Origin of the sequence: Caldicoprobacter guelmensis, assembly GCF_016908415.1 — a bacterium.
Taxonomy (GTDB): Bacteria; Bacillota; Clostridia; order Caldicoprobacterales; family Caldicoprobacteraceae; genus Caldicoprobacter; species Caldicoprobacter guelmensis.
This window is the reverse complement of sequence record NZ_JAFBDW010000001.1, coordinates 403,701-461,371: the sequence shown is the minus strand read 5'-3', so window position 1 is coordinate 461,371 and position 57,671 is coordinate 403,701. Positions and strand designations below refer to the sequence as shown.

Genomic DNA, 57,671 nt, shown 5'->3' with positions numbered 1-57,671 from the left:
TACAGTTGAATACCCTACCCAACAATACGCTCAGTATGGTGCGCCAGAGAAAAATATACAATTGCCCGGTGAAGGACAAAATGAAACAACCGGTGTACAACCCCAAGGGCCTGTGGACAAAAAAACAGCAATAATTATAAGTGCTGTAGGTGATATCATGATGCACATGCCTCAGATAAATGCTGCCAAAAACCCGGAAGGCGGTTATGACTTTAAGGAGGTATTTCAGGAGATAAAGCCATATATAGAAAAAGCCGATATTGCCATAGCAAACCTGGAAACAACCATAGGCACGCCAGAAAGGGGGTACAGCGGTTATCCTCGTTTTAGTGCACCTCCCGAGCTATTGGAGGTTTTGCGCTTTGCAGGGTTTGATGTGCTGACCACAGCGAACAATCATTGTCTGGATTGGCTGGAATTTGGAGTCGAGAACACTTTGAATAAAATGGATGAATACGGGATAATGCATGCTGGAACTGCACGTGCCCTTGAAGAAAGCGAAAGGTTGCTGATTATAGAAAAAAATGATATAAAAGTAGGTATATTAGCATATACATACGGTACCAATGGTATGGAAGCGCTGGTACCCCAGGAAAAGTTGACATATATGGTGAATTACTTCAACGATTTTGACAAGGTGCGACAGGATATAAAACGCATAAAAACAGCAGGAGCCGAGGTAGTTATCGTATACATGCACTGGGGAAACGAATATGAGAGAATGCCCAGTGAAGAGCAAAAGGACCTTGCACATCAGTTAGCAGAAGCTGGAGCAGATATCATCTTTGGAAGCCATCCACATGTTATCCAGCCAGTGGAGATAAAGAATATTCTTATGGAAGACGGAATGCCTAAAAAAGTATTTGTCGCATATTCTTTGGGTAATTTTATATCCAATCAGAGGAAACGTTATACTGACAGCGGTGTTATAATGAATGTTGAGATTGTAAAAGATTATGATAAAAATACTGTTTCAATAGTCAACATCAGGTATGTACCTACTTGGGTATATAAATACTATCAAGACGGTAAAACCCAGTACAGGATTCTTCCTATGGAGAAATATATAAATGGAGCTGGAGAGCTACAAGGGATAGATGAACAGCGTATACAGGCTGTGTGGCATGAGACCACCTGTTTGCTGGGTGAGATAGAGATTGAAATAGAATAATTAATAACATCTCCCCCTTGATTAATCAAGGGGGAGATTGTCTTAAGATACTTATTTATATTACAAAAAATGAAAAACTCGTTGCGTATGTTTGAGGACTATCCTTATAATGATGACATGCGCCGGTAACAATATGGTCCTTCCGATAACCCTGGGTGGTAAGAGTGCAAAATACGCTTTGTCAAACATCCAGCTCAACCACAGCGTATTTAGCAGAACAGTAATTATAGTTGTGACTGTAACTATTACCGTTATGGAGGGCCAATTCCAATTATTGCGATAGTACCGGGCCATCAAGTTGGGGATTAACCCTGTCAAAGCAGCTGTTAAGGTAAACCCCGGAAAGTAGGGGCCACCTACGGGATTGATGGCATATCCTATAATGTCAGACAAGGCACCGCAGGCTACTCCGTACACAGGTCCCAGCAAAATACCGCTTAACATTATGGGGACCTCGCCAAAGCTGAGGCGCAATGCGAAAACGCCCAAAATGTTGATGTTAGCAGCAAAAAAGCGAGTGAGTATGATGCTTATAGCGGTAAGTAGACCGGTGTATGCCATCTTTCTTATGCGGCTTTCCATAAAAAAAGCACCTCCTTTCTCTTTAGATGGCAGAGAATGCCACCTTAAAGAGAACGAAATGCCTTCTCTCATACAAGGTAGCAGCGGATGCGGTACTGCATCGCAGGCCGTTTAAGCCTTTCGTCCAGGGGCAACATCCCATCCCCTGGCACTTAACGCACAGCACCTACTCTGCCCATCCTTTTGTTTTTTAATTATTTTCGCTACATTATATCAAAAAATAATGTGGGAGACAATATGCTCTTGTTAATTCCACTATAGTGAATTGAAAATTTAACTTCCACTCCCATGGTTATGAAATGTAGAACTTAATCTTGCAAATCAACATGTGGATTTTATTCCACGCAAGGCTTTGAGTTCATGAAGAGGTGTGCTAAAATGATAAATAAAGCAGGGATGCTATCAAAAATTTTATAATACTTTGGGAGGAATTCAGTTTGAGTCATTTCTTTGCCTATCTATCCAGAATGAAATTTATACAACGCTGGGGCCTTATGAGAAACACCTGCCAGGAAAACATTCAGGAACACAGCCTGCAGGTGGCCATGATTGCCCACGGATTGGCGGTTATAAAGAACAAGTTCTTCGGTGGCAAGGTCAACCCGGAGAGAGTGGCGACTTTGGCGGTATTCCATGAGGCTTCTGAGGTCATAACTGGCGATTTGGCTACTCCCATCAAATACTTTAATCCCGAGATAAGCAAGGCCTATAAGGAAATTGAAAGGGTTGCTGCTAAAAAGCTGCTGGATATGTTGCCAGAAGAGCTAAGGGATGAGTACAGCAGTTTATTTTTTATTGAGGAGGCGGATGCCGAGCACTGGAGAATAGTTAAGGCGGCCGATAAGATATGTGCATATCTAAAATGCATTGAGGAGATAAAAGCAGGGAATCAGGAGTTTTCAAAGGCCATGAAGGCTATAAAGGCTCAGATAGACCAAATGGATTACCCGGAGGTCAAGTATTTCATGGAGCAATTCGCGCCTAGCTTTTCATTGACGCTGGATGAGTTAAACTAGAAAAGGTGTGGCCGTAAGGACCATAGTTTTGGCTGCGACTGTGGTATACGAGCTTGTTGGGGCGGTGATCGCCAAGACAGCGCTGCAAAAGGGCAGGCGAAATAAAACCCGATATCTTTTTATGGAAGAAGGCTTTTGATTTTATGTAATATCGGATGTAATATTGGCCACGTGTTGTGTTTATATTTAACATTATTTTTGATAAAAAATTAAAATTTTTTGAAAGGATTTTTAGTATAGATGGCGAATTTATATAATAGTAATGTAATTCTTTTTAAAATATTATATTTACAAGCTTTACAATAGTTTGTTAGGTTGTGTTATTTTTATGTTATTTTTGTTGTTTTATCTGAGATAAGCAAGAAAATTTTATCTTCTATACTATAAGTTGGAGATGAGTTGCGTGCAAAGGTAAATTACATGACTTAAAACATCTGCTCGGCTTAAATTACCTGGTGACTCTGCTGTTGAGCAAATAGGCCAAACTTCTCACAAGGTCACCACTTTTATGGATGTTTGATAGTTTGTCTGGTATAGTTATCAACGTATTAAGGATAAAAGGAGGAGTGCTGCCATGAAAACCTTAAATTTACTAGCATTTGACTTTGGGGCCAGCAGCGGAAGGGCCATTTTAGGGCGATTTGATGGTAAAAAGCTATCAATAGAAGAGATACACCGGTTTTCAAACGACCCTGTAAAGGTTGGGGGACATACATACTGGGACGTATTAAGGCTTTTCTGGGAAATGCGGCAAGGATTATTGAAATTTGCTCACAACGTTAACGGCACGCTATCCTCGTTAGGTATTGACACCTGGGGAGTGGACTTTGGCCTTTTGGACTCATCGGGAGAACTGCTGGGAAATCCGTACCATTATCGTGATAGCCAGACCGAAGGGATGATGGAAAAGGCCTTTGCAATTGTGCCCAAAGAAAAAATTTATGAATATACCGGCATAGCCTTCCAAAAGTTTAACACCATTTACCAGTTGCTTGCCCTCAAGGAGAGAAACTCTCCTATTTTGGAGAAAGCTGATACTTTGTTGTTTATGCCGGACCTGTTGGCTTATTTTCTGACAGGCGAAAAGTCCACTGAGTATACCGAAGCGTCCACCAGCCAGCTTCTTGAGGCGCGCAGCAAAACCTGGTGTACCGACCTTATAAAGGTGTTAGGCTTGCCAGATAACATATTCACTTCCATACAACAGCCCGGAACCATAAGGGGGAATATCGCCTCGCGTATTGCAGAAGAGCTAAATATAGGTAGGGTGCCGGTGGTGGCAGTGGCAACTCATGATACAGGTTCGGCCGTGGTGGCTGTGCCAGCTGTGGAGGACGACTATGTGTATTTGAGCAGCGGCACATGGTCATTGATGGGCGTAGAGGTCAGAGAGCCCATTATAAATGAGCAGGCGTTGCAGTGGAATTACACCAATGAAGGAGGTGCCGAAAACAGCTACAGGTTTTTAAAGAATATCATGGGACTCTGGCTTATTCAGGAGTGCAAGCGGGTATGGGACCGTCAGGGAGAGGTTTACAGCTTTGCACAGCTTGAGGAGATGGCAAGGAACAGTGAGCCATTTAAGGCGTTTATTGATCCGGATCATGACGATTTCTATGCGCCCAGCGATATGCCGCAGACCATTCAAAACTTCTGTGCCAGGACCGGGCAAGCGGTACCCCAGACCAAGGGCGAAATCCTGCGCTGCGTCTATGAAAGCCTTGCCATGAAATACCGATGGACCATTGAGAGGCTGGAAAAGATTTTGAACAGGCCGTTGAAGGTTCTTCACATAGTAGGCGGGGGCACGAAGGATAAGCTGCTCAACCAGTTCACCGCTAATGCCATAAATAGGCTGGTGATATGCGGGCCTACAGAGGCAACCGCTATAGGCAATTTGATGATGCAGGCTAAAGCCCTGGGTGAAGTGGCCAACCTGCGTGAAATTAGGCAGATTATTAGGAATTCTTTTCCAACGGTGGATTACATGCCCCAAGATGTAGAGGCATGGGATGAGGCTTATGAGAGGTTCTTGAAAGTGGTGTGATGTAGAGAGCACCACAGCTTACGTATGTGGTTACCGTATCGGATGTTGTAATTGTTGTACTTTATTATAAATTGTCGAAGAGAAAGTTACTGGCCCTATAAAATAGCAAAATCTCACTGTTGCTGGAGGTGGATGTATGAATACAGATCAAAAAGCTGGAGCAAAGGTGTGGTACATACCGGATTGCTATTATCCTTCTATAAGCAGTCCGGGGCATTATGTGAGCCACGAAGCGGTATGCGTTCTCAATCCAGGGAAAGAAGATGCGCATATGACTCTAACGCTGTATTTTGAAGATCGGGAGCCCATGCGCGGTTTTCATGCTGTGTGCAAAGCCGAGCGTACTAACCATATACGTCTGGATAAGATAAAGGACGTAAATGGCAATGGGGTGCCCCAGGGCGTGCCCTATGCCATAATGGTAGAGAGTGACCAGCCGATAATAGTTCAATATTCCAGGCTGGACACCACACAGGCTGAGATGGCCTTGATGACAACCATGGCTTATCCAGTTAAGTGATTAATTTTATCTCTCTATTTTATTGTTTAGGAGATAATGCTTTTACCGTATACTTGGATCAAGATAGCACAGTTTTAAAACGGTCAGCTATAGCCAAATTTGTATTTTATTTGAATCTACTTTTTTGAAAATGGTAAACGGCTAAAACATTAAATTGTAGGTTGAACAGCAGAAGACGAATATATAGCAGATGCGGAGGCAAATGGAACTTGTAAACAAAGATAAAGTCAGCTGGCAAGTCTGCCATTTGGCAGATTGTCAGCTACAAAAAGTAAAACTATTTCAGGAAAGGAGAATGTGAGTATGACGAGGGATCAAATATATTCTTTGTGGGAGCAGAGGCAGAAAGACAGAGGTATAGATGTAGAGTGGGTAAAGGAGAGGCTCAAAAACTTTAAGGTGGAGACCCCTTCCTGGGGATATGGGGATTCTGGGACGAGGTTTAAGGTTTTTAAACAAAGAGGAGTGCCAAGGAATCTGTTTGAGAAGCTGGAAGATGCCGCTCAGGTGCACAAGGTAACCGGAATGTGTCCCACCGTGGCTATTCATATTCCATGGGATAAAGTGGATGACTTTGAAAAAGTTAAGGAATATGCGGCCAGCCTGGGATTGAAGATAGGAGCGGTCAACCCTAACTTATTTCAAGATGATGATTATAAATTCGGGAGCCTTACGAATACCGACTCTGCCGTAAGGAGAAAAGCTATACACCATATCATGGAATGCATAGAGATTGCACGAAAGGTCGATTCCAGGATAATAAGCCTGTGGCTTGCCGATGGAACCAATTATCCTGGGCAGGGAGACATACGTGCGCGCAAAAACTGGCTTGAAGAAGCGCTCTTTGAGGTAGTCAACGCCATGGACAGCGATATGAGGCTTTTGATTGAATACAAATTCTTTGAGCCGGCCTTTTATCACACCGACATAGCCGATTGGGGAATGGCTTATGCCTTTGCTATGAAGCTGGGCGAAAAGGCTCAAGTGCTGGTAGACCTGGGACATCATCCTCTGGGGACCAACGTGGAACACATTGTGGCCTTCCTGCTGGATGAGGGAAAGATTGGAGGTTTTCATTTTAACAACAAGAAGTACGCCGATGACGATTTGATAGTGGGCTCCATCAATCCCTATGAGCTGTTCCTGATTTTCAACGAGCTGGTGGCCGCCAGCCTTGACCCTAAGACAGCAAAGACGGCAGAAAATATAGCGTATATGATTGACCAAAGCCACAACATAGAGCCCAAGATACCTGCTATGATCCGCTCGGTGTTGAACGTGCAGACGGCATATGCCAAAGCTTTGCTGGTAAATCGCGAAGTATTGAAAGAGGCGCAGATGCACAATGACGTCATGGCGGCAGAGGCTGCAGTGCGCGAGGCCTTTGAATGCGATGTAACGCCTTTGCTTGAAGCGGTGCGTGAAGAGATGGGTCTTGCGCCTGATCCCATGAAGGCATACCTGGAAAGCGGATATGGCGAGAAGATTTTGGAAAGAGGCATAGGCGGACAGGGTTGGGAATAAAGGTTTATGCATAATGTAATGTACGGTACTAAAAGCATACCTACAGAATGGGTAGCGTCACTCAGCGATAAGATAACCACCAATGCTTCATGGGGCGGCATAATCAAGTTGGAAGTACCCCAGAATTTGGATGAGCTCAAAAGGCGTACCTGTAATATGGGTAAAAGGGTGTTAGCCTACAATAATGCCGAGATCGTAATAGATGATGAGGTTACCGATTTGCGAGGTTTGGACGTTTCGGCACTGTATGCGTCGGATGATATAAAGTCCCTGTGGAGTCTGCCACCCACACAGGTGGCTTTCGATATCACCACAATAAAAGCGGCAGTAGACTATATGGACCATCCTGTGATAAGGGCAGGAGAGGTCAAAAGCATAAAGGTTGTATTGGAGAATCCAAGGCCTATGGACTTAACAGTCGACGTGAGCATAAATCTGCCACAAGGGTGGAGATGTGAGCCTGATCTTTTTAAAAACGTAAAGCTACCGGTTAAAGGTAAAACAGAGCTTATCTGTCGTATAACTGTAGACGACATATCCTTTATAAACCAGTCCAACCGAGGTAGCATACACATCGAAATAAAGGGAAGGCCGCAGGGCGAAGATATACCGCTGGTATTGCTGGGCGGTAAGCGTTGGTTGGTATCGCCGCTGGATGTAGACTTCAATCCTTCCAGCGATGATGTTAAAGGTTGGCGAGTAGTTGATTTTATAGATAATGCTTTGCCGGTTGAGCAATATTTTGAGGGGAAGTCATGCAGCATCTACCTCTGTCATTATGTGTACTGCCCAGAAGAGCGAACAGGCCGTGCTGGGGTGTCTTCCAATTGTCCCATGGAGCTGTGGCTTAACGGTAAAAAAGTGTATGAAGCGCTTGAGAAACGCATCCCTAGGCCAAACTATAGCGGTGACGGAGCAAGCTATGCTGATGTGTCGTTAAAAGAAGGATGGAACCAGTTTATTATAAAACTAACCCGTCAGGATAAACCCATAGACGCTCATTTCACATTGGCTACAGGACATCCGTATTATCACGGTATGAGCGATATATTAGAGTGCCGCTTGCCGTGGGAGTAACTATGTTCCAATTAAATTAAATACCTAGGAGGTAAACAAAATGCTTGAAGTAGGTAATTTGAGGTGTGAATATAAGGTCAATCCTATAGGCATTGACGTGAAAAATCCCAGGATAAGCTGGGTCATAAAGTCAGATGGACGAAATATTTTGCAGGCCGCTTACCAGATACATGTCTCTACGGATGAGGAATTTAAGTGCATCGTATGGGATAGCGGAAAGGTTGACTCCGATGAGTCCATCCATGTCGAGTACAAAGGTGAGCCATTGAAATCGCGTACACGGTATTATTATAGGGTGCGGGTATGGGACCAGAGAGGCAGAGCGTCCAATTGGAGTGAAACGGCTTTTTGGGAGATGGGGCTTTTGAATGCCAGCGAATGGATGGCCAACTGGATTACGCCGAATATCGGAGATAATCCATCGAACCTACAAGCCTGTCCCTTGATGAGGAAAGTTTTTGAAGTCGACGGCGAAGTAAAATCAGCCAGAATATATGCTACCAGCCTTGGCCTGTATGAGCTCCATTTAAATGGGAAAAGAGTGGGCGATTTCTATTTTACTCCTGGCTGGACCAGCTATAACAAGCGGCTGCAGTATCAAACATATGATGTAACCGAGATGCTTAAAGAGGGGCAGAATGCCATTGGCGTTATATTGGGTAATGGGTGGTACAAAGGCAACCTTGCCTGGGAAGGCCGGAGAAATATATACGGCGATAGGTTGGCGGCTCTTATACAGATGCATATTATTTACGAAGATGGCAGGGAACAGGTGGTTGTATCGGACAGGAGCTGGAAGGCATCTACAGGTCCCATTATTATGTCCGAAATCTATCACGGGGAAATCTACGATGCTCGATTAGAAAAGCCGGGCTGGGATGAAGCGGATTACAATGATTCTGATTGGTATGACGTGGAGGAATTGGATAAACCGAAGGACATAATAGTTGCTCAGGAAGGACCGCCCGTTCGTATCGTTGAGCAGATTAAGCCGGTGGCCATTTTAACAACTCCTGCCGGTGAGACGGTTTTGGATATGGGACAGAACATGGTGGGCTGGGTGCGTTTTGCGGTAGAAGGGCCGGCTGGGAGCAAGGTGGTGCTGCAGCATGCAGAGGTATTGGATAAAGACGGCAATTTTTATACTGCAAATCTGCGGAAAGCCAAACAAACGGTTGAGTACATTTTAAAGGGCATAGGCAGAGAAGTATTTGAACCACATTTTACATTCCAAGGGTTTAGATACGTAAAGTTGGTGGAATACCCGGGTCAGCCTTCGCTTGATGACTTTGTTGGAATGGTAGTGCATTCTGATATGGAACTGACCGGCAGCTTCGAATGCTCAAATTCTTTGGTTAACAGGCTTCAGCAAAATATTTTGTGGTCGCAAAGAGGTAATTTCGTAGATGTTCCGACTGATTGCCCTCAAAGGGATGAGCGCCTTGGCTGGACAGGAGACGCGCAGGTGTTTATCCGAACCGCCTGCTTTAACATGAACGTTGCCTCGTTCTTCACGAAGTGGCTTAAAGATTTGAAGGCTGACCAGCTGAGCGATGGCGGAGTGCCTTTTGTGATTCCAAATGTTCTGGGCGGCGATCATCATTCGTCGGCTGCATGGGGAGATGCGGCTGTGATATGCCCTTGGACGGTGTATTTGTGCTATGGCGACAAGAGAATCCTTGAAGAGCAGTATGAGAGCATGAAGGCCTGGGTGGAATATATAAGGCGGCAGGGGAATAATGAGTACTTATGGAATACCGGCTTTCATTTTGGCGACTGGCTGGGGTTGGATGCAAAAGAGGGAAGCTATGTAGGAGCTACGGCAACTGATTTTATTGCCACGGCTTTTTATGCGTATTCTACAAGCCTGCTTGTGAAAGCCGCCAAAGTTCTGGGTAAAACCGAGGACGTAGAAGAATATTCAAAGCTGTATGCCAATATAGTGAATGCTTTTAGAAAAGAGTTTGTGACGCCAAAGGGGAGGCTGGCGGTTCCTACACAGACCGCCCATGTGCTGGCACTTATGTTCAACCTTGTAGAGGAAAAGGACCGCAAGCGCACCATCGATACGCTGGTGGACTATATCGAGAAAAATAAATACCATTTGACCACGGGTTTTGTGGGCACGCCCTATCTATGTCATGTGCTGAGCCAGAATGGTTACAGCGATGTGGCTTACAAACTGCTCTTGCAGACCGATTACCCGTCATGGCTGTATCAGGTGACTAAGGGTGCAACCACCATTTGGGAGCACTGGGATGGGATCAAACCGGATGGCTCTTTCTGGAGTCCCGACATGAACTCTTTCAACCACTATGCCTATGGTTCCATCGGCGATTGGCTTTACAGGGTGGTGGCTGGAATTGATACCGATGAAGAAAGGCCCGGATATAAGCATATATACATCAGGCCAACGCTGGGTGAGGGGTTGACCTATGCAAAGGCTGAGCTAAAGTCGATGTACGGAAAGGTCAAATCTGAGTGGAGGATACAGGACGGCTGTATAGAAATATCGGTATGCGTGCCTCACAATACAACTGCTACTGTGGTGTTGCCGTTTGCTACATCTGATGCGGTTTATGAGAGCGGCAAGAGATTGGCGGAGGCAGAAGGAGTATTAAAGCATGAGACAGTCAATGGTGGAGTGAAATTAGAAATAGGGTCTGGAGAGTACGTTTTTACATATGGACTGAAAAAGCCTGAAGCTGTAAATTGCCTAACATAAAATGTGTACGATTATAACCCTTTAAAATCTACAAATATTGCCATGTTTATTTCCTGTTTTGCTGCATATAATAAGACTACAAGGACTTGCCACAGGATATTGCTTTTAAGCATATCCAGGCGCTCATGCCTTAAGTGGCGAGTCCTTTTGAGGGGCCTTTGACTAAAACGTCGAAGGCTCCTCTTGATCTTTCACTTCTGGGTACTTGGGTGAATACAAATTACGCCCTATAACTAGGGTATAACGTGATTATATTTTTTGCACTATATACCAGTACTATCTAAGTTAATTATTGTTTAATGAACCTCTTCCTTGTTAATTATAAAAAAATAAAACGTTTGTTAAAAGAAAGCTTTCCATAAAGTTAAATATCGGTTAATTCCAGGGCCTTTTCAGCATGGTAGGAACTCCTTACTAAGGGTCCGGCGGCTACAAATAGAAACCCCATTTCTAGAGCTATGTGCTTGTATTCTTCAAAAATGTTAGGGTGAATATATTCGACAACAGGATGGTGAAATGGTGAAGGTGCCAGGTACTGGCCGATGGTTAAAAAATCACAACCACAATTTCGCAAATCTTTCATCACAGCCACCACTTCTTCGAATTTTTCGCCCAACCCTACCATAAGGCCGGATTTGGTAAAAATCCCATGATCAATTTTTTTCACATTCTTCAAAAGATTAAGAGAACGGTGATAGGATGCTTGAGGGCGTACGTAAGGATAAAGCCTCGGCACCGTTTCTATATTATGGCTAACAACTTCTGGTCCCGCTTTTACTACTTTTTCTAAAGCTTCTAAATTTCCCTGAAAATCGGGAATTAAGACTTCCACCGTTACTTCCGGACATAATTTTTTGACTTGTTCTACTACTTCTGCGAAATGAGAGGCCCCACCATCAGGCAAATCGTCCCTAGTGACAGAGGTTATTACAGCATGTTTAATCTGTAGTGCGCTAACAGCCTGAGCAATACGCATAGGTTCCTGTGGGTCTACTGGTTGAACATGTCCTTTGCGTACATTGCAAAAGGTGCAATTCCTGGTACATATATTTCCCAGAATCATAAAGGTGGCTGTTCCTTTGCTGAAGCATTCCATGAGGTTGGGGCAATTGGCTTCCTCACATACTGTGTGAAGGGAAAGTGAATTAAGCAGCTTTTTTACCTGGTTGCGCTGATGCCCGCTCTGAACGCGGATTCGCAACCACTCGGGTTTTCTTGAGTGCATATTTTAAGCCTCCTTTAACCAATTGTCCAATTCGTGCTTGTCAACAAATCGGTAGTCAGTTTGGAATATTTCCCCAAAGTATGAGGCCACTTGCCGCATGACCTTGGTCATATCTTGCTTGTAACCCAGAATCTTCTCTAAAGAGGTCATGCTGCAATCTGTTATGCCACAGGGATGTATCCATTTAAAATGTTCTAAATTGGTATTTACGTTAAAAGCGAATCCATGTTTGGTTACCCACTGTTTAATAGCAAATCCAATTGATGTTATTTTTTCATCCTTTACCCATACGCCTCTATATTCTAGGTTTCTTCCAGCTGCAATGCCGTATTCTTTTTTCAGGAGTTGTATAAAGACTTCTTCTACGTTCCAAACAAAACTTCTTATATCCTTTCCATACTGCTTTAAATTTAAAATGGGATAGCCCACGATTTGACCGGGGCCATGGTATGTTACATCCCCTCCACGATCAACATAATACACTTTTACACCGCGAGCAGTTAATTCATCAGGAGAAAGCAATATATTGGATTGCTTTCCTCGTCTCCCAACAGTTATTACAGGTGGATGTTCTAACAGTAACAACACGTCTTCGATTTTTTCTTTCTGTCTGAGAGCAACAAGCTTTTCTTGGATGGTCAATCCTTCCTCATAAGGGACCATCCCTAAAAACACCATTTGAATACAATTATTGGCAGTTTGACGCTTTTCAAGCTGGTTAATGTACATTTCTAATCACTTCCTGACATTTAAAAATATGTACAAGTCGTCAAGTTGAAGGCAGGGGCTTTGTGTGATATTTTACCACATTTTTGGAGGTAATTCATCTTCATTTTTGAAATATTGGGCGTTGCTGTGCTTATGTATGGTAAAGGAAAAAATACCGCTTGACAATTTATCCAAGATGGGCTAATATTATTAGTGCGTGGTGAAATACGGGGCGTTAACTCAACTGGCAGAGTGCCATCTTGACGTGGTGGAAGCTACAGGTTCGAGTCCTGTACGCCCCACCAAAATGAGAGGGAGGGGAAAAGCCTCCCTTTTGTTTTTGTGCTTAAAGATAGCTTTTAAATTCAAGCATAGATAGTACAAATACGCAATTCGATATGATATAATTTTAGATGAGAAACTTTTCTGTGGGCAATTTCTGATAAACTGATTGTGATGCCCTGCAATGATTTTTGATGCAGTGGAGTAAAAATCCTATTGAGAGGGAGGAGCTCCTATGTATAGCCAGGGGGATTTGCAGCAAACGGGAAAACAATTGAAGCGCATAATCATTTTGCTTGGTGCTGTTTTGATTGCCTTTTTGGTTATTTCCATTATATTGGCCAATACAGTCAGCAATACTGTAGGCATGATAATATTGTTGGTTGGAATATGCCTTGATATATTTATCTGGGGCGTATACGGCAGTCAAATTCTAGCATATTATAGATTCTTAAGCGATATGTTTACCGGACGGCAAAGAGTTGAAACAGGTGTAGTAAAAAGGGTTGGAAGCCAGCCTGTTTACAAAGACAACAAGCTCTACTATTACGAAGTTTTGATTGACAATGACGGGGTGGAACAGATGTTGCTAATAGATGCCAATAAGCCTTTGCCTAGTTTACAGGTGGGGCAAAAGTATGAGTTTAAAGTTTTTCAGAATTTTGTTATAGACGTCTTGAGTGGGCCTGACATCTAAAAAATTGAAGGGCGGGATGCTCCTCTTTTTTATTTCAATCACTTTGAAAAATTTGGCTAACATATCCTAATACATCTCCGTCTTGATCTAAGTATACTGTAAAGCTCTTGTTGTATTCGGGGTTTAACGGTTTTTTAGGAGGATAAAATACTATTTTCAAATAATCCCCCTTGTAAGTTATGCGGCTGCCTTTTGGGTCGGTGCATATTACCGTCTCGGCATCGCAATGGTGAAAGGATATCTCGGTTTCTTCAAAAGCTACTTTTTCGCCACATTTTTTAAGGTAATCGGTGGCCTTTTTTATGATTTCCAGATCGGTCATAAATATTATGGCTGAGTACCCCTCGTGGGCTTCATCGTTGTCAGTATCATTGGGATGGTATACATCCAAATCGAGGGACGGTTTGGCGCTGCATCCGATCGAAAAGATAAAGAAAAATAGCATTGTAAGGATCATTGTATAATTTAAAGTTCTCATCAATACCATCTCCCCAACAGGTTTTCACTTTTATCCTATGCTTTACTTTTGAAAAAAAGAAGTTTCAACATAAGCTAGTGCGTGATAAAATAATTAAAAAAGACGTGAATGAACAGGAGGAATTTTATGAAGGTATGCTTTTCAACTTTGGGATGTCCGGACTGGTCGTGGGAAGAGATTCTGGTGGCAGCCAAGGATCTGGGCTATGATGGCATAGAGCTGAGAGGTTTGGGCAATGAGATTTATGTACCCAAGGCTAAGCCGTTTCTACCTGAACACATACAGGCATCAAAACGTCAATTGGAGGATAAAGGGCTTGAAATCTCATGCATTACCTCTTCTTGCTACCTTCATGAAAAAGACACGGAGACATACATTAAGGAGGGTATGGAATATATCGACCTGGCCAGCCAGTTAAACGCTCGATTTATAAGGGTATTAGGGGATAGCAACCCCTGGCCTAAAGTACCTGTAGATGTAAAACAGGTTGTAGCGATGCTCAAGAAGTTGGGAGACTATGCATCCACAAAAGGCGTAATAGTGTTGCTTGAAACTAATGGGGTGTTTGCAAATTCGAATGTGATGTTAAAGACGATGGAAGAGCTCCAGCATCCATACATCGGCGTGTTGTGGGATATTCATCATCCTTACAGGTTTATGGGCGAGTCAGTGTTTTTAACATATAACAGGCTAAAAAAATATATACGCCATGTCCATGTAAAGGATTCGAGGTTAGAGAAAGGCGGCGTTAGGTACTGCCTAATAGGTGAGGGTGATATTCCAATAAAAGAAGCAATGGACCTCCTTATGCAGGACGGTTATACAGGGTATATCTCTTTGGAATGGCTTAAACGATGGTATTATGACTTAGAAGAGCCGGGCATAGTTTTTCCTCATTTCATAAACGCCATCAAAGGTATGCTGAGTTGAAGCGATTTTTGTTCTTTGAGATAATGAAGGTAGATAATTTGTGATAGAGCATTCGGATTATTTGTGGAGGAGAAACTGTTTATTTTCATCTTCATCTTATATGCAATTGTGGAAAATTACAGTCTGGTTAGGCCAGCTTAATTTAAAATAAAAAATGAGGTAGATAGAATAATGAAGACGGTACAGGTTGTGTTGATTGCCGCTCTTATCGGTATATTGGCATTAAATCTGGTGGTTATTGGCCTCGTTGTGGGATTTGATATGACCTTTTTGTGTCTGGAATTTTACGACGAGGTTTTCCAAAAAACTCAGTTCTATGGACAGGTGAGGCAATGGATTTTTAACAGGGTAAATGCTGAGTTGCCCAATGGCCATGAAGCGCTTCCCCATCTTGAAAAGGCCATGACTGAGGACTGGCTTCGGGATGAAGTATTGGTTTTAGGGGGGCACCTGTTTAAATTTTTAAAAGGGCAAAGCGATCAGCTACCTGTTATACCGATTTACAAATTATTTGACCGTTTGAGTGATTATATGAATGAAGTGCAGCGTCAAAACAAAGATAAGATAATCAGTTATTGGTTCGGCCCAATACCTGAACGTGTGCGCTTTCAGGATATTCTATCAGTGGAATTTTTCTGGGTTGTCCGTCAAATTATAAGGGCTTTTAAATGGCTGTCGTGGGGAGCCATTGCTGTATTTTTTGCCTTAGCTGGAATTTTGGTTATGATAGCCAAGGGTATAAAACAATCGCTGATTTGGATAGGGACCTCCATGGCGGCCGCTGGCGGGGTAATGCTGGAATTATCACTGGGTGTACAATGGATATTGTTAACTAATGACACTATGCTCCAGTGGGCCTCAAGCTTTGCATCGCTCAAGTTTCCTGTTCATGCCATTGAATCGGTGATGAGAGCTTTTGTCGAGCACTTCCTTTTTAGGTTTAATATAATAGCCGGACTGGTACTGGTTGTTGGGGTAACGCTTATCGCTTTCTGCCATTTCGATAGGAGATTGACGGTCATAAAATAAATTTCTTGACTTTTTTATTTTTTTAAAAGGAAAAACGAATGTGATATCGAATATTTGAGTATGCAAACGATTGTACAAACCTTTGCAAGGATAGGAGGGAAATAAATGTTAGATAAGCATGAGAAGTTTCAACTGAAAAGCATTGACGACATGGTAAAGAAGATAAAAACTCTGGGATTAACCATGCCGATATCTGCGAATGTTGATGCATTGCTGCAATCAGTTAAGTTGGGAGACAAGGTAATCCCCAATTCCATGGCAATACAGCCAATGGAAGGCTGTGATGGGACAACTGCAGGAGAACCAGATGAGCTGACCTTCAGGCGTTACCGCCGTTTTGCATCTGGAGGGGCGGGCCTTATATGGATTGAAGCTACTGCCGTTGTGCCCGAGGGCAGGGCCAATCCAAGGCAGCTTTACTTGTGCCACCAAACCAAGGACGGCTTTGCACGGCTTCTCGATACCATAATCGAGGCTGCAAAAGCGCAGTTTGGCTCTAATTATCGTCCTTATACCGTTATTCAGCTTACCCATTCTGGACGATACAGCAAACCGGAGGGGAGACCCGCTCCCATCATTGCTGCCAGAAACCCATATCTTGACGGCAATCTCCCTGATGACTACCCGGTGATTTCGGATGAGCAACTGCAGGAGCTGGAGGACAGGTTTGTTGAAGCGGCTGAACTGGCAAGTCAAATTGGCTTTGATGCTGTGGATATAAAGAGTTGTCACAGGTATTTGAATTCGGAGCTGCTATCGGCTTTCACCAGGGAAGGCAATTACGGAGGAAGTTTTGAAAACCGGACTCGATTCCTCATAAATATTGTCGATAAAATAAAGCAACGCTTGGGCGATGCCATAGAGGTTACTCTGAGGCTTAACGTCTACGATGCCATACCTTATCCTTATGGATGGGGTGTAGATAAAGAGGATCACAGAAAGCCAGATTTGACTGAACCTATACGGCTGGTAAAGATTCTACGCGGTAAAGGCATCAGGATGGTCAATATCACCTGTGGTAATCCCTATTATAATCCTCATGTCAACAGGCCTTATGACAGCGGCCCTTATATTCCGCCCGAACATCCTTTGGTAGGAGTTGCAAGGATGCTGGAAGTGGCAAGGGTGGTTCAAGAAAACGTACCTGATATGGTGGTATTGTCGTCAGGGCTGTCTTGGTTGAGGCATCTGGCTCCTTATGTAGCAGCCGGTTGTCTCAAAGAAGGCTGGTTCAAATTGGCTGGGTTTGGACGACTGGCCTTTGCTTATCCAGATTTTGCCAAGGACATAATTGAGAAAGGTGCGCTAGAGCCTAATAAGTGTTGCATCGCCTGCGGTAAATGCTCCGAGATAATGAGGGACGGCGGCAAGGCGGGATGTGTAATCAGGGATGCTGAAATTTATGCCCCTATATACAAGGCTGGAAGGGAAGGCAAGCCGCCTATACAGAGCAATAGGCTGGCTGAACATGTATAGACTACATCGAGGTTTTTCAGCAATAATGATTAGCAGCGCATTACTTGAATGGCCATCCGTATTATGCGGTACTGCCAAGTCCAACTGTTTATTTGAGCTTTGGACAATGAATGGTTGTTGTGTTTAGGTAAATTGTACTTTGAATGGAAATACAGCCTACACTTTGATAAAAAAGTTGCAACACAGAAGTTAGAGGACTTTTTATGGGTACGCGTAAAGGGAAATTTAGAAAATAGGAGGCGTGATAGTATTATGAAGCATTACAAGTGTGATGTGCTGGTTGTAGGTGGGGGAGGAGCTGCGCTGAGGGCTGCGATTGCGGCCAGGGAGCTTGACCCCCAATGCAGGGTGATTTTGGTTACCAAGGGTAAGCTGGGCACTACTGGTACCACTGCCAATTCGTGTTCCGACAGAATGGCGTTCCATGCCACGCTGCCCCATACCGAACCGGGGGGAGAAGATGCATGGAAGTACCACGCCGATGATATCTACAGGCTGGGTGGAAGAGTGTCGGATTACGACCTGGCAGTAATCCTTGCTAAAAAGTCGTGTGAGGCGTTTGAATATTTGGATTCTCTTGGAGTGCCGTTTGTCAAAAAGGACGGCAAAGCTCACCAGTTTGTCACCGATGGTTCAAAATACGCCAGAGCTTGTTATACAGGCCCCAAGACCGCCATTCACATAGAAGAAGCTCTGGTGAGAAGGGCAAGAGAGCTTAATCTTGAAGTGGTTGAAAACAGCATGGTAGTCAGCCTTGTAGTGGAGGATGGCGCAATAGCAGGGGCTATTGGCGTAAATGAAGAGGAAAAGATACTTGTATTTGAAACTCCTGCAGTTGTGCTGGGTACCGGCGGTGGTGGAGAGGTTTTTGAATATAACGTCTATCCTTCCGGTGCAACAGGTGACGGGTATGCCCTGGCATTGAGAGCAGGTGCATCTTTAGTAAACATGGAGTTTATACAGATCGGTTTGTCATCAGTTAAGACCAAGTTGGCCTGTTCGGGAAGCCTTATGAGGGCGGTACCACGCTTTGTAAACGACCAGGGGGAAGAGTTTTTGCTCAAGTATTTCCCAGAGGGTACCACGTGGATGGGGGTGTACAACGTCGTATTTGAGAAGGGTGCCAGCTGGCCGGTATCCTGCGAGCATGCCTCCAGCCAGATAGACATCGCTGTCTTCAAAGAAATTACGAAGGGCAGAAAGGTATATCTTGACTTTTCCGCAAATCCGCAGGGATTTCGGTTTGACCAGTTGAAAGCCGAAAATCGACAGAGATACGCTCAGGAGATAAGCAATCCGGTGTCTGAAGCAGAACGAGATGCCAGCCCACTCATGCGACTTAAAGAGATCAACTCTGCGTCGATTCAATGGCTTAAAGATCACGGCATTGACCTTGAGAAAGGCGAAATGATTGAGATAGTGCCTGCTGCACAGCATTTCCAAGGCGGGGTCAAGATAAGGGAAAGGGGCAATACGGAGATAAAGGGATTGTTTGCCGCCGGTGAGTGTGCTGGAGGGCAGCACGGTGCCAACAGACCCGGAGGTAACGCGCTTTTGGACTGTCAGGTGTTTGGCAAAATAGCCGGAGAAGCGGCGGTAGAGTACGCCAAAACGATCTCTTCAAGGGTAAGGTGGACTGCAGAAAGGCTGAATAACGTCTCGAAAGAGGAGCTCATATGGACAGGCAATGAAGGAATTGAAATGGTCAAGCCAAGCGAAAAGGACGCAAGAAGCATAGATGCTTTGGACCTTAAACGAGAGGTTCAAAGGTTGATGGGGCGATACGTTTCAATAGTTCGCACATATGAGGGCCTTAAAATTGCATGGCAACGTTTGGGAGAGCTGGAGCGATATAAGGTGCGACGAGGAGGTTTAAGCCTTATAGAATACTATGAATGCCTCAATCTTTTGTTGGTGGCTAAGGCTACAGTGTTTGCCTGCTTGCAGCGCTGGGAGAGCAGGGGACCGCACCTGTTTTTCGAGTCAGAAGAAGATTTAAAGCCTGTACCCGGCAATCCAGACTACGAGAAGTATTTTGTCATAAGGTACAGAGGTAATGAGCTGGTAGCCGAGGCTCAAGTTCCTGTAAGACCAACCGATATGGGAGGGTGAGGGACTTGGCAACGATAAAGGATGTGGCGAGAAGAGCTGGCGTATCGCCCAGCACCGTTTCACGGGCATTGAGCGGTAGAGTGCCGGTTGATAAAGAGACCAAAGAAAGGGTCATGGAGGCTGTGCGGGCGCTTAATTATAAGCCTAACGTTCTTGCCAAGGGTTTAAAGGAAGGGAAAACCAATACAATAGGCCTTATAGTGCCCAATATATGCAATCCTGTATTTCCTGCAGTGGCACGTGGTGTAGAGGATGTGGCAAGGGAACGCGGGTTTACCGTAATACTGTGCAATACCGATGAGAACATCGAGGCAGAAAAGGACTATGTTGAAAAATTGCAAAAGAGATGGGTAGACGGGTTTATATTTGCTACAGCCAGGGAAGAGAGCCATCACATACTCGAGCTTAAAGAAAAGGGGTTTCCGGTAGTGTTGGTGGTACGGCACATGGCTGAGGTGGTGGACGCCGTGGTTATAGATAACTATAAGTCATCTCTGGAAGCGGTGAGATATTTGATCAGTACCGGACACAGGAGGATATGCATTGTAAATGGGGATACCAGTTTAACGCTGTATAGGGAACGATTTGAGGGTTACAGGCATGCCCTCGAAGCTGCAGGTTTGGGTATGGAGCCTGACCTGGTCCTGGATGCGGCTGGGCGGGATGATAACGGCTATGGAGCTGTTATGGCCATGTTAAAGAAAGGGGTACTGCCTGATGCTGTGTTTGCTACCAGCGATCCCAAGGCAATCGGCGCTATACGGGCTATAAAAGATTATGGCCTTAGAGTACCTGAGGATGTTTCTGTAGTAGGATTTGATGACCTGGATATAAGCGCTTTCCTTGATCCACCCCTTACCACGGTTTCTCAACCTTTGTATGAAATGGGAGCCAGAGCAGCTCAAAGGCTTATTTCCCTAATTAACGGTGAAAAGCCAGACAAGCCGCAAATGGAGCTTGTACAGGCCAAACTGGTAATAAGAAAGTCGGTTAAAGTGCGAGGATATTGATAGAAAATTGATGGTTTGTGCTTTTATATCAATATATAGATGAATAGGGAGATGGTAAATTTATGAAAAGCAAAGCCATGGTTTTGATGAAGTTTAATAATCCGCTTGAACTTAAGGAGTTTGAGATTCCAGTTCTGGAAGAGGGTCAGGTGCTGGTTAAAATCAAAGCTGCGGGAGTGTGCGGGTCTGATGTACACATGGGGAGGGGTGAGGACCCCAGAACTCCCCTCCCCATTATCTTGGGCCATGAAGGAGTAGGAATAGTGGCTGAGATTAAAGGTGAAAAATTTACAGTTGATGGACTGCCATTAAAAGAGGGAGACTTTATAATATGGAACCGGGGTATCAGCTGCAACCGGTGTTTTGCTTGTAAAATCCTGAGGGAGCCATCGATGTGTCAGCAAAGGAAAGTTTACGGCATTAATATGTCGTGCAGCATACCTCCATATTTAAATGGCTGTTATTCCGAATACATCATATTAAACCGCGATACCGATATATTCAAGATTACCGAGGACATAGATCCCGCAGTCATAGTTTCGGCTTCATGTTCGGGTGCCACCGTGGCCCACGCATTTGATATGATTGAACATAATGTGGGGGATACGGTGGTAGTGCAGGGGCCCGGCCCGCTGGGGATATATGCCGTGGCTTTTGCCAAGAAGTTGGGCGCTTCAAAAGTTGTAGTTATAGGCGGATCCTCTTCTCGCCTTAACGTATGCAAAGAGGTGGGAGCTATTGTTCTGGACCGCCACACTACCACTGTAGAGCAGAGAAGGGAATTTATTATGGATATAACTGGAGGGCGTGGGGCTGATGTCGTGGTAGAGGCCGTGGGTTCTCAGGGCGTGGTGGAAGAGGGCATAAAGCTTTTAAGAAGTGGGGGAATTTATCTTTCGACAGGTTTTGCTCAGCCAGCTGGTGTAGAACACATCGACTTCTATTATGATGTGGTGAGGAAAAACATAAGGATTCAGGGGGTATGGGTGAGCGATACCAGGCATACCTGGCAGGCTCTCAACTTAGTACTTGAAAATCCAGAAATTTTCAAAAAGATGATTACCCATCGGTTTAAGCTAGTTGAGGCTAATGAGGCTTTAAATGTTATGGCAAACAGGCAAGCCTTAAAAGCGGTGTTGGAGATGTAGCTGTATTTATCAATTCCAGCCTTTGCATGTATTCAGCTTTGTGAAATCGTCAATAATTATTTATAGAAACATAGGCAACACTTACATGCAAAGGGGAATTGAGATGCCAAATGTAGAAGAGATAAGACAACGTGCTAAAGAAATTGCCGAGAACCACAAAATTAGGAAGGGCGCTGCACTATCCCGTAATGCATTTCCCAGGATTGATGAAGATATTGAGGTATTGTTTAAAGCCTATAAAGTTACCAACGAAGTGGTCAAGAAAAAAGGGTATATAGTTCCGGCTGCTGAATGGCTGTTGGACAATTTTTACATGATTGAGGAACAAATAAAGGATATTAAACACAGCTTGAGTCAGGAATGTTATAGTGAACTTCCTGTGCTTGAAGCTGGAAAGTACAAGGGATTGCCCAGGGTGTATGCGCTGGTAGAAGAAATGCTCTCCTATACCGATGGCTGCCTAAGCGATGATGACATCAAGGCCTTCATAATTGGATACCAATCAATAGCTCCTCTTACCAGCCGTGAACTTTGGGTAATCCCAATCATGATACGTATTGCTTTGATAAAGAAGATTCGCAGTATATCTGTACATATAGTGGAATCGCAAAATTTGAAAGAAGAAGCTGAAAAGTGGGCTGAGCGGTTACTAGCGGCCATTGAAAACGCTGAAGAGGATATACAGAGGGTCATTTCAGAGCACGACAGTCAAATTGGCACCATGATACCGGCCTATGCCGAAAGGCTTCTTAAATGTTTAAGGGAGCACGGGAGCGAAGCTGCTCCCATCATCAGATGGATTGACGGGAAACTGGCACTCCAGGGCACCAATGCCGAGGAGATAATACAGCAGGAGCATCAGCAACAGGCGGCATACAAGGTCTCTATAGGGAATGCCATCACTACCCTGCGTTTTTTAGCAGGAATTAAGTGGGAAGAACTCTTTGAAGAATTGAGTATAGTGGAACAAATCTTGCGCCAGGACCCCGAAGGAGTTTATGGGAAGATGGAATTTGCTTCCCGCGACTTTTATCGTCGGCAGGTGGAGGAGCTTGCCAAAGAAGCCGATGTTGGCGAATGGGAAGTGGCGCAGGCTGCTGTTGATTGTGCCCGTGAATTTGGGAATAATCCGCATGCTGAGGCGCGGCACAGGCATGTGGGGTATTACCTTATAGGAAAAGGCAGGAGGCAGCTTGAGGCACGGCTAAACGTCAAAAAGGGGATTGCTAAAAAGCTAAGGCAGGAAATAGTTGATCACCCTTATGGTTTTTATTTTGGTGGTATCTTGCTGCTCACAGCCGCTTTGTTTACCTTGTTTTACTTTATTATACTCAATTATGATAAGACTACGAGTTTGTGGGATCTAGTGGCATCTACGGCTATAGCCGTCATTCCAATTATAAGTTTGGCTATTGGCATAGTTCATTGGGTTGTCACCAAGATATTGCCACCCTGCCATATACCAAAGCTGGAGTTCAAGGATGGTATACCATCTGAATACCGTACTCTGGTGATAATTCCAGCCCTCCTGTCTAGTGAGAAGCGAGTTAAAGAACTGGTAGAGCAGATGGAGGTATTTTACCTAGCCAATCACGAGAAAAATCTCCATTTTGCCCTGGTGGGCGATTTTAAAGATTCCTCGAATCAAACAGAACCCCAGGATGAAAAGATTGTCGAGGCAGCTAAAAAGGCTATCGAGGAGTTAAATGCCCGTTACAGCCATGAAAGAAAGGATATTTTCTTCTATTTTCATCGCTTAAGGCAATGGAATCCGGCTCAGAAGTCCTGGATGGGTTGGGAACGTAAGAGAGGTGCCATCGTAGAGCTCAACCGCCTTTTAAAGGGCAGCGAAGACACCAGTTACTACGTAAAAGTAGGGGACCTTTCGGCACTAAAGTCTGTCAAATACATCATCACTCTCGATGCTGATACGCAACTGCCTAGGGATGCCGCCAAACGCCTGGTGGGTGCAATGGCGCATCCGCTTAACCGCCCCAGATTTAATCCTTCTACACCTCGGGTGGAAGAGGGCTACGGGCTACTTCAGCCCAGGATAGGGGTGGCTGTGGATAGCGCCAGCCGCTCCTTTTTTGCTTTAATATTTTCAGGGCAAACCGGTATTGACCCCTATACCACTGCGATTTCGGATGTTTATCAGGACCTCTTCGGTGAAGGAATATTTACGGGTAAGGGGATCTACGACCTGGATGCATTTTATAACATTCTGGACCAGGCTGTACCGGAAAACACTATTTTAAGCCATGACCTGCTTGAAGGGAGCTATTTGAGGGCCGGGCTGGTCACTGATATAGAGTTGATAGACGGTTATCCATCACATTATGTAGCCTACGCCATGAGGCTGCACCGTTGGGTCCGAGGTGATTGGCAGCTTATCCCGTGGCTGTTCTCCCGTATAAAAGATGCCAAGGGCAACAACGTGATTAATCCTTTAAACTCTCTTTCTAAATGGAAGATATTGGATAATATGAGGCGCAGCTTGCTTCCACCTGCCATTTTCTTGGCTTTGATGTTGGGGATGACAACCCTTTCAGGGCCTATTTGGTTATGGGTAGCACTTGGTATGGTTACCATGGCATTTCCTCTAGTGATTGATGTAATATCCAATTTCTTATCGGGTAGCAGGCGGACTGGTCCCTCCACAAAGCTAGCTGATGCCCTGTTTGGTGTCAGAAGCCTCACATGGCAGATTATATTGTCATTTGTGTTTTTAGCCCATCAAGCTTATTTGATGGTTGATGCCATAGCGCGTACCATTGTAAGGGTAGCCTTTACTCACAGGAATATGCTGGAGTGGGTGACGGCGGCTGATGCCGAGCGAAGTTTTAAGGGGCAGCTTGCCGATTTTTGGAGAAAGATGTGGCCTGCTACGGCTGTTGCGACTTTCTTCTTGGTGTGGGTTATCCTTTTCAATCCGGGGTTGTGGGTCCCAGCTATTCTGTTGTCTACATTATGGGGTTTGTCTCCGCTAATTGCTTATCGCATTAGCCGGCCCAAGCAAAAGCGGGTACCGACTCTATCGCAAGAGCAGATTCTAAGGCTGAGGCTTATTGCCAGAAAGACATGGAAATTCTTTGAGGATTTTGTTGGCTCTGAAGATAACTGGTTACCCCCAGATAATTACCAAGAGGACCCACCAGTTGGTATAGCTCATCGGACTTCACCAACCAACATCGGTTTGTACCTCATGTCAGTTATAGCGGCGCGTGACCTGGGATATATAACTACACTTGAGACCATCGAAAGAGTGGAGCGTACCCTTTCTACCATTGAAAAGATGGAAAAGCTTGAAGGCCATCTGTATAACTGGTACAATACGGTGACGTTAGAGCCACTTAGGCCTCGCATCATATCGTCGGTCGACAGTGGTAACCTGGTGGGTTACCTTATAACCATCAAACAGGGCATTGAAGACCTTTTAAAGAGGCCGCTGGTAAGCAAAGAAATGCTAGAAGGCCTAAGGGATACGATGATGCTTTACGGCAAAAAATGGGACTGTTTGCCTGATTACCCAGCGGTCAATGCTGATATTACGTTTACAGGCTGGAAGATACTCCTTGATGACATAAAACAAAAAGAGAGCGGTATTGACAGGTATATTGACCTTTACCTCCAGGAGATTGACTGTCTGGCACCATGGGTGACAATGCTGCTTAGTGTGCCTCAGGAGTTAAAGGGTGGCCAGCATGGATATTTTGAGACTGCCAGAAAATTTGGTAGTCTGATAGAACAGCTAGACAGAGGATTTTCGCCAAAATGGCTGCTGGATAACTATACCCTTGTTTTGGACAGCCTTTCGGAGGTCATGCAGTTGCTATATGAAGAAGGGCATGCAGATGAGAAAGCTCAACGGCTCATGGATTGGTTAAAGGATTTTGAACTGGCATTGGCAAAGTCACATGCTGCTGTAAAGGATTTTGTCCATCGTTGCAACGGTTTAAGCCGAAGGATTGACAAACTGATATTAGGTACCAATTTCCGTGTGGTGTATGACCCAAACTTGGAACTGTTTTCAGTGGGTTATGATGTGGAAAAGGGCAAGCTCATAAAGAGCTATTATGACCTTTTGGCTTCTGAGGCAAGGCAGACCAGCTTTGTGGCAATAGCCAAGGGTGATGTGCCGCAGAAGCACTGGTTCCGTCTGGGAAGACCTTTGACCATGGTGGGGGAATACAAGGTACTACTATCGTGGAGCGGTACCATGTTTGAATACATGATGCCGCTTTTGATAATGAAGAACTACGATTATACCTTGCTGGATGAGGCATATACAGCGGCTGTTGAGGCCCAGATTCAATATGGAGAACAGCGCCATGTACCCTGGGGTGTGTCAGAATCTGCATTTTATGCCTTTGACCTGCATCTTAATTACCAGTATAAGGCCTTTGGGGTACCAAAACTAGGGCTTAAGCGTGGGCTTATAAACGACATTGTCATTGCGCCCTATGCCACCCTTTTAGCGTTGCCAATAAATCCTGTGGCTGCCGTAAAAAATGTGGAGGCCCTTATTGCAGAGGGAGCAGATGGTACTTACGGTTTGTATGAAGCCATTGATTACACCCCTGAGCGTTTGCCTCAAAAGAAGAGGAACATGGTAGTTAAGAGCTTTATGGCTCACCATCAAGGTATGGCGTTGTTGGCGCTGAATAACTTCTTAAATGACAACGTTATGCAGGAGAGGTTTCATGCTTGTCCCATGGTCCGAGCCACTGAGCTTTTGCTCCAGGAACGCATCCCAGAAAAACAAGTAATTTTAAAAGATGTCAGCGAAAAGCCTTTGGATGTGGAGGCCGAAAAGGTAAAATACCATGAAATTAGGCCAAGAAGGCGTTTCTCGGAGCCTGTTACTGACATCCCAGAGGTGCATCTCCTGTCCAACGGTACCTATTCGGTAATGATTACAGCAGCTGGCAACGGATTCAGCCAGATTCAGGGAATAGCGGTTAATCGCTGGCTTGAGGATTTTACGCTGGAAGGGCATGGCATGTTTTTCTATATAAAAAATTTGAACTCAAACGAATTTTGGTCGGCTACTTATAACCCCACAAAAATAAGGCCGGATGAATACCGTGTGGTATTCGAACCTGACCACGCCGTGTTTTTAAGAAAGGATGGCAACATTGAAACCCTTACAGAGGTAACGGTATCAACCGAGCATAATGTCGAGATAAGGAGGATAAGCCTTACCAACCACAGTCAACACGGGCGTGTAGTAGAAGTCACCAGCTATTTTGAACCTGTGCTGTCGCCATTGGTAGACGATATGGCACATCGGGCTTTTAACAACCTCTTTGTCGAGACCGAGTATGTGCCCGAGCATAATGCCCTTTTGGCTAGAAGAAGGCCCCGGAAGCCTCACCACAAGCCTGTGTGGTTGGTCCATACATTTGTACTGGAAGGCGAAGCTATAGGCCAACCACAGTACGAAACTGATCGAGCACGCTTCATTGGCAGGGGTAGAGACCTGGCTTTCCCGCAGGTGATGGATCCAGAACATCCACTGTCAAATACTGCCGGAGCGGTGGTTGACCCTATCATGAGCTTGCGGCAGAGAATAGCCATCCCTCCTGGTAAAACTGCCAAGATATCTTTCATAGTGGGTGTGGCTGATAGCCGTGAGGCTGCTATTTCCCTTGCAAAGGAGTACAGGAATGGGAACGCCGCTTCCCGTGCATTTGAGCTGGCATGGACCCATAGCCAGGTTGAGATGCGATACCTTAATATAACTTCAGGACAAGTGAATTTGTACCTCAAGATGGCCTCGCATATACTCTATTCAACTCCTCTACAGAGGAATAAAGAAGAGCTACTAAAGAAGAATTGTAGAGGTCAGTCTGGGCTGTGGGCATACGGCATTTCGGGAGATATTCCCATAGTACTGGTTGAGGTAAGCAAGCTAGAACATATGGAGCTGGTCAAGCAAGTGCTAACAGCTCATGAGTATTGGCGCCTCAAAGGTCTAAATGTGGACCTGGTACTGCTCAACGAATATGGCAGCAGCTATGAGCAGCCTGTGCAGGAAAGGCTTCAAGATTTGGTGATGATCAGCCATGCCAGAGACCTTCAAAACAGGCCAGGAGGAGTGTACCTCATACAGGGGATATTCATGCCGGAAGAGGATAAAACGCTGCTTAAGGCGGCTGCACGCCTGGTGCTGTCAGGCGATGGCGGCAGCATATCGTCGCAGCTCAAATTCTATGAACCTAAAGAAGCGCTACCGCCTCCGTTGAATGTGACAGCGTTGACCGAACGTGAAGAGGAAATAGCATATGACGTGGAAGAGGACCTTGCCTTTTTCAACGGTTTGGGGGGATTTACAAGAGACGGTCGGGAGTACGTTATCAAATTGCAACGAGATAAGTATACTCCTATGCCCTGGAGCAATATCGTGTCCAACAGCCAATTTGGATTTTTGGTTACCGAATCGGGAGGTGGATATACCTGGTGCAAAAACAGCCGCCAAAATAAGTTGACGCCCTGGTCTAATGATCCCATCATTGACCCCGCTGGCGAGGTTATCTATCTAAGGGATGAGGATACGGGACAGGTTTGGACCATAACTCCATCTCCCATTCGAGAGAGGCAACCATATACCGTTCGGCATGGGCAGGGCTACACCATATTTGAGCATATAAGCCACGGGCTTTTGCAGCGGCAGGAGATGTTCGTTCCATTGGAACAACCGGTTAAGGTTTCAAAGGTGGTTTTAAAGAATCATTCCAAATGGACCAAGAGGATAACCCTTACTTATTACGTTGAATGGGTGCTGGGCGTTCAGCGGCATGGCACCAGCCAGTTCATCGTTACCCAACGCGACCAAAAGACGGGAGCCCTGCTTGCTAGAAACACTTATAACGAAGAATATCCCGGACGGATAGCCTTTATGGCAGTTAACCTGCCTGTTTCTTCCTATACATGCGACAGGACGGAATTTTTGGGGAGAAACGGAAGCGCACAAGACCCTGCTGCTTTGAAGAGAATTGGGCTTTCAGGGCGGACGGGTGCCGGTTATGACCCCTGCGGTGCGCTTCAGGTGAGGATAACGTTAGAGCCGGACCAGCAAAAAGAAATTTTGTGCTTGCTGGGCCAGGGTGAAAGCTTGGAAGAAGTGCACCGGATTATAGGCCTGTATAGCGATGTTGAAAGGGTGGATGAGGAGCTTGAAAACGTGAAGAGGCTCTGGGACGGCATCCTGGGGACAGTACAGGTAAGCACGCCGGAGCAGTCTATGGACCTGCTGCTCAACCGCTGGCTGGTATATCAGGTGCTTTCATGCAGGATGTGGGGCAGGACCAGCTTTTATCAGGCAGGCGGCGCTTATGGATTCAGAGACCAGCTTCAGGATTCCATGGCTTTAGTTTACAGCCTGCCTGGCCTTACAAGGCAACACATCATCGAAGCCAGCGCTCATCAGTTTGTCGAGGGGGATGTGCAGCACTGGTGGCACATGCCTTTCAAGGGGATTCGCACGCGAATGTCGGATGACCTGCTGTTCCTGCCGTTTGTGGTGGCTGATTACGTGAAGGTTACTGGCGACTTGAGCATACTGGATGAGGAAGTTTATTTCCTTGAAGATGCGCCTTTGGCACCTGGGGAGATGGAACGCTACAACATTCCACGTATCTCAGAAAGCAAGGCTACTGTTTACGAACACTGTATACGGGCTATAGAGAGAGCGCTTAAATTTGGACCACATGGCCTGCCTCTCATTGGCACAGGGGATTGGAATGATGGCATGGACAATATAGGAAGAGAGGGCAGGGGCGAAAGCGTATGGCTGGGATGGTTCCTTTATACCACGCTTCAGAGGTTTGCCCCCATTTGTGAGGCGCGAGGGGATCAAGAGAGGGCAAGGAGCTTAAGGAGTATAGCGCAGAAAATTCTCGAGGCTGTTGAGAGGCATGGATGGGACGGTGGGTGGTACAGGCGGGCCTACTTTGACGACGGCACGCCGCTGGGTTCTGAGCAGAATGACGAGTGCCAGATAGATTCCATATCCCAATCCTGGGCCGTCATATCAGAAGGTGCAAACCCCAATCGCGTTCATGAGTCCATGCGAGCGCTGGAAAACTACTTAATACGCCGCGAAGAGGGGATTATACGCCTGTTCACACCGCCATTTGATAAAACCCACCTGGAACCTGGATATATCAAAGGATATATTCCGGGAGTGAGGGAAAACGGTGGGCAATACACCCATGCTGCAGTGTGGGTGGTCATGGCGTTTGCCAAGCTGGGCGATGGCAATAAGGCTGTTGAGCTTTTCAATTTGCTCAATCCTATTAATCACGCTCGTACTTTAAGTGAAGTTTCGCGGTACAAAGTTGAGCCATATGTAATGGCGGCAGATGTGTATTCCACACCGCTGTATGTAGGTAGGGGAGGCTGGACCTGGTATACCGGTTCGGCGGCCTGGATGTACAGGGTGGGGCTTGAACACATACTGGGCTTTAAGCTGGAAGGTGAATACCTGATTATAGACCCCTGTATACCTCAGTCGTGGAGTAAGTACGAGATTACATACAATTACAGGGGCAGTACCTATCATATCATAGTGGAGAACCCGCAAGGGGTCAGCAAGGGCGTAAGGACGGTGCTGCTTGATGGGCAAAAGGTGCCTGATAAGAGGATTCGCCTTATGGATGACGGCATACGCCATGAAGTGCGCGTTGTAATGGGGGCCGGCGTGTAAAACCGGTTTTTTATTAAGTGTATTTACAAATTCTTTGAAAAAGTAAAATTTTTACCTAGTGAAGAATATACATATTTTAAAAAGAAGGAGATTAGCTTTATTTCGTGTTTTGAAACGTTAATTGCAAAATAAGGATAAACCTACTAACACAAATATTTGACCCAGTAAGCTAGTTGCTCCCAGCACATCACCGGTTACCCCACTTATTTTCTTCTCCGAGATGTATTTCATGGAGAGGGCTGTAAGCTGGGAAACCACAAACGCGATAATAAAATGATATGGTTTTATAAATAGCAGGGGCATTGTCCATAGAAATGATATGATGAGGTTGATTTTCGAAGTGGGATATAAAAACGCCCCGAGTCCTTCTTCTTTTGAAGGACGTGATATGTGTAGCAGCGTCGTCATTGAAAGTCTTCCAAATACAGAGGCATATATGAAGTTTATTGGGGGAGCAATTTTAAAAATCTCCCAAAATGAGATCATGTACAGCATACCGAAAAACACCGCAAAGGGGCCCACATTCCCGTAAGACATTATTTGAAGCCGCTTCTCTTTCGTGCCCTGGTTGAAAAAGCCATCGAAGGTATCAAGCAGACCATCAAAATGGAAAAGGTCAAACAGCCAAAAAGCAATGGCTATTGATGTGAGATAAAATATGGTGTTGTGAGTCGTTCTGCCCAGCGCAAAGGTCAGCCCTGGGATATACCCTATAAGCGAGAAGTATCTGACGCATGCTTTTATGTCTCCATCGGTTACGGTCATCTTGCCGGGCAATCTAACGGGTATGCGTGATATAAACGACAACGACAGCAGCATGATTTTGACCTCATTTACTGTTTTCTCTATGATTGTTTTTCCCATTGCCTTTCTCAACCTCTGTTTATCATATTTTTCCATATCTTCAAGGAGTCTTCCAGTAGGTCCATATCAAATATCTCAAAGCAGATATATGGTACAGAATACAGCTTATCGCCGAATAAAAGACATAGCTCCTCCAAAGTATCATCGTTAAGCTTTAAGTGGTCTTGATTGCCGTTTACACCCATAAGGTGAATCTCGACCACGCTGTCTAGATATTCAGGGGGAAATTTCTCTCCCAGCATGTGGTGGCCTATGTCAAACACCATCTTATCATAGGCTTCAACTTTTCCAACCATATTTTCTATGGCCACCTTTTCATTCCATTGGAAATCTTTAAATCCGTCAAGGGGATGCAGTACGTAGGTCATTACATCAAGCTCTGAATTTTCAAAAAATTCAAAGGCGCCCCTTGCCTCCTCAATATCGTTGGTGGGAAGGTGTACGGTGTACAGCAATCCCTGCTGTTTGAGCTCCATAAGTCCACCAATTTCCTGGCTTAGCAGCTTATGCGTTTCTTCATCCCATTGATACACCAGCAGTTCCACAAAATCAACTTTTTGGGCAGCAGACCTTGCATTTTGGTAGTATGTGCCAGGGAAAAGCCATGAAGTGGTGCCTATCAACTGTTTAAACAAATCCATCACCCGCATCACTTGATTTTTATCGGTATGCCGGATACAACCAAGAAAACTTCTTGCGCCCTGTGCGCCAACTTTAAGTTTAACTGGCCCAGCTTTTCGGTGTATAGCCTGGCTGTTTTATCAACAGGTATTAGACCAAATCCAACCTCGTTTGTCACTATGATCTCTTTACCTGAAACGGATGCCAGCAACTTCTCCATTTCCTGCTCAGGGTCTTTATTGTAATGGAATATATTCCCTAGCCATGTTGTCATACAGTCAACGAGGATGACGTCGTAATTGTCCTTTATTTGCTGTATAACATCATAAATCTTTATCGGCTCTTCAAAAGTGTCAAATTCGCTGCCCCGTTCAAGTTTATGCCTGGCAATCCGAAGCCTCATCTCTTCATCAAACGGTTCTCCCGTTGCCACAAAGGCCTTTTTGTTAAACTTTTTTGCCAGACTAAGGGCAAATGAGCTTTTGCCTGATTTTATGCCACCGGTTATCAGTATCATATCTGTTCACTTCCTTTTGAAACGCCTGCGGAATCAAACGTCGCCATCTCACGAATCATCTTTATAGCGGCTTCGATGATGCTCATGGCCAAAACAGCGCCTGTTCCTTCGCCAAGCCTCATACCCAAGTCCAGAATGGGCCTTAACCCAAGCGAATTGAGGATTACGCCGTGGCCTTTGACAGAAGATTTATGTCCTGCAAAGACGTAATCCAGCACTCTATTATCCATGTTATAGGCTATCAAGAGCGCACTGGTTGTGGGGAAGCCGTCCACAACGACAGGGACATGCGAATCTGCCGCCTCCAGTATGAATCCCGCCATTTCTCCGATGCAATAACCCCCCACTTTTGCCAAAACGTCGAGCGCATCAGCCTTATCCGGCCTATTGACCTCCATAGCTTTGAGAATTACCTGTTTCTTGTTCTGCAAGGTAGCGTCATCAATGGGTGTACCGATATCAAGTATTTCATCTATGTCATACCCAAAGGCAACAGCAATGGCTGTAGCGGTTGTCGTATTGCCGATCCCCATATCTCCAATTGCCAACAAGTCAGCTCCTTCATCTATTGCCTTGCGGGCAATTTTCCTTCCATAATCAATGCACTTGCTTGCTTCTTCTATACTCATTGCCGGCTGGGCAGAAAAATCTTTGGTACCAAATCCGACTTTTGCCTTGATTAAGTAGGGTGAATCTTCAAACTCGTAATCAACGCCTGAATCTACAACAAAAACTTCTGCTCCCACATGCCTGGCAAAGACGTTAACCGCAGCACCGCCGTTTAAAAAGTTGAACACCATTTGATAGGTGACATCCTTGGGATAGGCCGAAACGCCGCGGGCAACAACGCCGTGGTCACCCGCAAAGACATAGACCTTCTTGTTTTTCGGAAGGTCAGGAAGCTCTTTTCCTTGAATAAGCGCCATTTTAAGCGCTATTTCTTCAAGGTATCCAAGGCTCCCAACGGGTTTGGTGAGGTTGTTAAGCCGATGTAGAACTTTTTTCTTTAAGATTTCTGGATTGCCCATAAATCTTCCTCCCATAGTTTTTGCAATGTGCTTTAATTCTTTTGATTTAGGATAAATGAGAGAACTATTAGCGCACTATAGCATTTTAATTGACAGTTGCCAAACGTTCTTTTTATCGTTAATTGCGCCCATTTTGTGAACGAATGTGGAATGGAATGACATAGGGCCTTCCTGAAACAGGATTTTCCACAATTTTAGCGTCTACTGAGAAGGCGGTCATGATGTTTTCCCGTGTCAACACTTTAGCGGGAGAACCACACGCTATCATTTGCCCATCCTTCATTATGAGAACCTGGTCACAGAATTCCGACGCCAGATTTATATCGTGGAGCACTGCTATTACCAGTAGGCCTTTAAAGGCTAGGCTTCTCACAAGCGACAGTATTTCAAGTTGGTACCTTATGTCGAGGTGGGATATAGGCTCATCCATCAACAAAATCCTTGGCTTTTGAGCTAGTGCTCGGGCTATATACACCCTCTGCCTTTCGCCGCCGCTCAAATGCCATATGCTCCTGTCTTTCAGGTGCCATGTATTGGTGACTTCCATGCACTCCCTTACGATGTTTCTGTCTTCCTTCGTTTCGGATTGAAAACGCCTAAGATATGGCATCCTGCCCATCATCACTATGTCATAGCAGGTGAATTCAAAATCGTGTACCCCATCCTGGGGAACATATCCGATGTATCTTGCCCTTTCTTTTATATCATAATCCCTGATGTTCTTTCCCAGAATAAATACGCTGCCCGAAATGGGCTTTAAATACCCCGATATATTCTTAAGTAGGGTGGTCTTGCCACTGCCATTGGCGCCTATTATGCCCAGCACCATATTTCTATTTACGGTGAAGTCTATCCCTTTTAATACCTCAACCTGTCCGTATGAGAAGCACAAACCTTCCACTTTAAGGATTTCCATGGGTATCACATTCCTTTGCCTTTTCGTCTGGTCTTCACCAGCAAATAGAGGAAAAAAGGGCCTCCCAAGGCTGCCGTAATTATGCCTATGGGCACCTCTGCCGGCTTCAATATAACCCTTGCCACCACATCGGCAAAGAGTAAAAAGGTTGCTCCCATTATGGCGCTAAAGGGCACTAGCACCCTGTTATCAGGCCCTACTATCAACCGGGATATGTGGGGTACGATGAGGCCAACAAACCCTATGACCCCTCCAACCGACACAGCGGTGGCGGTTATCAGGGAACCTAATGCCAGCACCGCCTTTTTGACCAGTTCTGTGTTGACCCCCAGATGCTCGGCCACCTCTTCTCCGGTCAATATGACGTTTAAATCCCTTGCAAAAGTATATAAGGCCAAAGAGCCAATGGCTATTACCGGTGTCGAAAACATCACGTCTTTCCAGCTTACAAGGCTGAAGCCACCCATGGTCCAAAAGATTATCCTGGCCAGCTCGTTGTGGTTGAGCAGCATCATAAGGGATATGATAGCCGACATAAAGGTACTTATCGCAATTCCTGACAGGAGCATGGTGGTCATGGATATTCGTTCACTTACTTTGGATATGGTGTATACGAAAACCACGGTTATAAGCGATGCCACGAATGCCATGGCATTGAGTCCCAATATCCCTAATCCCAGCACTGTGGCTATGGTGGCCCCAAGGGCGGCACCCGAGGATATCCCCAGTATATATGGGTCAGCCATGGGATTTCTCAGTAGCCCCTGAAAAAAAGTGCCCGCCACAGAAAGGCCCATGCCCACCACTGCTGCCTCAATCAACCTGGGAAGCCTCAGGTCGAGTATTATTATCCTAGAAGTCTCATCGCCCTTGCCCATAAATGCATTTAAAATATTGTGCAGGGACATATCGACTGCCCCTGCCCAAATTGAAAATACAGCTCCCATAACGAACGCCAGGAATGCTATTAAAAAATATGCGCTAGTTTTCAGCTTCACCTTACTTTAAAACCTCCGGATGCAGTATCTTGGCAATCTCTTCTAAACCCAGAACGATCCTGTTGGAAGCCCTGGACACGATGTCATCGTTGCTGATCATGTACACCTTGCCATTTTTTACGGCATTGGTGTCTTTGTAGCCTTGTGCATTTTTTACATCATCTATTTTCCCGGCATATGCACTCATTATTATAACATCTGGATTTTTCTTGACCAGCTCCTCTAAACTGTATTGTACCCATTCTGCACCTGCGTCGGCCGCTATGTTCTCTCCCCCGGCAAGGGTTATAAGCTCATCGATAAACGACCCTTTACCTGCCGTCCAGTTGCCGTTTATGTCCAGCAGATAAAACACCTTTACTTTGGGCAAATCCTTTGTCTTGCTGCTTATTTCATGAATTTTATCCTGCATCTCCTTTATAACCTGTTGTCCCTTGTCCTGGGTGCCTGTGAGCTTGCTGATTAGCTCGATCGACTCATATATCTGCTGGATATTTTTTGCTTCCAGCACTGCCACGGGAATGCCGGTGGACTGCTGTAGCGACTCCATCTTGTCCTTGCCCGATAGGGAAGAGGCAAGTATTATGTCGGGCTTTTGCGCGATGATGGCCTCTACGTTTGGAGCATTAAAATCGCCTACCTTAGGCACGTTTTGCACTTCTGGGGGATAATTATCAAATGACGTGACGCCTACCACCTTGTCACCTGCTCCCAAAGCATAGATGAGTTCGGTTATGGAAGGCGCCAGCGACACTATCCTTTGAGGCTCCTTTTCAACAGTTACTTCCCTGCCTAAAAAGTCGGTAAACTTGAAAGGAAACTGTACCGCACCTGCATCTTGAGATGCACTTTCATTGTTTCCAATGCCTTGTAGCTTTTTGTCATCTTTCTTATCACTTGAGCAAGCTACAGCACCTAAAGCGAGCAAAATTACCAGCATCAAAGCCAATATGCCTTTAAAGCTCTTCATAAAAATCATCCTCCTCGGTTTAAGGTTTTTATATCAAAAAAAGGCCTCCTCCCTTACGGAGGTAGGCCTTTTGGGCACAAAGATATAAAAATATAGACTTCTCCCGGGCTTTAAACCCGGGCACAAAAATACTGCTCCACCTTCCCTCCGAAGGCGCAGTGTCGTCGTCTTATGGCAGGTCTCCTGGCTCGCGATTCATCTTCCACCCAGCCTTCCCATCCCCGCTTTAACTAAAAGGGGACAGTGGCGTATCAGGGCTTCATCCTCGCTCACAGTAGCGGGGGCTGCAGCGGATTTTCACCGCTTTCCCTTTTAACCTCTTCGGACCATAAGACTCAAACCACCTATGCAGTTTTACATATAAAATTCTACAATTGTTGAATGGACAAGTCAATAGGCATTTTCAAGGTTATTTTGAAGACTTTAAAAGTTAGATGATTTATCGGCTATTTGATTGACAAAAAGAGGAAGGCATAAGTATAATGTTTATGTAATGCTATATTTTGTTTCAGAGCGAATATTTATATTGAGATGGAATTTTCTTAAGAGAGGTATACTAGGGGAGAGTTTATAAATGAGAAATGTTTTGAGCGACAATGAGAGGTTTGTATTACTGGTATTACGTGGGGTATAATAACATTTATTGAACCGGTGACGGGTTTTTTTATTCAGATGTGCATCCTTTAATAAAGCTGTCACCTCATATACCGCTGGGCATTTATGTCTTAATAAGGACTTGGTTGTCCAAAAATAATAGAGTAAAGGAAGTGTTGCAATGTATCTGGCAACTTTTATAGTAGGGGACAAAGAAGATTGGGGCATTGTAAGGCCTGAGTTGGGACTTATCTGTCCTGCTCTATTATGGCTTGATGATAGAGCACCGCTAACCCTCCTTGAGTTTATACGGTTATCAGGTGCTTCGGATGGCAAAATGTTGTTGCCTGAAGCGCCTTTGCCGAGCGATCAATGGCTCAGCTTAGACGATGTTGAATTGCTAGCTCCCATTCCTAACCCAGCGCGCAACATATTCTGCGTAGGAAAGAATTATCTGGATCATATCGAAGAGCTAAACAAGGATAGAAATATATCGGGGCTTAATACGAAGTATCCGCAGTATTTTACCAAAGCCACACATACCGTCACCGGGCCGTTTGCCGAAATTTCACTGCACTCCAATGTTACATCGCAGGTGGACTATGAGGCAGAGCTGGCGGTGATTATAGGCAAGAGGGGTATCAACATACCTGAGGAAGAGGCGATGGATTACGTTTTCGGATATACCATCCTCAACGACGTGACGGCAAGGGACCTGCAGAGAAATCATAACCAGTGGTTCAAGGGCAAGAGCCTGGATGGATTTTGCCCCATGGGTCCCTGGATTGTGACCAAAGACGAGATCGGTGACCCGGTTGAGCTCAATATATCCAGCAAGGTAAATGGGGAGCTGCGCCAAAGCTCAAACACTCGCAATATGATATTTAGCATTCCAAAGCTTATAAGCATACTTTCACAGGGCCTGACGCTGGAACCAGGAGACATACTGGCCACAGGGACGCCGGCAGGGGTGGGTATGGGGTTTGACCCACCCAGGTTTTTGAAACCCGGCGATGTGGTGAGAATTGAGATTGAGAAGATAGGTTATATAGAGAATAGATTTGTGAAATAGGAGTTAGATAAGGGGATTGACATCTAGAAGGGACTATGTGATTTTAATTATTCAGGTAAAATCATAATATTATTCTTACTAAAATATTCCAGTAAAATCAAGTAAAATTAATCTCGTTGCTTACGGTGTAAACTGTAAGTTTGGCTACCGAATTGACTTTTTAAGCGAATAGGACAAACACCTCCAGCAATATCCTTTTACAGGAAGATTTTGCTGGAGGTTTTTTATCTTATGAGGGTTATATTCATAACAAAGAAATGGCTTATAGTATTTTGGGTTTTACTGGGTTTGATACTTTTTTTATTATTTGCATTGAAGTCCAAAGAGGACAGCGCAATCCTTACCCTTGCCTCACCGGTCAGCAAAAAGGTAATTGTGATAGATGCGGGGCATGGCGGCTTTGACCCGGGAGCTGTTAGCAATAGCGGTACCCGGGAGGATAGGATCAATCTGCTCATAGCCAAGAAGCTTAAAAAACATCTGGAAAATCAGGGGGCCACGGTCATAATGACCCGTCAAACCGATGAGGCTCTGGGAAGAAACAAGAGGGAGGACATGCAAAGGCGGGTTGAGATTATAAGAAACAGCAATGCCGATATAGTTGTCAGCATACACCTTAACAAGTTTCGGCAGTCAAAGTATTATGGTGCACAGACCTTCTACATGTCTGGAAGCGAGGAAGGGAAGAGGCTGGCGCAGTGCATCCAAACCCAGCTTATAAAAGTTTTAAACCGCGGCAATACAAGGCAGATTAAGGCGGTAAATGATCTTCTCATACTAAAAGCGGGGCAAGCTCCCAGCGTTGTGGTGGAGTGCGGCTTCCTGTCAAATCCTCAGGAGGAGAGGCTGCTCAGAACTGACGAGTACCAGGAGCAAGTGGCCTGGGCAATATACTGCGGCATTGTCGATTATTTTATTGAATAATAGTTTTTTATGGCAGTGATTTGTTGCTGGTTTGTTAATTTGGATTTTCTACCTATAAACACTTATGTTACAATACAGCCTGTTGTAGTAAAATACCGATGTAAATCTGGAAAAATTAGTGATTGTAATTGTTAAGTATAGGAATCAATTATATCCTGTAAATTAAGGATTGCGTTTTAACAGCTAAATACGATTCTAAAAAATTGTTATTTTTTTGTGTTGACATTGACGTAACGTAAAGGTTTATAATACGGGTGTCAAGGAGGGATGGTATGGAGTACACGATACATGAATTGGCAAAATTAGCAGGGATAACAACGCGGGCCCTTAGATACTATGATGAAATTGGGCTTCTCAAGCCGGCTAGAGTAAATTCATCAGGGTATCGCATATACGGGGAGGCAGAAGTCGATAAGCTACAGCAAATTTTGTTTTATAGAGAACTTGGTGTGAGCCTTAATGATATAAAAGAAATTCTAACTTCTCCATCATTTAATAGGGTTGAGGCCCTAAAGGAATACCGTGCCAAACTCCTTGACGAGAAGAAGCGTTTGGAAAAGTTGATAGCCAATGTTGAAAAAACCATAGCGATGTTGGAAGGGAGGGTAATTATGACAGATAAAGAAAAATTTGAAGGGTTTAAACAAAAAATGATTGAAGAAAACGAGCTGAAATATGGTAAAGAAATAAGGGAGAAGTATGGAGACGAGGCGGTTGATTCTTCATATAAAAAGCTGAAGAATATGACTGAAGAAGAGTATGTTGCTTTAGAGAAACTGTCAAGCGAACTCAATGAGACACTAAAACTGGCGTTTGATACAGGGGACCCTGCCGGTGAACTAGCTCAAAGGGCATGTGAGCTTCACAAAAAATGGCTCATGTACTTCTGGAGCAGCTACTCCAAAGAGGCACATATGGCGCTGGTGCAGATGTACGTCCAAGATGAGAGATTTAAAGCATACTACGATAAAATTGCTCCAGGGTGTGCAGAATTTCTGCGCGATGCTATGAGGATATATACCGGAATTAAGGAGTAAGCCTGTTGAGCCGCACAGCCTTCTTGCCAGTAATGGCAGGAAGGCTTATTTATATAATAGAAAATCAAATGGCAGAGGTAAAAGATTTCTTCACAGTGATTATGAAACTTAAGTATGGTTATCTTGGAAATCCGTTCCTATAGATGGAAACCATTATTTGACGAATGCTCAATGCAACAAATTTATTTAGGCCACGTCTAATTTATCGAAGCTATTTTATGGAGGAGGTTTTATCATGAAAAGGAGCAGTTTGTTTTTTGTATTGTTATCAATAATATTGCTTGTTTTATCGTCCTGCGGCAGTGCTGGCAACAGGGATGAGGCAAGCTTCAATGCTGATGTCCTTGAGAATAATCAGTCAAGCCTGCTGGTACAGCCTGTGGAAGGCTCCAGAGAACTTAGCTCAGCCGACAAGATTGTGGTGTATATAAATGATGATGTGAAGTTGGTTGATTCTCAAGGCAAAGAGATAGAGGTTAGCCAGATAAAAGCGGGGGACAAGGTTCAAGTATTCTATAATGGAGCTATAGCAGAAAGCTATCCTGCACAAATACATAAATGTTATAAGGTTAAGTTGATGGACTAACATGGGTTAGGCTAAAGCCAGGTGTATGTTGCTGAACTTACACCTGGCTTTATACTATAGAACAAATATTTTTCGGTTGAGCTTGTTGCGAGTGAAGATGGGGACAGAAGAGTACATAAGAATAGCGAGTCAAAGAGCCAGGATAGAGGGTATACCATCAGTAGTGAAGAGGAAATACAAAGTGGACTTTATGCCGGTAAGGGGATTATTGCGTTCAAAATTGTGGTTTGGGTTTAAGATAGCAGCCATGAATTTCAAGAGTTTATTGAAATGGATAAAGAAGGATCGGAAGAACAGATTAACTCCTTCTTTTTTATACTCATTTTTATATTTGTGTTCATTGGTTTGGTTGTTTTTCGACAATAGGTTTAAGAAATTTTATTTAGAACCGATACTTTTTGTGGGATAATCAAAAGGTATTTTTATGTAAAACCCATCGATTTATTCCAGATAATATGTAACTGCAAAAGTACCACTGATTCTATACTGATACACTTCAAACAAAATAGTTATTGATATTCTGAAAAACATGCTTTATAATAATTGCAACTTTTGATTGTTGGTTGAAGATGAAGAGTCCACTGTTAAGGGAATCTTCAGCCACAAACATTGGGAGGAATAAAAGAAAAGCTGAGTGGATATTGCAGTTTACAAAATGCAAGTATTCAGGTAGCTTGTTGTTATACAATTATTTAACAGGTGGTGTTACTGATTTATTGAGAAAAATGAAAGAAACATTGGAGAAAAGATAATAAAAGGCACCTTAATATCCAAATGAAGGAGGAAATATGCCATGGCAAAGGCGCTTATAGCTTTGGAGGATGGGACGTTTCAATTTGGGCAGAGTTTGGGAGCGGAAGGTGAGACTTTTGGCGAGCTGGTCTTCACCACGGGGATGACGGGCTATCAGGAAGTGCTCACAGACCCTTCGTACACAGGCCAAATCGTTGTTATGACCTATCCTGAAGTTGGAATTTACGGCATTAATGAAGAGGATGTTGAGTCAAATGGGATCAAAGTGTCAGGATTTGTGGTCTATAGAAGGGGTTGACACACGAGCCCTCACTAGAAAGGTCAGAATTAAGGGAGCGATGAAAGGAGCCATATCGACTTTGGACCTCAATCCCGAATCTCTCATAAAGCGCGTAAAAGAGAGTCCCAGCATAGTAGGAAGGGATTTAGTTGAGTTGGTTTCTCCCACAAATATCATTGAGGAGGAGCCAGAAGGAGAATTTTCAGTCATCGTAATTGACTTACGTGGTGGAAAGTAAGTTTTGATTAGGATTATATATCCTTGCCGATAAGGCTTAAGACAAGGCTTAATAATTATAAAGCCTTATCGGTGCTACTGGTGATAAAATTTAATATCTTGAAATGGGACTGTAAATTATCCGTATCAGCTCCAGAAAAGATATAAGGTTAAGCTGCTGGATAAAACAAAAATAGTTAAAGCCAGGTGTACTTTATTGGACTTACGCCTGGCTTTATACTAATAGATGAATATTTATTGTAGCAAAGGGGGATAAAGGATGGATTTTAATGACCTATATCAAATAGCTAAATCGGTGGTAAATCCCCGGAAGCTTTCTGATCATGCTGAAGCAGGCGGGGTGGGAGCAGCAATCCTTGCGGAAAGCGGAAAGGTATATACGGGCGTGTGCATCGATACAGCATGTTCAATGGGATTTTGTGCCGAGCACGCTGCAGCAGCTGCCATGGTAACTGCTGGAGAAAGCCGCGTGCTTAAAATGATTGCTGTGGGGTGGGATGGGCGTATTATGTCTCCCTGCGGCCGTTGTCGGGAATTCATAAGCCAGCTCCATGACGAAAACTTAAATGCCCAGGTGATGGTTGATGAAGGAGTTGTGGTAACCATAGGGCAGCTTCTTCCATATGATTGGAAGAAAGAAGTTTAATATTAAATCAATATGTTATGGGGGAGTGGTCAGTTTTTGGATATAAAACATATTTTGGAAAAAATTGCAGAGCCACTAAGTGGGGTATCAGGAGTTGTTGGTGTCGTGTTGGGTGGTTCAAGAGCCCGTGGAACTAACAGAATTGACTCAGACATAGATATTGGCATTTATTATGATTTGAGCAAATTGGATTTGTCTAAAATAAACTCTATCGCAACCGAGCTGGATGATTATCATCGTGAGAACATCATTACACCGATTGGAGGCTGGGGAGAATGGGTTAACGCGGGTGGTTGGCTGGTTATAGATGGAGTCCATGTTGATTTTATTTTAAGGGATATAAAGCGGGTAGAACAGGTTATCTGTGATAGTATCGATGGCAAAATTTCAGCTCATTATCACTGGGGACATCCACATGCATACATAAATGTTATGTACATGGGTGAACTTGCTATATGCAAAATTCTTGTTGACATCAACGGGCAATTACAAGCGTTAAAGGCCAAAACCATACCTTACCCTTCAAATATCAAGAAAGCCGTAATTGAAAAATTTTTGCCGGAAGCAGAGTTTTCTCTGACAATTGCTGAAAATAATGCTGGTAATGATGATATTTACTATGTTGCAGGTCATATTTTCAGAGTGATATCATGTATAAACCAAGTTTTGTTTGCTGTAAATGAGGAGTACTGCATAAACGAAAAAAAAGCGGTGAAGATGATAGCTGGGTTCTCAAAAGTACCATGTAACTATAAAGAGAGGGTAGATGAAATATTCTCATCATTATCTCATAATCCGAATGAATGCAGTATAGTTTGCCGTAAATTGAGAGCATTGGTGGAGGAAGTTAGGTTAATTACTCAATAAAATTTTGCCCAATATTGATTTTTTTATCACGTTTTGTTATAATTTTAACAAATGAAATATTGAGATGGTTTCTAACCTCAAGGGGTGGTTCCCTGAGAGAGAGGAAACGGATGTGCATTAAAAGTTTAGATATGTGCCCTTTTCCGATCTTTCGGGGAAGGGTATTTTTAGTTTTGGGCTGATGAAGCCTATATCAATTGTATACCTAGCTGTATTGAGAAAAGAGGATGTTTTCCCTTGTTATGTTAACAGTAATTGGAACAGGATGACTTTCTTATGTAGATTGGTATGTATATTGTAAACTAACGTAATGACCTGATGTAATTTGAGCTGTGGTATAAATGAAATTGTAACAGAAGAGGGGGTATAATATGTGCCTTAACAGCACGCCACGTTCAGAAAGACTGCACATAACCATACTGGGTAGAAGAAATGCCGGGAAGTCCAGCTTAATAAACGCTATAACCGGCCAAGACATTGCTTTGGTCTCGCCCATAAAGGGTACCACTACTGATCCGGTTTACAAGGCGATGGAACTTTTGCCGCTAGGGCCGGTGGTTTTGATAGACACAGCGGGATTGGATGATGAAGGCGAACTGGGAGAACTGCGCAAAAAAAAGACAATGGATGTTTTAAATAAAACTGATATAGCTATTTTGGTAGTGGATGGAAAGGTAGGTATAGGTGAGTTTGAAGAGCACCTGATGAACCTGCTAAGGGGATATAAATTCCCTGTGATTGGGGCTGTGAATAAAGTTGATCAATCATTGATTAATTCTGAGATAATAACCCAGTACAGCCAAAAATGGGGAATCCCGCTTATTGAGGTATCATCTATTACAGGCAAAGGCATAGAGGCCTTAAAAAAGGCTATTGTTGAAGTCGCACACACAGAAGAACAACGTGATGTGATTGTCAGAGATTTAATTTCACCGGGTGATTTTGTGGTGTTGGTGGTGCCGATTGATAAGTCCGCCCCTAAAGGGAGGCTTATACTCCCACAGCAGCAAGTCATAAGGGATATACTGGATGGCCGAGGAATGGCGGTGGTTACGCAGGAGGATAGGCTTAAGGCTACTATTGATGGGCTTGCTGTAAAACCACGGTTGGTCATTACCGATTCTCAGGTGTTCCACAAAGTTGCTGCTGACACGCCACCGGATATACCCCTCACTTCTTTTTCTATCTTGTTTGCGCGCTATAAAGGCGATCTGAAGGAGCTGGTGAGGGGTGCTCATGCCGTTGCTCAGCTTAAAGACGGTGACAGAGTGCTGATAGCCGAAGCCTGTACCCACCACCGGCAGGACGATGATATCGCACGTGTGAAGATCCCCCGCTGGCTCAAGCAAAAAACGGGCAGGGATTTAAACCTCAATTTTGTAAGCGGAGTGGATTTTCCCGATAACCTTAAGGACTATTCGCTGGTTATCCATTGTGGAGGATGTATGCTAACCAGGAGGGAAATGCTGTACAGGATAAGGCAGGTGACAAGCGCCGGCGTACCCATTGTAAACTACGGAGTGTTTATTGCGTACGTGAATGGAATTTTAGAGAGGGTATTGCAGCCTTTTGAGACTGAATTGCGGCGATAATGGATTTCATATAAAAAGCGTGGTTTTATAGCCGTATAGCCAATAAAGGGTATTGCCAAGGGTAACCGATTAAAATTCGTGGGAGGTTTTAATGGCGTAGTGGTTGGTACTGAATTTGCATTATAAAAAGCTTGTTTTATGCCGTAAAAACATAAAAATATGAGAATAGGAAGGGATGGTAAGTTATGGTGATGAGCTTAAAAGCAGATTTTATAAAGGATGAAGTTATCTTTGAAGCTCTTGAAAAAGGGAAAAATAAGACGGTTGGCGAGGTTGAGGCTATCATTGAAAAAGGTAGGCAGGCTAAGGGGCTAACTCTAGAAGAGACGGCTGCCCTTTTGCAGGCCGATGACCCGGAATTAAACGAAAAGCTTTTTAAGGCTGCCCGAGAGGTAAAGGATGCCATATACGGGACTCGCATAGTGATGTTTGCGCCGCTTTATGTGTCGAATTACTGTGTAAACCAGTGCAGGTATTGCGGTTATAAGTGTACAAACAAAATTAACAGGAAGAAGCTCACCGACGAAGAGATCCGCAGGGAGGTTGAAATAATCGAGAGCCTGGGCCACAAGAGAATTGCGCTGGAAGCAGGAGAGGATGATAAAAACTGCCCCATCGAATATATAACCCATGTTATGGATGTGATATACAGCACTAAGATAAAAAATGGGAGTATAAGGCGGATCAACGTAAATATAGCTGCGACCAGCGTGGAAAACTACAAAAAGCTTAAAGATGCAGGGGTTGGGACATATGTTCTATTTCAGGAGACTTATCACCGTGAGAGCTACAGCAAATATCATCCCGCAGGGCCAAAGAGCGATTACGACTACCACACCACTGCTATGGACAGAGCCATGGAAGGTGGCATAGATGATGTTGGATTGGGAGTGTTATTCGGACTTTACGATTACCGATACGAGGTGTTGGGGCTTTTGCTCCATGCTCAGCATCTGGAGGAAAAATACGGGGTGGGGCCACACACCATTTCGGTGCCCAGGCTGAGGCCGGCTGTAGGCGTTTCGCTTGAGGAATTTCCTTATCTGGTGTCGGACCACGACTTTAAGCGGATAGTGGCCATACTCAGGTTGGCTGTGCCATATACGGGTATCATCTTGTCTACGCGTGAGGCGCCCGGATTTAGGGAAGAGGTCATCAACTTAGGCGTTTCGCAGATTAGCGCCGGCTCGTGCACCGATGTGGGGGGGTATGTGCTTCACGACCAAGGGAATAACCAGCCTCAGTTTGAGCTGGCCGACCATCGTTCACCCCTTGAGGTTTTAAAGACCCTGTGCAGGCAGGGATATTTACCAAGTTACTGCACTGCATGTTATCGGGCGGGCAGAACTGGAGAGAGGTTTATGGAATTTGCCAAAAGCGGGCAAATTCATAACCTGTGTTATCCTAATGCCATATTAACATTTAAAGAATATCTGGAAGACTACGCCGATGATGAATTGAAAGTGCTAGGCAACCAGGTAATAGAGAAAAATTTAGCAAACATCCCTAATCCTGTCATGCGTGAGAAGACAATAGAGAGACTGAAGAGGATTGAGAACGGCGAAAGGGATTTGTTCTTCTAAAAGGTCTATTAAGAGAATTTTGGGAATTGGCACGAAAGATGGCTAAACTAAAGATGGAGTTGGTTATATAAAGTTGAGGTATAATTAGATGTTACACCAGCAGTTGTTCTAAACAAAATTAGGGGAGGTATCCGATGAACAGGGTAGATTTGCTGCTGGATAAGCTTTATAACACCAATGACCTTTCCGGGGATGAGCTCATTTTTGTGCTTGAAAATCTGGATGAAGAGCGGACACAGAAACTATTTGACTACGCCAGGAGGACGAGGGAACGATATTACGGAAACAAGGTTTATCTTAGGGGACTTATTGAGTTTTCAAACATATGCCGGATGAATTGCCTGTATTGCGGCATACGTGCCGGTAATAAAAAGGTGGAACGCTACCGCTTGAGCGAAGAGGAGATACTTGAGTGCTGCAGAGAAGGGTATGCCTTAGGATACAGGACTTTTGTGCTCCAAAGCGGGGAGGACCCGTGGTATACGGTGGATAGGATGGTTAACATAATCGTCAGTATAAAAAGATTATTTCCTGACGTGGCCATCACCCTATCCATCGGTGAAAGGAGCGATGAGGAATACCGGGCGTTTTTTGAGGCGGGAGCAGACAGGTATTTGCTTCGCCATGAGACGGCATCCAGGAGCTTGTATGAAAAGCTCCATCCTGGTGCCAGCTTTGACAACCGAAGAAGGTGCCTTGTAGTGCTAAAAGAAATAGGGTATCAAGTGGGGGCTGGCTTTATTGTGGGACTGCCAGGTCAGACCAGGCAGGACCTGGTGGAGGATTTGCTGTTTCTTAAGCAGCTTAATCCCCATATGATAGGTATCGGTCCTTTTATACCTCATAAGGAGACGCCTCTTGGTAATGCAAAGGGGGGTACGGTGGAAGATACGCTGGTCATGCTGGCGCTTGCGCGCCTGCTGGTGCCCGACTGCCTACTTCCCGCCACCACCGCCATGGGAACGCTGCATCCAAGGGGAAGAGAGCTGGCGCTTATGGCCGGTGCCAATGTGGTGATGCCCAATCTATCACCCGTTTGGGCACGGCCAAAGTATGAACTTTATCAAAACAAGATATGTACTGGGGAAGAGGCTGCACAGTGCCGGAATTGTATTGAAAGGCGGATCAATTCCGTCGGCATGGAGGTCGATATGGGGCGAGGGGATCATTATAAATTCAGGCGAAACGGGGACAAATTTGCATAAGAAAGTGTACAACATATTTTTTATATGAGGTTTAGAAAAGTCCTATATTAGAATGCCACTGATTAAAACCAAAGATGAATGGCAAAGTGCTATTTTCTCTACTATTTATGTAAAACAGGATGTCCTTGCTGATGAAGGTGGTTTAAATGCATAAAAGGTGTATGCCAGTTAAACGTCTACTCAATTGTAAATGGCTGGCCGTATGCTGTTGTGCTGAAAGCCCGTTCGGCATCAACGAGGGACATACCCTTTATGTTCATCTGGTTTATATTCGCTACTCCCACCTTTTTGTTTTTCAAGTCCCATAGGTACCGTATGGCTTCAGGGTGGAAACCTAAAAGACGCGCTCCTATGGTGTCCACGGCAACAGGATCGGTGCCGCTTATGACAATTCCGACGTGGCGCGGAATGCCGTTGTGGGGGCCGGTGCCTATCATGGCAGGGTTGGTGCTCACTATCGAAAGGTCGATGGGAATTATCTGTGCCATTGCGCTTATAAAGCCATGGACGTCATTGTGTATGCCTAGGTTCTTTTTGGGATACCCGTGTTCTTCCGCAGGTGGCCAACCCAAAGCTATATTCTTTATGGCTGCCGTCATGGTGGCTGCGCTGTGTATCTTAAGCTGGGCAAAGGAGATCAGAAAGGTCATTTCCTCATGCAGCTTATTTAAATTAGTGGCCGGCGGTGAGGAGTGATTCAAGTTTACCCTCATAAATGGCCCGAAATTTAGGTCTACAAACTCTACCTGTTCCTCATTGATGATTTTATCGTAACCAACCGCTTTCATGACGTCGGCGGTGGTCCTTTCTGCCGAACCGGTAGCCACCACTATCCTGCGAGGATTCTTTTGTTTAACAAATCTTATGATGGTGCGCAGGCTTTCGGGGCCTACCACATCTCCCGTTTCGGGACCCGCCGGTTTTACCCAATTGGGCGTTATGACCACCACATCGTTGGCATTAATCATGTTGTCAGCCTGAATCAGTCTCAGAGATTCGATTATGGCCTGGCTTTCATTGCTGTTCATAGCAATCCCTATATCAGCGGTATTTCTTCGTCTCTGTCGCAATTTTTACACCTCCGAGTTTATTTTGTCTAATTTTAAAGCAATTATTCTTTTTTTGACAGCGCCTGTATCTTTGTCCCATTTTGTGATAAACTTATTAGGTAGAGAAGGAGGTGTCAATGGATGGGTGAAATCTTATCGGCTTATTTAATGCCTCATCCTCCCATCATCATTCCAGAGGTTGGAAAAGGCGAACAGAGAAAGGCGCAAAGTACAATAGAGGCTCTTGAAACGTGTGCTCGGCACATAAAAGACAATAAGCCGCATACTGTAGTGCTCATAACTCCTCATGGACCAATGTTTAGAGATGCCATAGCTGTCATGGCTACGCCACATTTGACGGGAAATTTTGCAAGGTTTGGAGCCCCCGGCGTAAAGATGTCGTTTGAAAACGATGTTGAACTTGCAAAGGCGATAATGGATCATGCCGAACGATTAAATATACCATGCATAGGGATCGATAACAGCGTGGCATCTGATTACAGGATATCCACGTCCATGGACTGGGGAGCCCTTGTGCCTTTATACTTTGTTACCAAGCAGTACAGTGATTTCAAGTTGGTTCATATCACATATGCCCCATTATCCTATGAGGCGTTGTATGCCTTTGGGAAGGCCATACAGGAGGCTGTGCGTGCCTGTGCAAAGGACGTATGTGTGATTGCCAGCGGTGACCTGTCGCACCGTTTGAGCCAAGATGGACCCTATGGTTTTCATCCGATGGGACCTAAACTTGATAAGGAGATTATGGCGATTATCGAGAGCGGGGATGTGGAGAGATTTTTCAATATGGCCCCTGTGATGGTTGAGGAAGGTGGTGAATGCGGCCTTCGTTCCATTATCATAGCCATGGGCACGCTGGACGGGTATGACCTGCATCCCAGGGTTTTATCCTATGAAGGACCTTTTGGCGTGGGATACGGTGTGGCCATATTTGAAAGAGGAAAGCCAGATGCCACACGTCTCTTTGTCGAGAGGCTGTTTGAGCGAAAGCATCAGCGTATGCAAAGGATACGTCAAAACGAAGACCCTTATGTTCGCCTGGCCAGGCGTTCTCTTGAGTCGTATATCCGCACTGGCAAGATAATTAAGTCGGATGATAACCTTCCCAGGGAGATGCTTGAAAACCGGGCTGGGGTTTTTGTTTCGATAAAAAAGGATGGGCAGCTTCGTGGATGTATTGGCACTATAGAGCCTACAAGGAAGAACATTGCAGAGGAGATCATCTATAATGCCATAAGTGCTGGGGTGCATGACCCTCGGTTCATTCCTGTAGATGAGAACGAATTGGAGGAATTGGTGTATTCAGTTGATGTCTTGAAAAAGCCTGAACCCGTCAAATCCATAGACGAACTTGATGCCAAGAGGTATGGAGTGATAGTCAGAAGCGGGCACAAGTCCGGCCTGTTATTGCCTGACCTGGAAGGGGTTGATACTCCCCAGCAGCAGATCGAAATTGCACTGCGTAAAGCGGGGATACGTCCTAACGAAAGCTATACAATAGAGCGTTTTGAAGTGGAACGCCATAAATAATTGACCTTTCACGGTGTAATCATCAAAGACTAAGGCTTAGAAGGTGTGTAAATTATGAGGGAAGCGCTGTTTTATGTCAAGGAAGGGGATAGGGTAAAATGTAGTCTTTGCCCGCACGAATGCTTGATTTCGGAAGGGAAAGCCGGCTTTTGCAGGCAAAGGAAGCATATAAATGGTAAGTTGATGGCCGAGGGATATGCCAGGGTCTCCTCAATAGCCATGGATCCTATAGAGAAGAAACCTTTATATCATTTTTATCCAGGGAGCTTTATACTTTCGGTGGGTGGATTGTGGTGCAATCTGCGCTGCTCATTTTGCCAAAACTGGCATATTGCCCACAGGGAACAATCCACCACTGTTGTGGAGCCCGAAAAATTGGTTGAAATGGCAATTGCCCATGATAGTGTAGGCATTGCTTTTACTTATAACGAACCCGTTATATGGTACGAGTATATCTTGGATACGGCGCAGCTTTGCAAACAAAAGGATTTGAAGGTGGTACTGGTCACCAATGGCTTTATCCAGATTGAACCTTTGAAGTATTTACTCCCATATGTCGATGCTTTTAACATAGATGTGAAGGCGTTTAATGATCGGTTTTATAGGGAAATATGTGGGGGAGACCTGTCTGCTGTTAAAAAAGTGGTGGAACATGCTGCTAAGAAGGCCCACGTTGAAATAACCACCCTGATTATCGGGGGACTCAATGACGACAAAGAGGAAATAAATGAGCTAGCGCGCTGGTTGAGCGAAATTGACAGAAACATTCCGCTGCACCTTTCACGGTATTATCCCAATTATCGCATGCAGCTTCCGCCTACTCCTGTTGCCACTCTTTACAGGTTGAGAGATATGGCTAGAGAATATTTAAACTTTGTCTATGTGGGCAATGTGGTAGGAGCAGATAACAACACCTATTGCCCTCAATGTAGGCAGAAAATAGTGGACCGTGGATACGTGATAAGGGTGATAGGATTAAAGGACAATAGATGCATCAATTGTGGGACCACCATCCCAATCGTCATATGAAATTTGACTCATTAGGGAGTACCATATTGTTAGCGCTTATTTTAAAATTCATGCTATTTGTTGTATAATAAATGTTGTGGGGAAACGGCGCAAATTGCGAGGGGTGGAAATATGTGGGCCTGGCTTTCAAACCTTATATCCTATATGAAACCGTACTTTCAATTCCCTGATATCATACGCCATGTTGTGGATATAGCTATTGTGGCATATGCCTTATATAAGCTTATGCTGCTTATACGCGAGACGCGAGCGGAGCAGGTCTTAAAAGGATTGGCAATACTATTGTTTGCTACCTGGTTGAGTAATATTCTGAATCTCAGTACGGTATATATGATTCTTCGGAATACTGCACAGCTTGGAGTCATAGCTTTGCTTATAGTTTTTCAACCTGAACTTAGAAGAGCTTTAGAGCAGATAGGCAGAGGGAGAATATTTGATAAGGTGATGTTTACTCAAAATGATGAGGATGTGACCGAAGTGATAGAAAATATAGTAGGAGCTGTCCAGAATTTGTCGTCAAATCATGTTGGTGCCTTAATCGTTATCGAGAGGAAAACGGGTTTAAATGACGTGGTGGAGACGGGGATTCGTTTGGATGCCAGGCTGACCAGGGAGCTGTTGGAAAACATCTTTGTACCCAATACACCCCTGCATGATGGTGCCGTTATAATAAGGGAGTCGCGTATAGTGGCCGCAGGGTGTTTTTTGCCACTTACCGAAAACCCCAATTTGAGCAAACAGCTGGGGACGCGCCATAGAGCGGCATTAGGAATTTCTGAAGCCTCTGATGCATTGGCTATAATAGTATCTGAGGAGACGGGTATCGTCTCAATTGCCAGTGATGGAAAATTGACCAGATATTTGGACGCTGAAGGATTGCGTAGCATCCTTGAGAAGATATATATAAAAGAGAAAGAAGTAAAACCATTTAGTTTGATAAAGCGGAGGGCAAAGGATGCATAGCAAACTTGGCAAGAATTTTGCTTTGAAACTGATCTCGGTTATCATAGCCATTATATTGTGGCTTATAGCTATAAGGGAACAGAACCCTGAAGTTACTAGAAACTATGACAGTGTTCCAGTTAAAATAGTAAACGAGGACAAGTTTAAAGAAAAAGGGCTTACCCTGGTATATGATATACCAAGCGGAGTGAATATTTCAGTAAGAGGAAGGGTACGGGATTTAGAGAGGATAAACGCCGAACAGCTACAAGGTGTTTTGGATTTGTCTGAGGTTAACGAACCAGGAGAGTATAGATTACTTATAGATATAAAGGGGCTTCCCTCAGGTGTTACCTTGAGGCGAAAGCCTGATGTCATTGTTAAGGCTGACTATCTGGTTTACAAAGACGTCGTCATTACGACTGATATTGATATAAAAGAGGCTAAAGGGTATCTAGCTTTTTCTCACAGCATGAAGCCTACAAATACCGTGAAGGTAACGGGGCCTGAGAGCCTTATCAAACGTATTTACAGGGCAATGGTATCCTTGAAACTTTCAGAAGTATCTTCTACTGTTGAATACTCGCTGCCAGTTTTGTTAATGGATGAGGAAGGTCGAACCATCGAGTCAAAATACATTAATATTAATCCCAGATACGTAACAGTGGTAGTGCCAGTCTATCCCACTAAAGTTTTACCAATAAAGCCGAATATTGCTGGTGTTCCTAATGATAATTATGAAATAGTAAGTGTAGAGGTTTATCCTCAAGAGGTAACTGTGAGCGGAGAAAAATCTATTCTCGATAAAATAGATTCTATAAGCACCCAAGTTTTAGATATAGAAGGAGCTACTGCTGATGTAAAGCAGACTTTAAAGCTTCAAAAGTACGAGGGTATTACTATAGCGCCTTCCAATCCAAACGAAGTGGAGGTCATAGTGCGAATTAGGGAGAAAGACATCCAGCGAAGTTTAACTGTTGATAATATTCAAATAATAAATACGCCAGAAGGGAGTGAGGTTGAACTGGAGCCTACAAGTGCTGAAATAGTCATTAGCGGACCAGCGACTGTAATAAACAGCGTCGATGAAAACAGTGTAAGGGCTTATGTAGACCTTGCTAATATATCTAGAGGAGAGCACAGGCTAAAAGTAATGGTGGATATACCTTCAGGGACTCATTTGGTAGAGGTTAGGCCTGCGGAGGTAACAGTTAATGTGAAATAAAGCCACCTTATATGAAAGGTGGCTTTTGCTAAAAAAATTTGCGTATCCCTGTCTCAATTTCGAATTTGGCACGCAACAGTACCTGATTTATTTCCTCCACCTTGACCGGTTTAAGGATATAATCATAGGCGCCTACTCTCATGGCCTGACGGAGATACTCGAAGTTGTCATAGTTGCTTACGATCACGTATTTTATATCGGGCCATCTTTTTTTTGCCGTTTCTATAAAGGTTATGCCATCCATCTTGGGCATGCGTATTTCGGTAAATATTACATGGGGTGATACATGCGGCAGTAGAGCCAATGCCTCTTCGCCGTTATTGGCTTCGCCTACCAGCTCAAAGTCATTTTCCACCCATTTTATTTTGCTGTCGATATCTCGCCTTGCTTCATAGCTGCTGTCCACCATCATAACGCGCAACACCATAGCCTTCATCCTTTCCGTCGTTTAGTGATTGTACCAGTCCAATTATAGCATTAATATATTGAGTTGAAAATCCGATTTGTTATTTTAGTTAGCAAGCAAGTAGATTAATGCGGGTTTTATTTGCTTTTAATGTGGTTTAATGGTATCATATTAGCTATGAAAATTACGTGGACCGAACAGGGTAAAAGGCTGTGGGTAGTAACACGAGAAGATTGTAGCTTGTAAAAAATAAAGCTATAATAAATGAGATGGAAATCTAGTGAAACTAAGGAGGAAGGTTATGATTGACAGGGAAGTAGAACTCATTATAAAGTATTCGTATCCCAGACTGACAATGGAAGAGTATTTCGAAGCGCGATCATTAATTTTTAACAACCTTACCGAGGAAGACATAAAAGTGCTGAAAGAGGAAAAGAGAAACGCTTTAAATAAAGTGATAAACAAGATATTGAAGCGAATTATTGGTAGTCGAGAGGTAGTAGATGGGACGCTAAAAGAGGATAAGGTAATGCCAGAAGAGGTACAGGACATAATTACGCGAATAAAGGTTACAAACCAGGTGGAGGGGCAGTCGATCCAGGATGGATTCTTTATAAACATCCCTCTAAAGGGGTATTACTGCCTGCTTGTCCAAAAGCAGAGATTAGCAGTATTTGAGATGTATGTAAACATGGACGAAACGACGTTTATCAAGGTAAACAGGAAACTGGCGCTGTACAGTGAAGAGGATTATTCAATAGCGCTGAAAAAGCCGGATAATTCTGAAGGAATAGCCATAGTGGACAGAGAATCCACCACTGGAATCAAGGGAGAACGTTTGACGCTGGTTACGTATTTTAACAGGGATTGGTACTATATAGATAGCTTAGAAAAATATGGAGTTAAACTATTGTGTTAGTAATGTTGGGCAAAGGCAAAAGTGGATTGTGAGGAATTGGCTGATAAATGAGAGAATTATATTTTTATTTGTAATAGTAAGCGAAACGTTTTGTAATTTCAAGATATAAGCAGAAATAATTGCTTATCTCCGTATAGAATTTGAATTTTGGTTTATAATTTTTGTTTTTGGCTGCTTTATAAGGTTGAAAAGAGGCTAACAATGCTGCTAAACTAAAAAGTAGTTGGGTGTATGTAATTTTTACAATCATTATAATAATTAAAATAATAATTTAAATGATAATTTCAACATAGAAAAATAGCATAGTCGAAAGGGGTTTATAAGTGGAGCAAGTCTTTTACAAAGTCATAGAAACGCTTAAGCAACGAGGATGGAGTTTACACAATTATAATGTCAGTGTAGGTTTTGATGGTTTTATCGATAGAGTTGTTAAGGCTGTACAAACCAGTAAAGAGGGGGAAAAAGTGTTTTTTTCTACTATATATGAATTTGTAAATTACATATTGGAAAGAAAAAATGGAGATTGCAACATAGAAATTGTAGAGAGAGTATCTAAAATAGGCGGTAATGCTCCTATATTGTCAAATGCACTTGGAAAACTGGGGGTAAAAGTAAATTGCATTTGCACGGCCGGCATTCCAACAATTGAACAAGTCTTTTCAGAAATGTTATCCAACTGTACAATCCATTCCATAGGGAGACCGGGCTATACTTTAGCATTAGAATTTAATGATGGCAAAATAGTGTTTGGAGAAACAGGAATTTTGGATGATATTAACTGGATGAGCTTAAAAAATAAAATGGGAATACAACAATTGAAAGAGCTTTTTATGAAAAGCGATATTATAGCTCTAGTTAATTGGTCTGAAATGAGGGGAGCAAGCGATATATGGGAAGGTGTACTGAATGAAATATTGAAAGATACAGCAGGCAGTCAAGTGGTTTATTTCGATTTGTGCGACTTTACAGGCAAATCAAAAGAAGATGTTATTCGTGTAATAAAGCTAATTGAGAGTTATAGTATGGTTAGGTCTACAATTTTAGCTGTTAATGAAAATGAAGGTAAGGCGTTGGCGGATGTTGTTTGTGGAAACTCAAGTGAGGGGCATGAATTGAGGAAAATTGTGGAAGATGTTTACTCCCGCGTTAATGTAGATATTTTTATCCTGCATTCAGCTAAGGGCACAGTAGCGGCAGATGAAAATGGCGTATATGAGGTAAAGAGCGCATTTGTTGAGCATCCTCTGTTGCTTACAGGGAGTGGAGATAATTTTAACGCCGGCTTTTGTGTGGGTTTACTTTTAAAGATGGATATCATATCTTCGTTGTTACTCGGAAATGCAGTTGCTGGCTACTATGTGCAAAGAGGTAGGAGTCCATCTCTAAAAGATTTGATTTCTTTTTTAGAACAATGGGTGAATAATTATTAAAGTTATAAAAGAGGAGGAAAAAATAATGGGAAGAATTAGGTGTGAAGTAACAATATTGAAACCGGAGGAAATAGAGCTCATTCACAATAGGACACTTAGAATATTAGAGAATGTGGGTCTTAGAGTACCCAATGAGGAGTGTCTTGACCTGTGTGAAAAAGCGGGGGCAATAGTGGATAGGCAATCAAGTGTTGTACGCATTCCCTCAAAAGTAATGGAATCTTTGCTGGATATGATTAGAAAAAAATACGCTGACGAAGATAATGTGGAAATACCTTCCAAGTTAGCCGGTTCTATTTCAACACAGGTGTTTGTTATAGATTATAAAACTAAAACTAGAAGATATGGACTGCTTGATGACGTGATGAAAGGCATTGCTTTGGTTGAACATTTGAGAAATATACCCTTCTGTGACGCTGTCACCATTCCGTCGGATGTACACCACGCCATTACAGACGTAGTTTCTTATCAGAAGATTTATGAATATTCGACCAAGCCCGGTGGTACTTATATCCTGTCTCCCGAGTCGGCTAGATACATTATTGAAATGGCAAAAGTTATGGGTAGAAAGGTGGGTTATCTATTAGAAACTGTAAGTCCGCTTCAATTTAGAAAAGAGAGTTTAGAGATGGCTCTCATATTTGTCAAAGAAGGGCAGCCCTTAGCTATTGCTCCGATGGTCATGGGAGGGGCAACTGGTCCTGTGACTCTGGCAGGGACTGTTACCTTGATGAATGCCGAAGTGCTTGGCAGCATGTTTATGGTGTATGCTCTAAGTAGAGAAATACCCGGCTTTTATGGACATGGTACACATTCAATGGACTTGAGAACCATGATATGCTCGTTTGGTTCACCTAACCAGGCATTGTTAGGCATTGCAAGCGCTCAGCTGGCTAAGTTTTATGGTATAAAGGCTGGCAGTAATTCAGGACTGACAGATGCTTTAGTGCCTGATTTTCAGGCAGGTTTTGAAAAGGCATTGAGCGCAATAATGAGCTGTATGGGGGGTACAATAGGGATAGGAGCGCAGGGCATTGCGGGTGCAGATCAGGGGTTCAGCTTTGAGCAGTTGGTTATAGACAATGAGTGGATTGATGCGTATAACTATGTTATCGATGGATTTGAAGTAAACGATGATACCATAGCTGCTGACCTCATAGAGAGAGTTGGAATTGGAGGCAATTTCTTGGGCGAAGAGCATACGTTGCAATACATGAGAAAGAGTTATTGGTTTTCTAAGCTCTTTAATAGGAATAACTGGGACGGTTGGGTAAAGGAAGGTTCCAAGTCGTTGTTAGATAAAGCTCATGAGTTTGTTGAAGAGGTTACGGCTGGATACAAAGAGCGTTTGCCTGTAATTGAA

At 44.0% G+C, this 57,671-nt stretch carries 46 protein-coding genes, 1 tRNA gene, 1 pseudogene and 2 riboswitches (2 of these 50 cut by a window edge); of the genes and pseudogenes, 35 read left to right on the top strand and 13 right to left on the bottom strand.

From position 1 onward, the window contains the following. A protein-coding gene (locus JOD02_RS02315) for a CapA family protein (RefSeq protein WP_204486525.1) crosses the window boundary here: on the top strand, positions 1-1,171 show its 3' portion. It extends 119 nt beyond the left edge of the window; 1,171 of the gene's 1,290 nt are visible here — the last part of the coding sequence; its start codon lies beyond the left edge, outside the window; its stop codon occupies positions 1,169-1,171. Between the two features lie 60 nt (positions 1,172-1,231). On the opposite strand, the gene JOD02_RS02310 is transcribed toward JOD02_RS02315, so the two are convergent. Next, entirely contained in the window at positions 1,232-1,753 is a 522-nt protein-coding gene (locus tag JOD02_RS02310) for a folate family ECF transporter S component (RefSeq protein WP_204486523.1), read from the bottom strand. A 79-nt stretch (positions 1,754-1,832) separates the two neighbouring features. Beyond that, positions 1,833-1,929, bottom strand: a riboswitch (THF riboswitch). Between the two features lie 261 nt (positions 1,930-2,190). Here JOD02_RS02310 and yfbR point away from each other — a divergent pair. From yfbR to JOD02_RS02280, 7 genes are all read left to right on the top strand, one after another. After that, complete coding sequence (gene yfbR / locus JOD02_RS02305) at positions 2,191-2,769, top strand: 5'-deoxynucleotidase (protein ID WP_279380579.1); 579 nt, start codon at positions 2,191-2,193, stop codon at positions 2,767-2,769. A 7-nt stretch (positions 2,770-2,776) separates the two neighbouring features. Then, entirely contained in the window at positions 2,777-2,908 is a 132-nt protein-coding gene (locus tag JOD02_RS11580) for a hypothetical protein (protein ID WP_279380578.1), read from the top strand. Positions 2,909-3,343: 435 nt separating this feature from the next. Then, complete coding sequence (rhaB, locus tag JOD02_RS02300) at positions 3,344-4,816, top strand: rhamnulokinase (RefSeq protein ID WP_204486522.1); 1,473 nt, start codon at positions 3,344-3,346, stop codon at positions 4,814-4,816. A 136-nt stretch (positions 4,817-4,952) separates the two neighbouring features. Next, entirely contained in the window at positions 4,953-5,336 is a 384-nt protein-coding gene (locus tag JOD02_RS02295; RefSeq protein WP_204486521.1) for a sensory rhodopsin transducer, read from the top strand. A 303-nt stretch (positions 5,337-5,639) separates the two neighbouring features. Further along, positions 5,640-6,860, top strand: a complete 1,221-nt coding sequence (gene rhaI / locus JOD02_RS02290) for an L-rhamnose isomerase (RefSeq protein WP_204486520.1) — start codon at positions 5,640-5,642, stop codon at positions 6,858-6,860. Positions 6,861-6,866: 6 nt separating this feature from the next. Beyond that, on the top strand, positions 6,867-7,937 hold the full coding sequence (locus JOD02_RS02285) for a hypothetical protein (protein ID WP_204486519.1): 1,071 nt from the start codon (positions 6,867-6,869) through the stop codon (positions 7,935-7,937). A 40-nt stretch (positions 7,938-7,977) separates the two neighbouring features. Next, positions 7,978-10,662 carry a family 78 glycoside hydrolase catalytic domain gene (locus JOD02_RS02280; RefSeq protein ID WP_204486518.1) on the top strand — a complete coding sequence of 895 codons (2,685 nt, stop codon included), beginning with the start codon at positions 7,978-7,980 and terminating at the stop codon, positions 10,660-10,662. A gap of 364 nt (positions 10,663-11,026) precedes the next feature. Here the strand turns inward: JOD02_RS02280 and lipA are convergent, their stop codons facing one another. Together lipA and lipB are read right to left on the bottom strand one after the other, a co-directional pair. Further along, a complete protein-coding gene (gene lipA, locus JOD02_RS02275; protein ID WP_204486517.1) occupies positions 11,027-11,887 on the bottom strand; it encodes a lipoyl synthase in 861 nt (286 codons plus the stop codon). A gap of 3 nt (positions 11,888-11,890) precedes the next feature. Beyond that, positions 11,891-12,616 carry a lipoyl(octanoyl) transferase LipB gene (gene lipB / locus JOD02_RS02270; protein WP_204486516.1) on the bottom strand — a complete coding sequence of 242 codons (726 nt, stop codon included), beginning with the start codon at positions 12,614-12,616 and terminating at the stop codon, positions 11,891-11,893. A 208-nt stretch (positions 12,617-12,824) separates the two neighbouring features. Here lipB and JOD02_RS02265 point away from each other — a divergent pair. Beyond that, positions 12,825-12,900 (top strand) — tRNA-Val (locus tag JOD02_RS02265). 212 nt (positions 12,901-13,112) lie between these two features. Beyond that, positions 13,113-13,574 carry a hypothetical protein gene (locus JOD02_RS02260; protein WP_204486514.1) on the top strand — a complete coding sequence of 154 codons (462 nt, stop codon included), beginning with the start codon at positions 13,113-13,115 and terminating at the stop codon, positions 13,572-13,574. A gap of 34 nt (positions 13,575-13,608) precedes the next feature. On the opposite strand, the gene JOD02_RS02255 is transcribed toward JOD02_RS02260, so the two are convergent. Then, a complete protein-coding gene (locus JOD02_RS02255) occupies positions 13,609-14,052 on the bottom strand; it encodes a hypothetical protein (RefSeq protein ID WP_204486512.1) in 444 nt (147 codons plus the stop codon). Positions 14,053-14,178: 126 nt separating this feature from the next. On the opposite strand from JOD02_RS02255, the gene JOD02_RS02250 reads away from it, so the two are divergent. The 7 genes from JOD02_RS02250 to JOD02_RS02220 all read left to right on the top strand — a co-directional run bounded on the left by JOD02_RS02250 (position 14,179) and on the right by JOD02_RS02220 (position 30,467). Continuing rightward, positions 14,179-14,982 carry a sugar phosphate isomerase/epimerase family protein gene (locus JOD02_RS02250; RefSeq protein WP_204486511.1) on the top strand — a complete coding sequence of 268 codons (804 nt, stop codon included), beginning with the start codon at positions 14,179-14,181 and terminating at the stop codon, positions 14,980-14,982. Positions 14,983-15,153: 171 nt separating this feature from the next. After that, on the top strand, positions 15,154-16,011 hold the full coding sequence (locus JOD02_RS02245) for a hypothetical protein (RefSeq protein WP_204486509.1): 858 nt from the start codon (positions 15,154-15,156) through the stop codon (positions 16,009-16,011). Positions 16,012-16,116: 105 nt separating this feature from the next. Continuing rightward, on the top strand, positions 16,117-17,487 hold the full coding sequence (locus JOD02_RS02240) for an oxidoreductase (RefSeq protein ID WP_204486507.1): 1,371 nt from the start codon (positions 16,117-16,119) through the stop codon (positions 17,485-17,487). Between the two features lie 252 nt (positions 17,488-17,739). Beyond that, positions 17,740-19,599: an FAD-binding protein gene (locus tag JOD02_RS02235; RefSeq protein WP_204486506.1), complete on the top strand. Its 1,860-nt coding sequence runs from the start codon at positions 17,740-17,742 to the stop codon at positions 19,597-19,599. Positions 19,600-19,604: 5 nt separating this feature from the next. Further along, complete coding sequence (locus JOD02_RS02230; RefSeq protein ID WP_204486504.1) at positions 19,605-20,609, top strand: LacI family DNA-binding transcriptional regulator; 1,005 nt, start codon at positions 19,605-19,607, stop codon at positions 20,607-20,609. Positions 20,610-20,671: 62 nt separating this feature from the next. Then, positions 20,672-21,757 (top strand): zinc-binding dehydrogenase, encoded by a 1,086-nt coding sequence (locus JOD02_RS02225; protein WP_204486503.1) that lies wholly within the window; start codon positions 20,672-20,674, stop codon positions 21,755-21,757. Between the two features lie 103 nt (positions 21,758-21,860). Then, positions 21,861-30,467: a GH36-type glycosyl hydrolase domain-containing protein gene (locus tag JOD02_RS02220; protein ID WP_243426270.1), complete on the top strand. Its 8,607-nt coding sequence runs from the start codon at positions 21,861-21,863 to the stop codon at positions 30,465-30,467. Between the two features lie 117 nt (positions 30,468-30,584). Here JOD02_RS02220 and JOD02_RS02215 read toward each other — a convergent pair whose 3' ends face one another. From JOD02_RS02215 to JOD02_RS02185, 7 genes are all read right to left on the bottom strand, one after another. Continuing rightward, entirely contained in the window at positions 30,585-31,331 is a 747-nt protein-coding gene (locus JOD02_RS02215; protein ID WP_204486502.1) for an adenosylcobinamide-GDP ribazoletransferase, read from the bottom strand. An 8-nt stretch (positions 31,332-31,339) separates the two neighbouring features. Continuing rightward, positions 31,340-31,972: a cobamide remodeling phosphodiesterase CbiR gene (gene cbiR / locus JOD02_RS02210; protein WP_204486501.1), complete on the bottom strand. Its 633-nt coding sequence runs from the start codon at positions 31,970-31,972 to the stop codon at positions 31,340-31,342. 8 nt (positions 31,973-31,980) lie between these two features. Beyond that, on the bottom strand, positions 31,981-32,469 hold the full coding sequence (locus JOD02_RS02205) for a bifunctional adenosylcobinamide kinase/adenosylcobinamide-phosphate guanylyltransferase (RefSeq protein WP_204486500.1): 489 nt from the start codon (positions 32,467-32,469) through the stop codon (positions 31,981-31,983). Further along, positions 32,466-33,497 (bottom strand): nicotinate-nucleotide--dimethylbenzimidazole phosphoribosyltransferase, encoded by a 1,032-nt coding sequence (gene cobT, locus JOD02_RS02200; RefSeq protein WP_243426269.1) that lies wholly within the window; start codon positions 33,495-33,497, stop codon positions 32,466-32,468. Before cobT ends, JOD02_RS02205 begins: the two co-directional genes overlap by 4 nt. A 118-nt stretch (positions 33,498-33,615) precedes the next feature. Continuing rightward, entirely contained in the window at positions 33,616-34,413 is a 798-nt protein-coding gene (locus tag JOD02_RS02195; RefSeq protein WP_204486498.1) for an ABC transporter ATP-binding protein, read from the bottom strand. A 5-nt stretch (positions 34,414-34,418) separates the two neighbouring features. After that, positions 34,419-35,411 (bottom strand): FecCD family ABC transporter permease, encoded by a 993-nt coding sequence (locus JOD02_RS02190; RefSeq protein WP_341534510.1) that lies wholly within the window; start codon positions 35,409-35,411, stop codon positions 34,419-34,421. 1 nt (position 35,412) lies between these two features. Beyond that, positions 35,413-36,381, bottom strand: a complete 969-nt coding sequence (locus JOD02_RS02185; RefSeq protein WP_204486496.1) for an ABC transporter substrate-binding protein — start codon at positions 36,379-36,381, stop codon at positions 35,413-35,415. A gap of 156 nt (positions 36,382-36,537) precedes the next feature. After that, a riboswitch (cobalamin riboswitch) is annotated at positions 36,538-36,727 on the bottom strand. Positions 36,728-37,156: 429 nt separating this feature from the next. Here JOD02_RS02185 and JOD02_RS02180 point away from each other — a divergent pair. From JOD02_RS02180 to hydE, 11 genes and pseudogenes are all read left to right on the top strand, one after another. Beyond that, positions 37,157-38,047: a fumarylacetoacetate hydrolase family protein gene (locus JOD02_RS02180; protein WP_204486494.1), complete on the top strand. Its 891-nt coding sequence runs from the start codon at positions 37,157-37,159 to the stop codon at positions 38,045-38,047. A gap of 231 nt (positions 38,048-38,278) precedes the next feature. Then, positions 38,279-38,971, top strand: a complete 693-nt coding sequence (gene cwlD, locus JOD02_RS02175) for an N-acetylmuramoyl-L-alanine amidase CwlD (RefSeq protein WP_204486493.1) — start codon at positions 38,279-38,281, stop codon at positions 38,969-38,971. Between the two features lie 272 nt (positions 38,972-39,243). After that, a complete protein-coding gene (locus JOD02_RS02170) occupies positions 39,244-40,008 on the top strand; it encodes a MerR family transcriptional regulator (RefSeq protein WP_204486491.1) in 765 nt (254 codons plus the stop codon). Positions 40,009-40,243: 235 nt separating this feature from the next. Further along, entirely contained in the window at positions 40,244-40,594 is a 351-nt protein-coding gene (locus JOD02_RS02165; RefSeq protein WP_204486489.1) for a DUF3221 domain-containing protein, read from the top strand. A 25-nt stretch (positions 40,595-40,619) separates the two neighbouring features. Beyond that, positions 40,620-41,003, top strand: a complete 384-nt coding sequence (locus JOD02_RS11855; protein ID WP_394355728.1) for a transposase — start codon at positions 40,620-40,622, stop codon at positions 41,001-41,003. A 384-nt stretch (positions 41,004-41,387) separates the two neighbouring features. Next, positions 41,388-41,847 (top strand): annotated as a pseudogene (locus JOD02_RS11850) (carbamoyl-phosphate synthase domain-containing protein); the annotation flags it as partial. A 276-nt stretch (positions 41,848-42,123) separates the two neighbouring features. After that, a complete protein-coding gene (locus JOD02_RS02150; protein WP_204486487.1) occupies positions 42,124-42,510 on the top strand; it encodes a cytidine deaminase family protein in 387 nt (128 codons plus the stop codon). Positions 42,511-42,546: 36 nt separating this feature from the next. Continuing rightward, positions 42,547-43,377 (top strand): nucleotidyltransferase domain-containing protein, encoded by an 831-nt coding sequence (locus JOD02_RS02145; protein WP_243426268.1) that lies wholly within the window; start codon positions 42,547-42,549, stop codon positions 43,375-43,377. A 371-nt stretch (positions 43,378-43,748) separates the two neighbouring features. Continuing rightward, a complete protein-coding gene (hydF, locus tag JOD02_RS02140; RefSeq protein WP_204486485.1) occupies positions 43,749-44,969 on the top strand; it encodes a [FeFe] hydrogenase H-cluster maturation GTPase HydF in 1,221 nt (406 codons plus the stop codon). 188 nt (positions 44,970-45,157) lie between these two features. Further along, the gene (gene hydG, locus JOD02_RS02135; protein WP_394355731.1) at positions 45,158-46,552 is read left to right on the top strand and encodes a [FeFe] hydrogenase H-cluster radical SAM maturase HydG; all 1,395 of its coding nucleotides are present in this window, start codon (positions 45,158-45,160) and stop codon (positions 46,550-46,552) included. Positions 46,553-46,686: 134 nt separating this feature from the next. Continuing rightward, positions 46,687-47,757, top strand: a complete 1,071-nt coding sequence (hydE, locus tag JOD02_RS02130; RefSeq protein WP_204486484.1) for a [FeFe] hydrogenase H-cluster radical SAM maturase HydE — start codon at positions 46,687-46,689, stop codon at positions 47,755-47,757. A 176-nt stretch (positions 47,758-47,933) separates the two neighbouring features. On the opposite strand, the gene JOD02_RS02125 is transcribed toward hydE, so the two are convergent. Next, the gene (locus tag JOD02_RS02125; protein WP_243426267.1) at positions 47,934-48,827 is read right to left on the bottom strand and encodes a DUF362 domain-containing protein; all 894 of its coding nucleotides are present in this window, start codon (positions 48,825-48,827) and stop codon (positions 47,934-47,936) included. Positions 48,828-48,947: 120 nt separating this feature from the next. Between JOD02_RS02125 and amrA the strand changes: the two genes are divergently transcribed. The 4 genes from amrA to JOD02_RS02105 all read left to right on the top strand — a co-directional run bounded on the left by amrA (position 48,948) and on the right by JOD02_RS02105 (position 53,553). Next, entirely contained in the window at positions 48,948-50,357 is a 1,410-nt protein-coding gene (gene amrA / locus JOD02_RS02120; protein WP_204486483.1) for an AmmeMemoRadiSam system protein A, read from the top strand. 54 nt (positions 50,358-50,411) lie between these two features. Beyond that, on the top strand, positions 50,412-51,386 hold the full coding sequence (gene amrS / locus JOD02_RS02115; RefSeq protein ID WP_204486482.1) for an AmmeMemoRadiSam system radical SAM enzyme: 975 nt from the start codon (positions 50,412-50,414) through the stop codon (positions 51,384-51,386). A 144-nt stretch (positions 51,387-51,530) separates the two neighbouring features. Continuing rightward, positions 51,531-52,349 carry a diadenylate cyclase CdaA gene (cdaA, locus tag JOD02_RS02110; RefSeq protein WP_204486627.1) on the top strand — a complete coding sequence of 273 codons (819 nt, stop codon included), beginning with the start codon at positions 51,531-51,533 and terminating at the stop codon, positions 52,347-52,349. Further along, positions 52,342-53,553, top strand: coding sequence for a CdaR family protein (locus tag JOD02_RS02105; RefSeq protein WP_204486480.1), 1,212 nt, complete (start codon positions 52,342-52,344; stop codon positions 53,551-53,553). Before cdaA ends, JOD02_RS02105 begins: the two co-directional genes overlap by 8 nt. A gap of 28 nt (positions 53,554-53,581) precedes the next feature. On the opposite strand, the gene JOD02_RS02100 is transcribed toward JOD02_RS02105, so the two are convergent. Next, a complete protein-coding gene (locus JOD02_RS02100; RefSeq protein WP_204486478.1) occupies positions 53,582-53,980 on the bottom strand; it encodes a response regulator in 399 nt (132 codons plus the stop codon). Between the two features lie 280 nt (positions 53,981-54,260). Here JOD02_RS02100 and JOD02_RS02095 point away from each other — a divergent pair, with 280 nt between their 5' ends. The 3 genes from JOD02_RS02095 to JOD02_RS02085 all read left to right on the top strand — a co-directional run. Further along, positions 54,261-54,878 (top strand): hypothetical protein, encoded by a 618-nt coding sequence (locus JOD02_RS02095; protein ID WP_204486476.1) that lies wholly within the window; start codon positions 54,261-54,263, stop codon positions 54,876-54,878. Between the two features lie 323 nt (positions 54,879-55,201). Continuing rightward, positions 55,202-56,308: a PfkB family carbohydrate kinase gene (locus JOD02_RS11725; protein WP_204486474.1), complete on the top strand. Its 1,107-nt coding sequence runs from the start codon at positions 55,202-55,204 to the stop codon at positions 56,306-56,308. Between the two features lie 25 nt (positions 56,309-56,333). Then, on the top strand, positions 56,334-57,671 hold the 5' portion of the coding sequence (locus JOD02_RS02085) for a trimethylamine methyltransferase family protein (protein WP_204486472.1). The gene runs 63 nt beyond the window's last position; 1,338 of the gene's 1,401 nt are visible here — the first part of the coding sequence; the start codon lies at positions 56,334-56,336; its stop codon lies off the right edge, out of view.

Excerpts from the sequence above, each read along its gene's own strand:
- JOD02_RS02310 (WP_204486523.1), bottom strand. The coding sequence starts at position 1,753 with ATGGAAAGCCGCATAAGAAAGATGGCATACACCGGTCTACTTACCGCT.
- rhaB (WP_204486522.1), top strand. The coding sequence starts at position 3,344 with ATGAAAACCTTAAATTTACTAGCATTTGACTTTGGGGCCAGCAGCGGA.
- JOD02_RS02295 (WP_204486521.1), top strand. The coding sequence starts at position 4,953 with ATGAATACAGATCAAAAAGCTGGAGCAAAGGTGTGGTACATACCGGAT.
- rhaI (WP_204486520.1), top strand. The coding sequence starts at position 5,640 with ATGACGAGGGATCAAATATATTCTTTGTGGGAGCAGAGGCAGAAAGAC.
- JOD02_RS02285 (WP_204486519.1), top strand. The coding sequence starts at position 6,867 with ATGCATAATGTAATGTACGGTACTAAAAGCATACCTACAGAATGGGTA.
- JOD02_RS02280 (WP_204486518.1), top strand. The coding sequence starts at position 7,978 with ATGCTTGAAGTAGGTAATTTGAGGTGTGAATATAAGGTCAATCCTATA.
- lipA (WP_204486517.1), bottom strand. The coding sequence starts at position 11,887 with ATGCACTCAAGAAAACCCGAGTGGTTGCGAATCCGCGTTCAGAGCGGG.
- lipB (WP_204486516.1), bottom strand. The coding sequence starts at position 12,616 with ATGTACATTAACCAGCTTGAAAAGCGTCAAACTGCCAATAATTGTATT.
- JOD02_RS02260 (WP_204486514.1), top strand. The coding sequence starts at position 13,113 with ATGTATAGCCAGGGGGATTTGCAGCAAACGGGAAAACAATTGAAGCGC.
- JOD02_RS02255 (WP_204486512.1), bottom strand. The coding sequence starts at position 14,052 with ATGAGAACTTTAAATTATACAATGATCCTTACAATGCTATTTTTCTTT.
- JOD02_RS02250 (WP_204486511.1), top strand. The coding sequence starts at position 14,179 with ATGAAGGTATGCTTTTCAACTTTGGGATGTCCGGACTGGTCGTGGGAA.
- JOD02_RS02245 (WP_204486509.1), top strand. The coding sequence starts at position 15,154 with ATGAAGACGGTACAGGTTGTGTTGATTGCCGCTCTTATCGGTATATTG.
- JOD02_RS02240 (WP_204486507.1), top strand. The coding sequence starts at position 16,117 with ATGTTAGATAAGCATGAGAAGTTTCAACTGAAAAGCATTGACGACATG.
- JOD02_RS02235 (WP_204486506.1), top strand. The coding sequence starts at position 17,740 with ATGAAGCATTACAAGTGTGATGTGCTGGTTGTAGGTGGGGGAGGAGCT.
- JOD02_RS02225 (WP_204486503.1), top strand. The coding sequence starts at position 20,672 with ATGAAAAGCAAAGCCATGGTTTTGATGAAGTTTAATAATCCGCTTGAA.
- JOD02_RS02220 (WP_243426270.1), top strand. The coding sequence starts at position 21,861 with ATGCCAAATGTAGAAGAGATAAGACAACGTGCTAAAGAAATTGCCGAG.
- JOD02_RS02215 (WP_204486502.1), bottom strand. The coding sequence starts at position 31,331 with ATGGGAAAAACAATCATAGAGAAAACAGTAAATGAGGTCAAAATCATG.
- cbiR (WP_204486501.1), bottom strand. The coding sequence starts at position 31,972 with ATGGATTTGTTTAAACAGTTGATAGGCACCACTTCATGGCTTTTCCCT.
- JOD02_RS02205 (WP_204486500.1), bottom strand. The coding sequence starts at position 32,469 with ATGATACTGATAACCGGTGGCATAAAATCAGGCAAAAGCTCATTTGCC.
- cobT (WP_243426269.1), bottom strand. The coding sequence starts at position 33,497 with ATGGGCAATCCAGAAATCTTAAAGAAAAAAGTTCTACATCGGCTTAAC.
- JOD02_RS02195 (WP_204486498.1), bottom strand. The coding sequence starts at position 34,413 with ATGGAAATCCTTAAAGTGGAAGGTTTGTGCTTCTCATACGGACAGGTT.
- JOD02_RS02185 (WP_204486496.1), bottom strand. The coding sequence starts at position 36,381 with ATGAAGAGCTTTAAAGGCATATTGGCTTTGATGCTGGTAATTTTGCTC.
- JOD02_RS02180 (WP_204486494.1), top strand. The coding sequence starts at position 37,157 with ATGTATCTGGCAACTTTTATAGTAGGGGACAAAGAAGATTGGGGCATT.
- cwlD (WP_204486493.1), top strand. The coding sequence starts at position 38,279 with ATGAGGGTTATATTCATAACAAAGAAATGGCTTATAGTATTTTGGGTT.
- JOD02_RS02170 (WP_204486491.1), top strand. The coding sequence starts at position 39,244 with ATGGAGTACACGATACATGAATTGGCAAAATTAGCAGGGATAACAACG.
- JOD02_RS02165 (WP_204486489.1), top strand. The coding sequence starts at position 40,244 with ATGAAAAGGAGCAGTTTGTTTTTTGTATTGTTATCAATAATATTGCTT.
- JOD02_RS11855 (WP_394355728.1), top strand. The coding sequence starts at position 40,620 with ATGTTGCTGAACTTACACCTGGCTTTATACTATAGAACAAATATTTTT.
- JOD02_RS02150 (WP_204486487.1), top strand. The coding sequence starts at position 42,124 with ATGGATTTTAATGACCTATATCAAATAGCTAAATCGGTGGTAAATCCC.
- hydF (WP_204486485.1), top strand. The coding sequence starts at position 43,749 with ATGTGCCTTAACAGCACGCCACGTTCAGAAAGACTGCACATAACCATA.
- hydE (WP_204486484.1), top strand. The coding sequence starts at position 46,687 with ATGAACAGGGTAGATTTGCTGCTGGATAAGCTTTATAACACCAATGAC.
- amrA (WP_204486483.1), top strand. The coding sequence starts at position 48,948 with ATGGGTGAAATCTTATCGGCTTATTTAATGCCTCATCCTCCCATCATC.
- amrS (WP_204486482.1), top strand. The coding sequence starts at position 50,412 with ATGAGGGAAGCGCTGTTTTATGTCAAGGAAGGGGATAGGGTAAAATGT.
- cdaA (WP_204486627.1), top strand. The coding sequence starts at position 51,531 with ATGAAACCGTACTTTCAATTCCCTGATATCATACGCCATGTTGTGGAT.
- JOD02_RS02105 (WP_204486480.1), top strand. The coding sequence starts at position 52,342 with ATGCATAGCAAACTTGGCAAGAATTTTGCTTTGAAACTGATCTCGGTT.
- JOD02_RS02100 (WP_204486478.1), bottom strand. The coding sequence starts at position 53,980 with ATGGTGTTGCGCGTTATGATGGTGGACAGCAGCTATGAAGCAAGGCGA.
- JOD02_RS02095 (WP_204486476.1), top strand. The coding sequence starts at position 54,261 with ATGATTGACAGGGAAGTAGAACTCATTATAAAGTATTCGTATCCCAGA.